The 57,671-nt window shown below is 40.2% G+C and carries 51 protein-coding genes and 2 tRNA genes (2 of these 53 cut by a window edge); 21 read left to right on the top strand and 32 right to left on the bottom strand.

Features of this window, described 5'->3' with window-relative positions; translation table 11 throughout:
• From NLF92_RS03965 to NLF92_RS03955, 3 genes are all read right to left on the bottom strand, one after another.
• Positions 1-573: the start of an ABC transporter permease gene (locus NLF92_RS03965; RefSeq protein ID WP_254099131.1), read on the bottom strand. The gene continues 1,053 nt to the left of window position 1, outside the view; 573 of the gene's 1,626 nt are visible here — the first part of the coding sequence; it begins with the start codon at positions 571-573; its stop codon lies beyond the left edge, outside the window.
• A gap of 32 nt (positions 574-605) precedes the next feature.
• Positions 606-1,619, bottom strand: a complete 1,014-nt coding sequence (locus tag NLF92_RS03960; protein WP_254099183.1) for an extracellular solute-binding protein — start codon at positions 1,617-1,619, stop codon at positions 606-608.
• A 107-nt stretch (positions 1,620-1,726) separates the two neighbouring features.
• Positions 1,727-2,068 carry an STAS domain-containing protein gene (locus tag NLF92_RS03955; protein WP_254099130.1) on the bottom strand — a complete coding sequence of 114 codons (342 nt, stop codon included), beginning with the start codon at positions 2,066-2,068 and terminating at the stop codon, positions 1,727-1,729.
• A gap of 228 nt (positions 2,069-2,296) precedes the next feature.
• Here NLF92_RS03955 and yciH point away from each other — a divergent pair, with 228 nt between their 5' ends.
• The 3 genes from yciH to pheA all read left to right on the top strand — a co-directional run bounded on the left by yciH (position 2,297) and on the right by pheA (position 4,874).
• The gene (gene yciH, locus NLF92_RS03950; RefSeq protein ID WP_254099129.1) at positions 2,297-2,614 is read left to right on the top strand and encodes a stress response translation initiation inhibitor YciH; all 318 of its coding nucleotides are present in this window, start codon (positions 2,297-2,299) and stop codon (positions 2,612-2,614) included.
• An 80-nt stretch (positions 2,615-2,694) separates the two neighbouring features.
• Entirely contained in the window at positions 2,695-3,495 is an 801-nt protein-coding gene (locus NLF92_RS03945; protein WP_254099128.1) for a response regulator, read from the top strand.
• 197 nt (positions 3,496-3,692) lie between these two features.
• Positions 3,693-4,874 (top strand): prephenate dehydratase, encoded by a 1,182-nt coding sequence (pheA, locus tag NLF92_RS03940; protein ID WP_254099127.1) that lies wholly within the window; start codon positions 3,693-3,695, stop codon positions 4,872-4,874.
• 88 nt (positions 4,875-4,962) lie between these two features.
• Here the strand turns inward: pheA and rpsO are convergent, their stop codons facing one another.
• From rpsO to NLF92_RS03900, 8 genes are all read right to left on the bottom strand, one after another.
• Positions 4,963-5,232: a 30S ribosomal protein S15 gene (gene rpsO, locus NLF92_RS03935; protein WP_254099126.1), complete on the bottom strand. Its 270-nt coding sequence runs from the start codon at positions 5,230-5,232 to the stop codon at positions 4,963-4,965.
• A gap of 147 nt (positions 5,233-5,379) precedes the next feature.
• Positions 5,380-6,336, bottom strand: coding sequence for a tRNA pseudouridine(55) synthase TruB (gene truB, locus NLF92_RS03930; protein WP_254099124.1), 957 nt, complete (start codon positions 6,334-6,336; stop codon positions 5,380-5,382).
• Positions 6,337-6,338: 2 nt separating this feature from the next.
• Positions 6,339-6,761 carry a 30S ribosome-binding factor RbfA gene (rbfA, locus tag NLF92_RS03925; protein ID WP_254099122.1) on the bottom strand — a complete coding sequence of 141 codons (423 nt, stop codon included), beginning with the start codon at positions 6,759-6,761 and terminating at the stop codon, positions 6,339-6,341.
• Between the two features lie 66 nt (positions 6,762-6,827).
• Positions 6,828-9,434, bottom strand: a complete 2,607-nt coding sequence (infB, locus tag NLF92_RS03920) for a translation initiation factor IF-2 (RefSeq protein WP_254099120.1) — start codon at positions 9,432-9,434, stop codon at positions 6,828-6,830.
• A 26-nt stretch (positions 9,435-9,460) separates the two neighbouring features.
• The gene (nusA, locus tag NLF92_RS03915; protein ID WP_254099118.1) at positions 9,461-10,945 is read right to left on the bottom strand and encodes a transcription termination factor NusA; all 1,485 of its coding nucleotides are present in this window, start codon (positions 10,943-10,945) and stop codon (positions 9,461-9,463) included.
• Positions 10,946-10,972: 27 nt separating this feature from the next.
• The gene (rimP, locus tag NLF92_RS03910) at positions 10,973-11,431 is read right to left on the bottom strand and encodes a ribosome maturation factor RimP (protein WP_254099107.1); all 459 of its coding nucleotides are present in this window, start codon (positions 11,429-11,431) and stop codon (positions 10,973-10,975) included.
• 163 nt (positions 11,432-11,594) lie between these two features.
• Positions 11,595-11,671, bottom strand: a tRNA-Met gene (locus tag NLF92_RS03905).
• A gap of 270 nt (positions 11,672-11,941) precedes the next feature.
• On the bottom strand, positions 11,942-12,244 hold the full coding sequence (locus NLF92_RS03900) for a 4a-hydroxytetrahydrobiopterin dehydratase (protein ID WP_254099105.1): 303 nt from the start codon (positions 12,242-12,244) through the stop codon (positions 11,942-11,944).
• Between the two features lie 288 nt (positions 12,245-12,532).
• On the opposite strand from NLF92_RS03900, the gene NLF92_RS03895 reads away from it, so the two are divergent.
• Positions 12,533-13,459: a LysR family transcriptional regulator gene (locus NLF92_RS03895; RefSeq protein WP_254099103.1), complete on the top strand. Its 927-nt coding sequence runs from the start codon at positions 12,533-12,535 to the stop codon at positions 13,457-13,459.
• 164 nt (positions 13,460-13,623) lie between these two features.
• On the opposite strand, the gene NLF92_RS03890 is transcribed toward NLF92_RS03895, so the two are convergent.
• The 10 genes from NLF92_RS03890 to recC form a co-directional block, all read right to left on the bottom strand.
• Positions 13,624-15,420 (bottom strand): acyl-CoA dehydrogenase C-terminal domain-containing protein, encoded by a 1,797-nt coding sequence (locus NLF92_RS03890; RefSeq protein ID WP_254099101.1) that lies wholly within the window; start codon positions 15,418-15,420, stop codon positions 13,624-13,626.
• Positions 15,421-15,558: 138 nt separating this feature from the next.
• Positions 15,559-16,179, bottom strand: a complete 621-nt coding sequence (locus NLF92_RS03885; protein WP_254099099.1) for a DUF3106 domain-containing protein — start codon at positions 16,177-16,179, stop codon at positions 15,559-15,561.
• A 30-nt stretch (positions 16,180-16,209) separates the two neighbouring features.
• Complete coding sequence (locus tag NLF92_RS03880) at positions 16,210-16,734, bottom strand: hypothetical protein (protein WP_254099097.1); 525 nt, start codon at positions 16,732-16,734, stop codon at positions 16,210-16,212.
• Positions 16,727-17,320 (bottom strand): sigma-70 family RNA polymerase sigma factor, encoded by a 594-nt coding sequence (locus NLF92_RS03875; protein ID WP_254099095.1) that lies wholly within the window; start codon positions 17,318-17,320, stop codon positions 16,727-16,729. Before NLF92_RS03875 ends, NLF92_RS03880 begins: the two co-directional genes overlap by 8 nt.
• A 113-nt stretch (positions 17,321-17,433) precedes the next feature.
• Positions 17,434-18,411, bottom strand: a complete 978-nt coding sequence (locus tag NLF92_RS03870; protein ID WP_254099181.1) for an NADPH:quinone oxidoreductase family protein — start codon at positions 18,409-18,411, stop codon at positions 17,434-17,436.
• A 30-nt stretch (positions 18,412-18,441) separates the two neighbouring features.
• Positions 18,442-19,110 carry a histidine phosphatase family protein gene (locus NLF92_RS03865; protein ID WP_254099093.1) on the bottom strand — a complete coding sequence of 223 codons (669 nt, stop codon included), beginning with the start codon at positions 19,108-19,110 and terminating at the stop codon, positions 18,442-18,444.
• A gap of 158 nt (positions 19,111-19,268) precedes the next feature.
• Entirely contained in the window at positions 19,269-20,564 is a 1,296-nt protein-coding gene (locus tag NLF92_RS03860) for a DEAD/DEAH box helicase (protein ID WP_254099091.1), read from the bottom strand.
• A gap of 81 nt (positions 20,565-20,645) precedes the next feature.
• On the bottom strand, positions 20,646-22,601 hold the full coding sequence (gene recD / locus NLF92_RS03855) for an exodeoxyribonuclease V subunit alpha (protein WP_254099089.1): 1,956 nt from the start codon (positions 22,599-22,601) through the stop codon (positions 20,646-20,648).
• On the bottom strand, positions 22,598-26,473 hold the full coding sequence (locus tag NLF92_RS03850; RefSeq protein ID WP_254099087.1) for a UvrD-helicase domain-containing protein: 3,876 nt from the start codon (positions 26,471-26,473) through the stop codon (positions 22,598-22,600). Before NLF92_RS03850 ends, recD begins: the two co-directional genes overlap by 4 nt.
• A complete protein-coding gene (gene recC / locus NLF92_RS03845; protein ID WP_254099085.1) occupies positions 26,473-29,811 on the bottom strand; it encodes an exodeoxyribonuclease V subunit gamma in 3,339 nt (1,112 codons plus the stop codon). The genes NLF92_RS03850 and recC overlap by 1 nt, the downstream gene beginning before the upstream one ends.
• Positions 29,812-29,999: 188 nt before the next feature.
• On the opposite strand from recC, the gene NLF92_RS03840 reads away from it, so the two are divergent.
• Positions 30,000-30,653, top strand: coding sequence for a dUTP diphosphatase (locus NLF92_RS03840; protein ID WP_254099083.1), 654 nt, complete (start codon positions 30,000-30,002; stop codon positions 30,651-30,653).
• Positions 30,654-30,743: 90 nt separating this feature from the next.
• Here NLF92_RS03840 and NLF92_RS03835 read toward each other — a convergent pair whose 3' ends face one another.
• Both NLF92_RS03835 and NLF92_RS03830 read right to left on the bottom strand, forming a co-directional pair.
• Positions 30,744-32,414, bottom strand: coding sequence for an AMP-binding protein (locus NLF92_RS03835; RefSeq protein WP_254099081.1), 1,671 nt, complete (start codon positions 32,412-32,414; stop codon positions 30,744-30,746).
• A 165-nt stretch (positions 32,415-32,579) separates the two neighbouring features.
• Entirely contained in the window at positions 32,580-33,059 is a 480-nt protein-coding gene (locus tag NLF92_RS03830; protein WP_254099079.1) for a hypothetical protein, read from the bottom strand.
• A gap of 120 nt (positions 33,060-33,179) precedes the next feature.
• Between NLF92_RS03830 and NLF92_RS03825 the strand changes: the two genes are divergently transcribed.
• Together NLF92_RS03825 and NLF92_RS03820 are read left to right on the top strand one after the other, a co-directional pair.
• Positions 33,180-33,575, top strand: coding sequence for a hypothetical protein (locus tag NLF92_RS03825; RefSeq protein WP_254099077.1), 396 nt, complete (start codon positions 33,180-33,182; stop codon positions 33,573-33,575).
• 300 nt (positions 33,576-33,875) lie between these two features.
• On the top strand, positions 33,876-34,646 hold the full coding sequence (locus tag NLF92_RS03820) for a DUF3307 domain-containing protein (RefSeq protein ID WP_254099075.1): 771 nt from the start codon (positions 33,876-33,878) through the stop codon (positions 34,644-34,646).
• Between the two features lie 65 nt (positions 34,647-34,711).
• Here NLF92_RS03820 and NLF92_RS03815 read toward each other — a convergent pair whose 3' ends face one another.
• On the bottom strand, positions 34,712-34,852 hold the full coding sequence (locus tag NLF92_RS03815) for a hypothetical protein (RefSeq protein WP_254099073.1): 141 nt from the start codon (positions 34,850-34,852) through the stop codon (positions 34,712-34,714).
• Positions 34,853-35,117: 265 nt separating this feature from the next.
• On the opposite strand from NLF92_RS03815, the gene NLF92_RS03810 reads away from it, so the two are divergent.
• Positions 35,118-36,302, top strand: a complete 1,185-nt coding sequence (locus tag NLF92_RS03810; protein ID WP_254099071.1) for an acetyl-CoA C-acyltransferase family protein — start codon at positions 35,118-35,120, stop codon at positions 36,300-36,302.
• A 194-nt stretch (positions 36,303-36,496) separates the two neighbouring features.
• Here NLF92_RS03810 and NLF92_RS03805 read toward each other — a convergent pair.
• A tRNA-Pro gene (locus tag NLF92_RS03805) sits at positions 36,497-36,573 on the bottom strand.
• Between the two features lie 122 nt (positions 36,574-36,695).
• Positions 36,696-37,703, bottom strand: a complete 1,008-nt coding sequence (gene ahr, locus NLF92_RS03800) for an NADPH-dependent aldehyde reductase Ahr (RefSeq protein ID WP_254099069.1) — start codon at positions 37,701-37,703, stop codon at positions 36,696-36,698.
• A 223-nt stretch (positions 37,704-37,926) separates the two neighbouring features.
• Here ahr and NLF92_RS03795 point away from each other — a divergent pair, with 223 nt between their 5' ends.
• From NLF92_RS03795 to NLF92_RS03765, 7 genes are all read left to right on the top strand, one after another.
• The gene (locus NLF92_RS03795) at positions 37,927-38,616 is read left to right on the top strand and encodes an ABC transporter ATP-binding protein (protein WP_254099067.1); all 690 of its coding nucleotides are present in this window, start codon (positions 37,927-37,929) and stop codon (positions 38,614-38,616) included.
• Entirely contained in the window at positions 38,613-39,656 is a 1,044-nt protein-coding gene (locus NLF92_RS03790) for an HlyD family secretion protein (RefSeq protein WP_254099065.1), read from the top strand. Before NLF92_RS03795 ends, NLF92_RS03790 begins: the two co-directional genes overlap by 4 nt.
• 50 nt (positions 39,657-39,706) lie before the next feature.
• On the top strand, positions 39,707-40,669 hold the full coding sequence (locus tag NLF92_RS03785) for an HlyD family secretion protein (protein ID WP_254099063.1): 963 nt from the start codon (positions 39,707-39,709) through the stop codon (positions 40,667-40,669).
• Positions 40,669-41,874: an efflux RND transporter periplasmic adaptor subunit gene (locus NLF92_RS03780; protein ID WP_254099061.1), complete on the top strand. Its 1,206-nt coding sequence runs from the start codon at positions 40,669-40,671 to the stop codon at positions 41,872-41,874. Before NLF92_RS03785 ends, NLF92_RS03780 begins: the two co-directional genes overlap by 1 nt.
• Positions 41,871-43,142 carry an ABC transporter permease gene (locus tag NLF92_RS03775; protein ID WP_254099059.1) on the top strand — a complete coding sequence of 424 codons (1,272 nt, stop codon included), beginning with the start codon at positions 41,871-41,873 and terminating at the stop codon, positions 43,140-43,142. Before NLF92_RS03780 ends, NLF92_RS03775 begins: the two co-directional genes overlap by 4 nt.
• Positions 43,143-43,285: 143 nt before the next feature.
• Positions 43,286-44,764: a methyl-accepting chemotaxis protein gene (locus NLF92_RS03770; RefSeq protein WP_254099057.1), complete on the top strand. Its 1,479-nt coding sequence runs from the start codon at positions 43,286-43,288 to the stop codon at positions 44,762-44,764.
• The gene (locus NLF92_RS03765; protein ID WP_254099055.1) at positions 44,764-45,309 is read left to right on the top strand and encodes a DUF6436 domain-containing protein; all 546 of its coding nucleotides are present in this window, start codon (positions 44,764-44,766) and stop codon (positions 45,307-45,309) included. Before NLF92_RS03770 ends, NLF92_RS03765 begins: the two co-directional genes overlap by 1 nt.
• Here NLF92_RS03765 and NLF92_RS03760 read toward each other — a convergent pair.
• Together NLF92_RS03760 and dcd are read right to left on the bottom strand one after the other, a co-directional pair.
• Positions 45,306-46,124, bottom strand: a complete 819-nt coding sequence (locus NLF92_RS03760; RefSeq protein ID WP_254099053.1) for a mechanosensitive ion channel family protein — start codon at positions 46,122-46,124, stop codon at positions 45,306-45,308. The two genes, NLF92_RS03765 and NLF92_RS03760, sit on opposite strands and share 4 nt — an antisense overlap.
• Positions 46,125-46,284: 160 nt before the next feature.
• Complete coding sequence (dcd, locus tag NLF92_RS03755) at positions 46,285-46,878, bottom strand: dCTP deaminase (RefSeq protein WP_254099051.1); 594 nt, start codon at positions 46,876-46,878, stop codon at positions 46,285-46,287.
• A 166-nt stretch (positions 46,879-47,044) separates the two neighbouring features.
• Between dcd and metG the strand changes: the two genes are divergently transcribed.
• Entirely contained in the window at positions 47,045-49,093 is a 2,049-nt protein-coding gene (gene metG / locus NLF92_RS03750; protein WP_254099049.1) for a methionine--tRNA ligase, read from the top strand.
• Between the two features lie 3 nt (positions 49,094-49,096).
• Here metG and NLF92_RS03745 read toward each other — a convergent pair whose 3' ends face one another.
• Positions 49,097-49,822 (bottom strand): methyltransferase domain-containing protein, encoded by a 726-nt coding sequence (locus NLF92_RS03745; protein ID WP_254099041.1) that lies wholly within the window; start codon positions 49,820-49,822, stop codon positions 49,097-49,099.
• 177 nt (positions 49,823-49,999) lie between these two features.
• Here NLF92_RS03745 and gloB point away from each other — a divergent pair, with 177 nt between their 5' ends.
• Positions 50,000-50,791 carry a hydroxyacylglutathione hydrolase gene (gloB, locus tag NLF92_RS03740; RefSeq protein WP_254099039.1) on the top strand — a complete coding sequence of 264 codons (792 nt, stop codon included), beginning with the start codon at positions 50,000-50,002 and terminating at the stop codon, positions 50,789-50,791.
• A gap of 60 nt (positions 50,792-50,851) precedes the next feature.
• On the top strand, positions 50,852-52,510 hold the full coding sequence (locus NLF92_RS03735) for a LysM peptidoglycan-binding domain-containing protein (RefSeq protein ID WP_254099037.1): 1,659 nt from the start codon (positions 50,852-50,854) through the stop codon (positions 52,508-52,510).
• A gap of 57 nt (positions 52,511-52,567) precedes the next feature.
• On the opposite strand, the gene cysS is transcribed toward NLF92_RS03735, so the two are convergent.
• Entirely contained in the window at positions 52,568-53,947 is a 1,380-nt protein-coding gene (cysS, locus tag NLF92_RS03730; RefSeq protein ID WP_254099035.1) for a cysteine--tRNA ligase, read from the bottom strand.
• A gap of 167 nt (positions 53,948-54,114) precedes the next feature.
• Between cysS and NLF92_RS03725 the strand changes: the two genes are divergently transcribed.
• A complete protein-coding gene (locus NLF92_RS03725; protein WP_254099033.1) occupies positions 54,115-54,615 on the top strand; it encodes a peptidylprolyl isomerase in 501 nt (166 codons plus the stop codon).
• A gap of 12 nt (positions 54,616-54,627) precedes the next feature.
• Positions 54,628-55,353: a UDP-2,3-diacylglucosamine diphosphatase gene (lpxH, locus tag NLF92_RS03720; RefSeq protein ID WP_254099031.1), complete on the top strand. Its 726-nt coding sequence runs from the start codon at positions 54,628-54,630 to the stop codon at positions 55,351-55,353.
• Here the strand turns inward: lpxH and miaE are convergent.
• Positions 55,343-56,116: a tRNA isopentenyl-2-thiomethyl-A-37 hydroxylase MiaE gene (miaE, locus tag NLF92_RS03715; protein WP_254099029.1), complete on the bottom strand. Its 774-nt coding sequence runs from the start codon at positions 56,114-56,116 to the stop codon at positions 55,343-55,345. The genes lpxH and miaE overlap by 11 nt on opposite strands.
• Positions 56,117-56,372: 256 nt before the next feature.
• Between miaE and NLF92_RS03710 the strand changes: the two genes are divergently transcribed.
• Positions 56,373-56,972, top strand: coding sequence for a Yip1 family protein (locus tag NLF92_RS03710; protein WP_254099027.1), 600 nt, complete (start codon positions 56,373-56,375; stop codon positions 56,970-56,972).
• 101 nt (positions 56,973-57,073) lie between these two features.
• Here NLF92_RS03710 and purF read toward each other — a convergent pair whose 3' ends face one another.
• Positions 57,074-57,671 carry the 3' end of an amidophosphoribosyltransferase gene (gene purF / locus NLF92_RS03705; RefSeq protein WP_254099025.1) on the bottom strand. The gene runs 926 nt beyond the window's last position, so only the last 598 of its 1,524 coding nucleotides appear in the window; its start codon lies beyond the right edge, outside the window; its stop codon occupies positions 57,074-57,076.

The raw sequence follows: 57,671 nt of genomic DNA, 5'->3' as shown, positions 1-57,671 counted from the left end.
AGCTATCGGTATAGCAACTTGGAAAAAGTAACGCCACCCTGTAATCCCCAGAGAAGCAGAAACATCTCGCATGTTTTGTTGTTGTTCGGCAAATGCGGTTTTAGCGAGAAGATATACATAAGGGAACAAGACTAAGCTGAGCATCAGAATCGCGCCACCTAATGAGCGGATCTCTGGTAAGACAGCACCTGTACCACCAAAGTTATCACGTAGCCAGTATTGTAATGGGCCGGTAGGATCTAACATCCCTGTGTAAGTGTAGGCAATAATGTAAGCCGGCATCGCCATGGGGAGTAGCAGCGCCCATTGGAGCCAACGCTGGCCTGGAAAGGTGTATTGGCTGACTAACCAAGCGCTAGACACACCGAAAAATCCACTTAGCACGGCCACACCAATGGCGAGTTGCAAGCTATTGGTGATATATAAACCCAACGTGGTATCTATCAGATGCTGCCACAACGATAGAGAAAACTGGGTAAAAGCGCTATAAATGGAAAGCACTGGTAGTAATACCAGCGCACATATCATTAAGCAACTAAAGAACCAACGTTTATGCAAACGTAAAGCGGTCATAATACGATTTTCATGAAATGTTAATTATCTTCTTATAACCAGCCGGCTCTATCCATGATCTTCACAGCTTGAGCATTTAACTCACCCACTTTTCCGATAGGTATAGATTCACCATTAAACGTTCCTAATGCAGTCAGCGTATCTGACCATTCAATAGTGCTATCGACTGGGTATTCATGATTCGTTTTACCATACCAGCTTTGTGCGTCCTGGGTGAGCATAAAAGCGATGAGTGCTTCTGCGGTGGTTTTGTGTTGAGCATATTTGGTAACAGCAATACCAGAGATGTTGATATGAACCCCGCGATCAGACTGATTAGGCCAGACGACACTGACCGCTTGTGCAGCTTTTTGTTGTGCGGCATCTGCATTTTGCATTGCGGCAAGATAATAGGTATTTGCTAACGCAATATCACAAACGCCTGCGGCAATCGCTTTGATTTGGTCACGGTCACCACCTTTAGGTTTTCTGGCAAAATTTTTGACTAAACCAGTGGCCCAATCTTGGGCGTACTGTTCCCCTTTTTGTGCAATAAGGGCCGCTACCATAGACTGATTATAAATATTTGCAGATGAACGGACACAAATTTTTCCGGCAAACTCTGGTTTGGTCAAATCTTCGTAACTTTGGATCTTATACTCGTCAATCTTGTCTACCGAGACCATGATAGGACGAGCACGTTTGGTTAATGCCACCCAATGTTGTTCTGCGTCATGAAACTCACTGTTAGGGAATTCAGCTAAGGTAATGGGTTGAGTTAATCCCATATCTTTTGCTCTTTGTAGGCGACCCACATCGGTGGTGATCAGGACATCAGCGGGAGAAAATTGGCCTTCATTTTTTAAGCGAGATATCAAAGCATCCGCTTTACCTGTCACCAGATTAATCGTTACATCATTTTGCTCTGCGAAACGGTCGAGTAATGGCTTGATCAGCGCTTCTTTACGAGCAGAATAGACATTTAATTCAGTCGCATTTAACGGTAACGAAGCAATTAACGCAGTAGATAATAAACCGAGGAGAGAAGCCTTTCTGGAGATTTTCATCATTGTTTTCCTGAACGTTTTGAACGATTCAGATGATAACGCTATTGAGAATAATTCTCAATAGCGAATTAGTATTTGCGTGATTTAAGGTTGCCTAAAAAAGACAATTAAGCGGCCATTAACTGATTTTGCTCATCTTCTGTGTGTTGACCTTGAGGAAGAATTTGAATCATGTCTTGGAACCTAGCAATATAAAAGACGCGATAGACTTTAGGTTTGACGTTCAGCAAGCGAATACTGGTATCTGGATATTCTTGGATAATATGTAAGACCATACCCAAAGCAGCACTATCTGCATAATCTGTATGTGACATATCAATGTCTATAGAGTGTAAATCTGAACTGGAATCTCTAAACACATCAAAAAAAGCGTTTACTATGTTGAAATCAAAATTTTTCGGGGTTTGGACCTGAATAAATTTTTGTTCCTTGTTGTAGGTAAATTCCATTTTTTATCTCCATATAATAAATCAACAATTGTCCATCAAAGTGGCAAAAAAGAACTATAATTGTGTCATATCTTTTGTGTGGGTATTTTTGAGTCTCGAGTTAGCAAAAATCCCACCAAACAATGATTCTTTTTTGTCATACATGGTTATCGACGATAAACTACAGAAACTGAGAGTTCAGTTGAAAAAAAATTTATCTTTTATAATTTCATTAATGGAATGCATACCATGAGCGATAACTTAGTTTACAGTACTGAAACTGGACGAATTCGTCCCACCGAGGAATCACCTGTTGCGTTTACTGGCGATGGTATTGTCAGGATCCAGAAAGAAACCAAAGGGCGTAAAGGCAAAGGGATGAGTGTGATTAAAGGGATTAATCCTTTGGAGCACGATTTGAAAAAAATCTGCAAACAACTCAAACAAACCTGTGGTTGTGGCGGTTCAGTAAAAGACAACAATATTGAGATTCAAGGTGATGCGCGTGAAAAAATCAAAGCGCACTTAGAAAAATTAGGAATGACGGTAAAATTAGCAGGTGGTTAATTAACCTGTGTATGTGTATTAGCATAACACTGTCACCCTCTTTTTTTATCACATTTACTAGGTATTCCAAAAGGTGACTAATGCACGATATACAACTTCATGACCTTCATGTTTTATTGATTGAGCCTTCTGATACACAGAAAAAAATCATTCTTAAACACTTAGAAGCTAATTTAGTTACTAGCGTATCTACCGTTAGCACGATTGCAGAGGCACAAGATTATCTCGCTAAAGACCTGCCAGATTTGGTGATCTCTGCTCTGCATTTAAGCGATGGCAGTAGCATTGACTTGGTCACTTATATTAAAGCCGATGAACGTTTAGCCACGATATCTTACATGTTGATATCAAGTGAAACGCGTCTAGAAAAGCTCGAAGAATTTAAACAAGCTGGGGTGGTCGCGATACTCCCCAAACCCTTTGATGAAATTCATTTAAAACGAGCACTAAATGCCACCTTACAAATGATTAACCAAGATGAAATCGAATTAGATTCATTTGATGTTGTCAGTGTACGAGTCTTAGTTGTGGATGATTCAATGATGGCTCGAAACCATATTGTTAGGGTCCTTAATGGCATGGGTTTAACCAAAATCAAACAAGCTGAAAATGGCTCACAAGCACTCACGATGATCAAAGATGAAGCCTTTGATCTGGTCGTCACCGATTACAACATGCCTGAAATGGATGGTCGTGAATTATCCGAATTCATCCGCTTTAACACCGAAACTTCGCATATACCGATTATCATGGTGACCTCGGAGTCCCAAGATAGTCCGCATATGTCGAACATTCAACAAACCGGCGTGAATGCGCTATGCGACAAGCCTTTTGAGCCTGCAGAAGTTAAACATATGTTACAGGCCCTCCTAGCAGACTAAGAGTCTGAGTAGATTATTTTGTTAATTGCTCAAAAACGGCAGATAAGACCATATAAGCATTGATTTATCTGCTCACCTCCAGTAAATTCTAATGATGAATCATTTATTTTTTAACACTACATTTTTTATGCCCGTTTAGACGGAGGCTTTGTAGTGCGCAAACCTCCATCAGGAGGTTTTTTTATGTGTGAGGAAACATGTCAGATAATCCGCTATTACCTATTCGTGAGAAAATCACTGCTTTAGACAAAAATTTGCTCGAAATGTTAGCAGAACGTCAATCGTTAACTAACCAAGTTGCAGCGACAAAGATCGCTGAAGGGATCGATGTTAGGGATCCTAAAAGAGAAGAACAATTACTTATAAGTTTGATCAAAACCGGTCAAAAATTTGGTTTGGATCCGCACTACGTCACAAAATTATTTCATGTGATCATTGAAGATTCCGTTTTGAATCAACAAGCATTGTTATCCGCCAAGGCGAACCCTGATTTAGCCACACCATTAAACCGTGTTGCCTTTTTGGGGAGCAAAGGTTCATATAGCTACTTAGCAACACAAAAATACTTCTCACGCCGCTCCGGTGAATTGTTAGAAATTGGTTGTGACAGCTTTGCAGAAATCATCGAAACCGTAGAATCCAATCAAGCTGATTATGCGGTATTGCCGATTGAGAATACCTCGTCCGGTAGTATTAACGAAGTATATGACCAACTTCAACATACCCGATTAAGTATCGTGGGTGAGTTAACCCACCCTGTTCAGCATTGTTTATTGGTCGCTACTGATACCAAATTAGAGGATATTCGTACTCTTTATGCCCACCCTCAAGTGTTCGCACAATGTAGTCACTTTTTGGGTAAACTGTCTGATATAGAAGTGATTCCAGCTGACAGCACATCAGCAGCCATGTTGAAAGTCAATGAACTAAATCGTCCTGACGTAGCGGCAATGGGTTCAGAAGCAGGCGGTAAACTGTACGGCTTATCGGTGATTGAATCGAACCTTGCCAATCAAAAAGAAAACCATTCACGCTTTATTGTGGTAGCACAAAATGCGGTCACAGTTCCCTTACAAATACCAGCAAAAACAACGTTAGTCATGGCCACGACCCAAGCGCCAGGCGCATTGGTAGATGCACTGATGGTGTTAAAAGAGAATGGCGTCAACATGACAAAGTTAGAATCCCGTCCTATCAACGGCAACCCTTGGGAAGAAATGTTTTATTTAGATATTGAGGGCAACTTACAAGATGGCAAGATGCAACAAGCGATCGAGCAGTTAAAGGCCACAACACGCTTTTGTAAAGTCTTGGGATGTTACCCATCTGAAGATATAAAGCACACCGCGGTTTCTGCAGTAGCAGCCTTAACTGATTAACCACTAAATCGTTAATCATAAGCTCAAAAAAAACCCCGAAGGTTTTGTCTAACTTTCGGGGTTTTTTATAAGCGAAGTATCAACTATCTTAGCGACGTAGGCCTAGACGTTTGATTAAATCTTGATATGCTTCAAGGTTACGACCTTTCAAGTAATCTAGTAATTTACGACGCTGGCTAACCATACGTAATAAACCACGACGTGAATGGTGGTCTTTCTTGTGCTCTTTAAAGTGACCTTGAAGCTTGTTAATGTTGTGCGTTAACAAAGCAACTTGTACTTGAGAAGAACCTGAATCGCCTTCTTTAGTCGCATATTCAGCAATGATTGCTGCTGTTTCTTGAGTACTTAGTGACATAATTATCTCCAAAAAATTAAATGTAAACATAGCCAATCACTAATTCAGCTATGTCGAAGAATGGCGCATTATACGGATATCTAACTTAAATTCAAGGCAATAAGCATATTTCTACAGGATATTTACCCCAAATTTAGTCAATACAACTTAGTCAATCATGTCCGAGTACACCACCAGTCGTTTCGGCTGTAACATACCATCAGTGCCCATCTCACAGACGCCGAGTAGACACTTATTGGGTCCATATACTTTCACTTGCTCACCTACCGAGAAATCGCCATTTGCAGAGATAGCCATACCGTGTTTGAGTGCTTGCATTTGCTCTTCAGTAGCGACATTCGAAGCTAAGGCATACAACGGTGTATCAATGGGGAGTAACAAAGCATCAATATGTGTAAAGCGCTCGTCTTGATATTTATCGACATACGCTTGCAGCTCAGCAAAAGGTAGCATTTTTTCACTCGGATAACCTGCCACTTGGCTACGATGTAATTTACTGACAAATGCACCACATCCTAAATCTTGACCGATATCATCGACCAAAGAACGAATATAAGTCCCTTTTGAAACATGTACTGTCATATCAACTTCGACATTATTGTTTGTGCCAATACCACGAATAGCATCAACCGATAAAGCAAATACTTCTATATCACGTGCCGGACGCTCAATGGTAATACCTTGCCGGGCATACCAATACAAAGGCTTACCTTCGTGCTTTAATGCTGAAAACATCGATGGGACTTGTTTACTTTTACCTAGATAGGCTAAACAAGCATGCTGAATCTCATCGGCTGACACCGTCACTGGCTTTTCTTCAACCACTTCGCCTGCTGCGTCAGAAGTATCGGTGCGCACACCTAAAGTCGCGGTGACTTCGTATGTTTTATCCGCATCTAACAAAAACTGTGAAAATTTAGTGGCTTCACCTAAGCAGATCGGCAACATACCGGATGCTAAAGGGTCCAAGGCACCAGTATGGCCAGCTTTACTCGCGCCATAGATAGCTCGAACCCATTGCAAGACCCGATTAGACGACTCACCCAATGGTTTATCAAGTAAGAAAACACCTGATATATCACGACCTTTCCGTCTTCTACCCATGGTTATTTATCTAACTCTGGGGTGTCTGTAGCATCGCTATCACCGTCTGAACCAGCCTTGGCATCTTCATCGCGGATCACTTGTGTTACCAAGTTAGAAATACGCATACCTTCGGTAATCGAGCTATCCAAAATGAACTTTAATGCAGGTGTATTACGCATCCGCACACGACGCGATAACAACCCTCTCACATAACTTTTGCCTTCTTCAAGAATAGCCATAGTTTCTTTGATTTTAGCTGGGTCCATTTCTAACAGCGTGACATATACTTTGGCGTGTGCCAAATCACGAGAAATCTCAACACCAGATACAGTAACAAAGCCAAGTTCTGGCGCTTGGTGTTTTAAGTCGTGATCGATAATGTTCGCTATTTCTTTGTGAACTTGTTGTGAAACTCTATCAGTACGAGAAAATTCACGTGCCATATTATTATTCCTCAAAATAGAAACGGAGGCATACCGCCTCCGTTGCAATAGATTGTAAAAGTGAAATTAAAGTTCGCGTGCAACTTCTACGGTTTCAAATACTTCGATTTGATCACCCACTTTTACATCGTTGTAGTTTTTAACGCCGATACCACACTCGATACCTTTCTTAACTTCCATAACGTCATCTTTGAAACGACGTAAAGATTCTAGTTCACCTTCATAGATAACTACGTTCTCACGTAAAACACGAATAGGACTGTTACGCTTGATGACACCTTCAGTCACCATTGAACCGGCAATCGCGCCAATTTTTGGTGACTTAAATACATCACGTACTTCAGCTAGACCGATAATTTCTTGTCTAAACTCTGGTGCTAACATACCACTCATAGCGGCTTTAACTTCATCAATTAGATGATAAATAACAGAGTAATAACGTAAATCAATTTCATCTGCTTCGATAACACGACGTGCAGATGCATCAGCACGAACGTTGAAGCCAACGACAATAGCGCTTGATGCTGCGGCTAAGCTTGCATCAGTTTCGGTAATACCACCGACACCTGAACCAACAATATTGACTTTAACTTCATCAGTAGATAGCTTGATTAATGATTCAGAGATAGCCTCTACTGAACCTTGAACGTCAGCCTTCAGAACCACATTTAGCTCAGATACATCACCAGCTTCCATGTTCGCAAACATGTTTTCTAGTTTCGCTTTTTGTTGTTTAGCCAGTTTTAACTCACGTTGTTTAATCGAACGCTTGCTAGCTACTTCACGTGCTTTACGTTCGTCTTTAACGACAAGCGCATCTTCACCTGCAACTGGAACACCTGATAAACCTAATACTTCAACAGGAGTAGATGGTCCGGCAATTTTTACTTCTTTACCATTCTCATCACGCATCGCTCGAACACGACCGTATTCTAAGCCACATAATAAGATGTCACCGGCTTTGATTTCACCTTCTTGGACCAATACCGAAGCCACTGGACCACGGCCTTTGTCTAAACGAGATTCAATCACTAGGCCTCGTGCAGGTCCAGTTGGTACTGCCTGTAAATCGAGTACTTCAGCTTGTAAATTAATGGCTTCTAATAATTCATCAATCCCCAGACCGGTCTTGGCTGAAACATTAACAAACTGGTGCTCACCGCCCCACTCTTCAGAAATAACTTCGAGTTGAGAAAGTTCAGTTTTAACACGATCAGGATCCGCAGATTCTTTATCCATTTTGTTGACGGCAACAATCAAAGGAACACCTGCAGCACGACTGTGCTGAACCGCTTCTTTGGTTTGTGGCATCACACCATCATCCGCAGCAACAACGATAATAACAATATCAGTCGCTGTAGCACCACGGGCACGCATTGCAGTAAACGCGGCGTGTCCTGGGGTATCTAAGAAAGTGATTTTACCATTTTCTGTTTCAACAGAATAAGCACCGATGTGCTGTGTAATACCACCAGCTTCACCATCAGCAACTTTTGCACGACGGATATAATCAAGTAATGATGTTTTACCGTGGTCAACGTGACCCATAATGGTAACAACAGGTGCGCGTGAGGCTTTCTCACCATCACTCGTATCTGCGATTAATTCATCTTCTAGAGCATTATCATTAACGAGTTCAAATTTATGGCCCATTTCTTCAACAACTAAAACCGCTGTATCTTGGTCTAAAACTTGGTTAATTGTAGCCATCTCACCCATTTTCATCATGGTTTTGATAACTTCATTGGCTTTAATCGCTAGTTTACTAGCAAGTTCGCCTACAGTGATCGTCTCACCTAATTTAACAACGCGTTCTACCGGTGCAGCTGGCTTATTGAAGCCTTGCTTCAAACCATCCGCCGCTTTCTTGTTACGCTTGCGACGACGTGAACCACGTTGTTCGATTTGTGCATCTTCTTGATCTTCAGCTTCTTGAGCATAGCGGTTAGAATGCACGTGAACTTCTTCTGCTTCTTGAGCTTTACGACGTTCTTCTTCTTCTTTCCAACGACGTTCGTTTTCCACAGCAAGTTTACGCGCAGCCTCAGCTGCTTTTTTCGCATCTTCTTCAAGTTTGCGTTGCGCTTCTTCTTCTTGTTTCTTACGCAAGCGCTCTTCTTCTTTACGTGCAGCTTCTTGTGCTGCTTTTTCTTCAGCAGTCATTTGCGGTTCGTTTTTACGACGCTCTTCTGCCTCTTTCTTGGCTTGTTCTGCTCGTGCAGCAGCTTCTTGGGCAACTTTACGTTTTGCTTCTTCCGCTTCACGTGCTTTTGCTTCAGCTAGTGCTTTTGCTTCTTGAGCTGCTTTTTGTTCAGCTTCAAGTTTGGCCTGTTCAGCAGCTTGACGTGCTGCTTCTTCGGCAGCTAAACGTTGCTCTTCTTCAGGGCTACGCTTAACGAAAGTCCGTTTTTTACGCACTTCAACTTTAACGTTTTTCGATTTACCAACACTCAATGTGCTAGTAGTCTTGCGTTTTAGCGTCATTTTCTGCGGCGCTACTTCACCTGAATTACCATGCGCTTTACTTAAATGATCTAACAACTGTTTCTTTTCACCTTCGGTAACATTGTCACCAGGCTTTTTATCTAAGCCAGCATCTTTAAATTGCTGCACTAAACGGTCCAATGGTGTTTTAATATCACTGGCGAGTTTTTCTATTGACACTTCTGACATTAACCTCTCCTATCCTGTACTGCTAATTACTCTTCGCTAAACCATTTGATATTACGTGCAGCCATTATAAAATCGCCTGCAGTTTTTTCATCAAGTTCTTCGATATCAGCAATATCATCAGTACCTTGTTCGGCTAACTCTTCTAGATCAGTCACGCCACGTTTTGCTAAAGCAATTGCAATTTCTTGCGTCATGCCTTCTAGATTTAACAGTTCTTCTTTTGGCTCAAAAGATTCTTCGTTAGCCAATGCTTTTGTTGTTAGATAATCACGTGCACGATTACGTAGTTCTTCTACGATATCTTCGTCTAATCCTTCAACATCTAATAATTCGTTTACTGGTACATAAGCAATCTCTTCAAGATTACTAAAACCTTCATCCGCTAATAATGTCGCGAAATCTGCATCAATATCTAATGCTTCAACAAATAAATCTACCACTTGAGAATTTTCGGCTAATTGTTTAGCTTCTAAATCTTCAACCGTCATTACATTTAATTCCCAACCAGTCAACTGACTAGCAAGGCGAACGTTTTGGCCTGATTTACCGATAGCTTGTGCTAAGTTATCTGGTTCAACCGCTACATCCATTGTCATAGTATCTTCGTCAGCAACAATGCGTGCTACCTCTGCAGGTGCCATTGCATTAATCACAAATTGTGGCGCTTCTTCATCCCACAATACGATATCAACTCGCTCACCACCTAACTCACTGGAAACCGCTTGGACACGTGAACCACGCATCCCGACACACGCACCAACAGGATCTAAGCGTTTATCATTTGTCTTAACAGCAATTTTAGCACGTGAGCCAGGATCACGAGCTGCCGATTTAATCTCTAATGTTTCTTCTGCAATCTCAGGCACTTCCAAACGGAATAATTCAGTAATCATGTCAGGGTTTGTACGTGAGATAAATAACTGAGCGCCACGCGCTTCTGGACGTATTACATATAATAGACCACGTACACGGTCACCTGGGCGGAAAGTTTCACGTGGTAACATGTCATCACGGTAAATCACACCTTCAGCATTGTTACCTAAGTCAATTAATATACTGTCACGGTTAACTTTTTTCACCGTACCGGTCACTAACTCACCGACTTTATCTTCATACTCTGCAATCATTTGTGCACGTTCTGCTTCACGTACTTTTTGGAAGATAACTTGTTTAGCCGTTTGTGTTGTGATTCTGTCAAATGCAATTGAATCGATTTGATCTTCGACGTAGTCGCCTAACTGAATATCTGGCTCATCAATTTGTGCCGCTGACAATGTCATTTCTGCGTATGGATTCTCTTGCTCTTGATCGTCTGCAATAACCAACCAACGGCGGAAAGTATCAAATTCACCAGTATCGCGGTCAATCGCGATACGAACTTCAATCTCACCTTCATTTTTCTTTTTAGTAGCGGTTGCAATTGCGAATTCCAAAGCTTCAAAGATACTCTCTTTGGGTACCATTTTTTCATTAGATACCGCTTCTGCAACTAATAAGATTTCTTTACTCATAATGCATAATTCCCGTTGATTGTGGCCCTAGTCAAAGGTGGGCACAACGTTACCTTTTTCAATGTTTAAAATAGCTAGTGTGAATACTTCATTATCCACCTCGACAACAATATTGTCATCGTCACAGCTGATTAATTTACCTTTAAAGTTTCTTCTATCACCCATTGGCATGCGCAGTTTAACTGCTACCACTTCATTCACTACTGCTGCGTAATGGGCCGCCTTAAATAATGGACGATCCATACCTGGTGATGATACTTCTAAATTATATTCTGTAGAGATAGGATCTTCTACATCGAGTATCGCACTCGCTTGCAATGATACTTCTGCGCAGTGATCAACTGAAATACCATCAGGATGATCTATAAATAAACGCAAAATAGAATGTTTTCCAGCGCGTACAAACTCTACACCGACCATCTCAAAGCCTAGAGACTCTGCTGCTGGCGTTAACATTTCAGTTAATGTTTGTTCAAGTTTTGACAAATCTTTACTCCAGAAATAAAAAAAGGGCCTGTAGCCCATTTTTCATATCACAAAAACGAAAAAAGCCCCTTTCAAGCAGGGGCTTTTGAAACTAATTGGACCCTAGTCCACTATATTATATGATTTACATGAAACTATCTCATAACACACAATAATAGGTATGTGGTTGCGGAGGCAGGATTTGAACCTACGACCTTCGGGTTATGAGCCCGACGAGCTACCAGACTGCTCCACTCCGCGCTTGAAACTGGTTTAAGAGGATGTCCTCTCAAGTGGTGCGTATTATACATGCCATACCTTTGTGTGCAACCGTTATTCGCAAATTAAATAATATAAATGTACTGACTGCTTAATTTATAACACAATCGTACAAAAAATCTGATAAATGCTGATTAAAACATCAAGTAAGTCATATCTAACAACGTAATACGCAACGTTTTTACCTGTACGTCTTGATATGGTTCTTATCTAAAATGTGGAATCGCTTTTATAAAGCCAGATACCTATGGCTTATTTAAACATTTCCATCTTATTTGCGAGTTTAAAGTCTAGTTCGCTGATCCCACCCACATCATGGGTGACGAGTTCCACTTTGACTTTGTTGTATATATTAGACCATTCTGGATGATGGTTCATTTTTTCAGCCCAAATAGCAATTTGCCCCATCCAACCAAAAGCGCGAATAAATGATTTAAATATAAATGTTTTACAAAGTTTACCGTCCTTAACTTGCCAATGCTCAATGTCAGGAATTGAGGTATTGAGTTCAAGCAACGCAGCTTGTATTTGCGTCGTAGAATATTTTTCAGCCATGTGTGATTCCAGTTTTTCATTCATTGTATTTATACGCCAATTTGGTCTAAGGAGAAAGTAAGTGCTTGGTAAAATAATTTCATATCAGCAACTGCTGTAACAAAAACTCTACTGTTGTTTTTTATATCCGCTTTACAATATTGAACATTAGTGCTGAATGCATTTACTGTTTTCTATTTATTGGGGATTTTTTTCTTTTCTATTAATCTAATCTATATTATGTTACGTAATCCATAACCATAACTAATAATAATTCATCCATCTTTGGCATGGATACATCGGATACTTATGAACCTACACAGAATTGATTTGAATTTGTTTGCCGTTTTCGACGCGATTTATACGGCGGGAAGCTTAACTAAAGCAGCAGATGTTTTATGTATCACACAACCTGCGGTGAGTAATTCTTTGTCACGTTTACGTGATCTGCTAAATGATCCTCTGTTTGTCCGAACTGGGCATACCATGACACCTACTCCCGTAGCGCAAAATATTATTGTTCCTGCCAGAGAAGCTTTGGAGTTACTCCGTAAAAGTGTTCAGGCTAGCCATATATTTGATCCTTTAATTGCCAAAAAACAATTTAACTTTGCTAGTCGTGATTTACTGGAAGCCAGTATCATTCCCCGACTACTCACCCAACTAGAAAATCAAGCACCGAATATCACGCTCACCAACTTTGAGATTGGGTATAACAAAATTGTCTCAGAAATGGCCAATGGACATTTAGATTTTTTTGCTGATGCAACGACCTTTAGTGACCCACATCTATCCAAGCATAAAATCGCTAATGACCGATACGTGGTAGTGGCCAAAAAGAACCATCCAGAATTGCGTCAAGGTTTGTCGATGGAGACTTTCCTACAGCTGGACCATATCAATGTGTCACAAAACCCACAGGCACAAGGTTTAATTGATATTGAGTTAGACAAACTCGGACATAAGAGGCGAATTAAATTCCGTTCTCAACATTTTTTAACTGTCCCCAGTGCGCTGGTAAAAACAGATATGATTGCTTGTTTGCCTTATCATTTAGCAAAACATTACGATGTTGCTATTTTTGAACTGCCATTCAAAGTACCTCCTCTAGAGTACTTTTTGTATTGGCATATATCCATGGAAGATGATCATGCGCACCGCTGGATGCGTGAACAAATCATGGCAATTGCGCATACCTACCAGTCACATGACGCACGTATGCAAGAGGCTGTTTGATTTAAACTATTGATAATTGTTGATAACCAGAAAGCTATGCTTTTCACTCAAACTCCATTGCCAACATTGGGCGCTTGTTCACTAAAACGCTTTTTTCTGCACCGCAATTTTCTGTAGCGAAATATTGCGGCGCCCAATGTCTTTAGGAGAATTAAACTAGTTACTTATACCTTGAAGAGTGTGGCATCCATTGCCATCAAGTTATTTGCACCTGACCGTATCGCCGCAATATGCGAACGGGTTCTGGTGAGTAAACGATCAAAATAAAATTGTGCAGTGTGCAATTTTGCTTCATAGAAATCTTTGTTACCACTACCTTCATCTAATTTCTCTTGCGCTTTCACAGCAATCTGTAACCACATATATCCCACCATAATATAGCCAGAGTACATGAGGTAATCGACGGCTGCTGCACCCAACTCGTCTGGATTTTTTGCTGCTGCTTGACCAATCTCAGCTGTAACCTGCTGCCATTCGTCACAATGTGAAACGATGTCGTTGGCCATTGCACTAAATTGGGTGTGTCCACGTACTTCGGCACAATATCCATGAATTTCTTGCAGCATGATTTTCAACAACTCGCCATTTGACCCCATGATTTTTCTGGCTAACAAATCAATAGCTTGAATGCCCGTTGTGCCCTCATACATCGTTGATATTCGCGTGTCTCGGGCTAATTGCTCCATGCCCCACTCCGCAATATATCCATGACCACCATAAACTTGCATCCCATGTGATGTCGCCTCCAAAGCCGTTTCCGTTAAGAATGCTTTGACAATCGGGGTCAACAAAGACAACTTGGCATCGGCTAATTGCTTTTCTGGACCATCTTCACCATACATTGTGATATCAACCATTTGCATACATTTTATCGCCAAAGCGCGATTCCCTTCCGCAAATGCTTTTTGGGTCAATAACATACGTCGCACATCGGGATGTACAATAATTGGGTCTGCTGGACCATCTGGATTTTTTGTACCGGTTAATGATCTAAACTGAACACGGTCTTGTGCATAAGCTAATGCTCCTTGAAATGCTGCTTCAGAGGCAGATAAACCTTCGAGACCAGTGCCTATTCGCGCGATATTCATGAAAGTAAACATACAATTTAAACCGCGATTTTCAGGCCCAATAAGTATGCCCGTAGCGCCATCAAAGTTCATTACACAAGTGGCACTGCCTTTGATCCCCATTTTATGTTCAATCGAGCCACACTTAACTGTATTTCTAGCGCCTTTATTGCCGCTTTCATCTACGTGATATTTAGGTACGATAAATAAAGAAATACCTTTGGTACCAGCAGGTGCATCAGGTAATCTAGCAAGTACAATATGAATGATGTTTTCAGACATGTCATGCTCACCAGCTGAAATGAAAATTTTGGTTCCGGTCAAGCTATAAGTCCCATCAGGGTTAGGCTCTGCTTTACATTTCAACATTCCCAAATCTGAACCACAATGCGGCTCGGTTAGACACATGGTTCCAGTCCATTCACCAGAAATTAATTTCGTGAGAAAACGTTGTTTTTGCTCTTCGGTGCCGTGTGCTTTGAGCGTTTCCATACAGCCTGCACTCAAACCTGGATACATCGCCCAAGAGTGATTAGCACCGGAAAACCATTCTGCCATAGCGGTTGCCATAGAGTATGGTAAACCCTGACCGCCATATTCTTCAGGCTGAGCCATAGATGGCCATCCACCTTCTACGTATTGGGCGTATGCTTCTTTAAAACCTTGCGGTGTAGTGACTACGCCATCATTAAAATGACAACCTTCAGCATCGCCATTAGCATTGATGGGTGCTAGGACATTTTCTGCAAATTTTGCAGCTTCGGCATAGATAGCTTCAATAAGATCAGGCGTTGCATCCGCAAATCCCAGTTTCTGATAATGCTTTTCAAACCCAAACAACTCATTCAGCACAAAGAGTGTGTCTTGACTAGGCGCTACATAATTTTGCATATTCATTTCCTAAATCATTAAACGTGTAACAAATTTGAGGCACAAAAAAACCTCACATAGTGGCATACTATGCGAGGCTCTTGAATAAACATACTTTATTGATTTTATGGAGAGTTATTAGGTGTCGTTATAAATATGTTAAGAATTTTTCTCCATAGCTTCGTTGTAATAGCGTTGTCTTAACTGTTTCGCTTCTTCCCTGCTGAGTCCTTTCATCTGTTCACTCAACGCTTTGCGCTCAGCCTTATCAAGATTCTTAAAAAATTCTCTCTGTGCTTTTCTTTGTGCTTTGATCTGAGCTTTTTCAGATTCAGGCAATGCATCAAATGCTTCCTTCTTAGCTTTCATCTGAGCTTTAATTTCAGCTTTTTCCTCTTCACTCAAATTTTCAAACTTTTTCCGACGTTCTTTCAACCTTCTTTTTTCATCTTCTGGAAGGGCTTTAAATCGTTTTGCGCGTTTTTTAAATTCAGCTCTTTCTTCGTCTGACATCTCAGCTAGTTTAGCCATTCGCTGTTTGGCTTTCTGCCTTTTTTCAGGAGACATTTCTGCCCAGCGATCTGCTTTTCGAATAAGTGTTAATTGTTCCGTTTCAGGAATATCAGGCCAGGTGTATTCATACTCAGCCAATGCTTTTTGCTGCTTCTTATTTAGAGAAGTCCATTCGACGGCAGATACCGATAGCGTTAGTAGACTTAAACTCATTCCTAATAAGGTTGTTTTTAATAAACGGTAATGACTTTGCTTGGTATTTTTCATAATACTGTACTCTTTGTTGGTCTAAATATTTTATAGTGGCTCATTTAATAGCGTTTCATATAAATCTAAATCTTCAATCACTAATAAGTCTTCTTCACTCGTCGTGATGACTACTTCTAATAAAGTGGGTGATGACAAAAAAGGCAATGCTGGTACTGGCACATTGTCGTTAGTTTGTAGTTGGGGTAAAAATAAGAAACTAAACAGGACAACAGATGCCAAAGTTCCTGTCGAAAAAGCAAACTTTGGTAAAGACATAGGGCGAAGACCAAGCAAGGTGCATACTTTAGTAAAATATAACGTCACTGCCGGAGTAAACGATGTATTAGTCTGTCTATCGGTAACATTATTTTGGTTTGCTATTTGCTGCATCACATTGCTCGTATTAGCAGACAGTTTCATCTGAATATCTTTGTGTAACGTGGTTGCTTGCTGCCCCAATACTGAACAAAGTTCTGCGTATCCCCGAGGGGTTTGCGGTCTAAATTTTTGGTTAACATTATCGTTCTGGGTACCCATAGATGCACCAGGGGTTGTATGGTCATCGTTAGTCATCTTGCTCACCTAAATAATGTTGAAGTTGTTTTTTTGCTCGGGCGTAATGCTGTTTCACTGTTCCGACACTCACACCTAATACTTCTGCTATATGCTGTTCAGAAAATTCATTAATCGTTTTTAATAAAAATACACTTTGTTGCTTTTCCGGTAACATTTGTATTGTATTAATTAATTTCTTGTAGCCTTGTGCATGCGCTACTGCGTATTCCGTATTCTTGCATTCGTTATCTGTCCACTCACTTTTGTTTAACTCAGCATGAGCGGCAAACAAACTTTCTGCTAACTCAATATTGTGACTATCTGATGTGTCATCGTTGCCTGTTTTCTGCCAAAAAAATAACTTGTTTTGTAGACTTAACCAGCGCTGCTTATCAATCAGTTTGTGGCGTAGCACAGTGAAAAATAATGGCGCCCAATCACTTTCTGCTTTATGTGAATAATGCTTGTAAAATTGCAACATGGTGTCTTGGATAATATCTAGGCTGTCTTGCTCAGACAGTCCACGATACTGACAAAACAGAAAAGCTTTTTGCTGGTTCGCTAAAAAAAAGCTTTCAAGTTTATGTATTTCTGATTTTGTCATTTATCAGTTATCAATTTAGTCAGTGTATTAGTTAGTATAACGAGGGAGAGGAGTAAAAGTTGACATGAATAACAAATAGTTTGTGTATTTCGGGTTTAGTCGGCTTAAGTTTTCTATTTAGGCACTAATACCACTTTACCTTTTACCTGACGAGATGCTACATAACTCAAAGCTGCGTTTGCATCTTGTAAAGTAAAGACCCGGTCAATATGCACTTGGATGGTGCCTTGGGCAAACCACCCCATTAACTCAGCCATGTTTTCTTGAAAACTAGAATAATCATGCTGAGTAAAACTTCCCCAGTACACACCTACAATGGCAATACTTTTAACTAAAGCGAGATTAACTGAAAACTTAGGAATCTCTCCACCGGCAAAACCAATAACGAGAAGCCGGCCACCAAACCCAAGTGCACTTACACATTGATTAAAAATATCCCCTCCGACACATTCATAGACAATGTCAACGCCCTGACCATGTGTGATTGCTTTTGCTTGCTCTTTGATACTTTGAGTAGAAGTATTAATTGTATGATCGGCGCCTTGTGCTTTGGCGAATTCACATTTTTCATCTGTAGAACAAGCGGCAATCACAGTTGCCCCCATCTGTTTTGCAATTTGTACCGCAGCAGTGCCTGTACCACCAGCCGCGCCAGTCACTAAAACAATATCTCCAGCTTGGCACTGTCCACGTTGCTTTAAGGCATGATGAGCTGTCGCATGTGCTGTCATTAGAGCCGCAGCTTGTTGCGCATCAAATGTATCAGGGATTGGCATCACCAGATTACTTGGGACAGCGACATATTCGGCATAACCACCTAGCATGCACCAACCAATCACTTTTGCTCCAGGCTGAAGATGTTTTACTTCAACTCCTACCTCAACCACTGTGCCACACACTTCAGCACCAGGGGTAAATGGAAACGCTGGACGCATTTGGTACAGCCCTTGTACTAAAAGACCATCAGGAAAATTGACTCCAGCAGCTTCGATTTTAATTAATACTTCATGAGGTTTGGCTACAGGTATAGCAACACTTTCGACACTATGAGCATCGATAGGTGCAAACTCTTGACACGTTAACGCCTGCATTGTTGGGACATGATCAATCATTATAATTCCTTAAGAATAAGTCAACATACTAGGTTGTGTGTGTAGATAAGCGACATCATTAAAGCCAGTCAAATAACTTGTATCAGTATTGACCAGAAAACGATGTAAACTGCTATTATAGATTTGTAAGTTAGTCGCAACAGTCTTATCTGCTGTTAAGCCCAAGACGTACCCCAAATACATAGCAATTGCTCCACCAGAGGTACTCACCATAATATGCTTGGCTTCAGGAAAATCTTTTTGCAGTTGAACCACGCCTTTAACAACACGAGTTTGAAAACCAGCATAAGTTTCTGATAAGTCATCTAACTCATCCTTACTCCATGCCTGCATAGCCAGTTTTAGCACCCGATAAAAAGCCGTTCTTGGTGCATCAGACAAAGGTGTTTCATGAGGATTTTTAGCTAAAAAACTATCAACAACTTCTCTAAAAGCAAATTCATTAAATGCTGGGTAAGGTGTGGCATCGGGTTGAATTGGTAATGCTGCAGCAATATTTTGTGCCGTTTGGGTATGGCGTTGCATACCACCTGCCACTAAAACATCAGGACAAATCTGTTGTTCAGCGACTGCTTTTCCCAATGCTAGTGTTTGGGCATGGCCTAGTTCAGAAAGGTTATCGTAATTGACTGCGCCATAAGAGGCTTGCCCATGCCTGACTAAGGTAATTAACTGCATTATGTTCTCTGCTTGTTCTTATATTTTGATCTAATCATCATAACAAAAACAAGCAAAAATACGGATGAAATTCATGATACATCACCATTAGTATCATGAATTTTTGGAGCTATACAAATATTGGGCAGTACAAATATAAACGCGATGTACGTATTTAATTAATGCCCGATTGTTCTGGGTTTATTGCCACCTGCCGGTTTACGTGCTTTGCGACGGCCCTGTAGTTCCATGTTGTATACTTTTTTACTCGCTGGCTTCTTAGGCTTTTTAGGTTTTTTAGGCTTAACAGCTTTTAAAGGTTTTTCTGGCAAAGGTTTACTTAAAGACAAACCTTCAACATGCACGATTGGAATAATTTGTTGAATAAGGTTTTGAATCGCACTGAGCTGTTCTATATCATCAATAGTCACAAACGATAAAGCACTACCACTGGAACCAGCTCGTCCAGTTCGTCCGATACGATGAACATAATCCTCTGGTACATTTGGCAAATCATAATTCACTACGTTTGGTAATTCTGAAATATCAATACCACGAGCAACAATATCCGTAGCGACTAACACCCGTATATCACCTGATTTGAAACCCGCTAATGCTTTATTCCTTGCTCCTTGGCTTTTGTTGCCATGGATAGCTGCCGCTTCCAACCCACGTTCTGATAATTGCTTAACTAGTCTATTGGCACCTGACTTAGTTCGCGTAAATACTAATACTTGCTGCCAATTATTTTCTTTTATAACCGCTGTCAGAAGCTTTGATTTTTTCGACTTCTCAACTTGGATGACTGAGTGTTCGACTGTTTCGGATGCCGTATTTCTGGGGGAAACTGTGATTTCTACAGGGTTATTAACAATCGTACTGGATAGCTTTCTAATGTCATCTGAGAACGTAGCAGAAAATAGTAAGTTTTGTCGTTTGTTGGGCAGAAGTTTGATGATCTTTTTGATGTCATGGATGAAACCCATATCTAACATTCTGTCTGCTTCATCTAAAACGAGCGTTTCTAGTTGTGTAAATTTAACTGCGTTTCGTTCATATAAATCTAATAGGCGTCCAGGCGTAACGATCATAATATCGCAACCTTTGCGTAAAAATTTCATCTGCGGATTAATCGAAACACCACCATAGGCAACCACAGCTTTCAAATCAGTATGTTTCGCATAACCCACCACACTTTCATAAACTTGAGCAGCCAACTCTCTGGTTGGTGTAACAATTAACGCTTTGATATGGTTAGGTTTTGCTTTGGGTCCAGTAGCTGTATGTAACATTTGGGCTAAAGGTAATGTAAAAGCACCTGTTTTACCTGTACCAGTCTGGGCTGCGGCAAGTACATCTGATCCTTTAAGAATCTCTGGGATAGCTTGAGCTTGGATTGGTGTGGGTTCTATATAAGATAACTCATCTAGGGCTTTCTGGATATTCGGGGATAACCCTAGTTCTAAAAATTTCATATGTTCTTCTTGTAGTAAAGCCTTGCGGTATAGCAAGGCGCGTAAACTACAGTATACCAGTTATATGCGCAAGTGTGCAGATTATGCTCCACCAAAAATGCGCTGACTCAAATAGGAATCACGCTTCTGTGACGTAATTAAGGTTTTTTCTAATACTGGTTTATGAGCTGTCAACATAAGATGACTGCGAGCTCTTGTGACACCTGTAAACAATAACTCCTTATGGCACAGTTCGTTATGTTGTTCCGGCAAAACAAGCACGACGTTCGCAAACTCACTGCCTTGAGACTTGTGGACGGTCATAGCATAAACAGGCTCAAAAACAGGTAGTCGATAACGATGAATGACCCTATATTGACCATCATTCACTGGAAAAAAAGCAACGAGTTCGCCTTTATCATTGGGCCAGACAATCCCGACATCTCCATTATTTAGTCGTGTTACATGATCATTCTGCAAAACAATAATCGGTAAACCTTTAAACCAAGGCTCAAGTACTGAGGCTTTTGCATCCAATGTACTTATCACTAGCGAATTAATATCCTCGACACCCAGTTTCCCCCGACGCATGGGCGTTAAGATCTTTAAGTCTTGTAACAAGCTTAATGCTTCACTAATGGTGTTTTGCTGTGCGATTTTAGCAAAATATTGACTCGCCAACTGCTTAATTAACTGTCCTACTGAAGCAGTATAGTCGGAAGCGTGCCATTGTAAGGCCTGATTTTCATTTACCATTTTTTCTAATTCGACAAAGCTAGAAGATATTTTTTCAGCTGAATTATAAGCTTGATGAAATGCTGAGTATTCTCCTGCAAGTATCGCATTTGCCATATCATTGATGTGGTTTAGTGAACGATAGTTTTTGGTCAGGGTAATCACATGGTCATAATCAGGTTTTGATGATTCTGAAATACAGGTACCCGTCAAAGCAGTTAACCAATCAGCGGTAACTTTTGAACGCGATAATGCTGTTTGTTTTGCGATAGTCCCTACCAGATCTTCAAGAACACACCCTACATCTACAGAGGGTAGTTGAGCGCTATCTCCCAACCAAATAACTCGCGCTTTGGGTTTACATGCAAGTAGTAACATTTCAGTCATCCGAAGATCCAGCATAGAAACTTCATCAACCATAATGACATCAAAGGGCAAAGGGTTTTGACGATGGTATTTGGCATGCTTTGAGTGGCCGCCAGTACCAATGAGTCGATGCACAGTAGTTGGCGTTTTGGGGATATGTTGCGCACTCTCTCCTAGTACTGGATGATAGTTAAAAACCTCAAGTGCCGCATCAATTGATTCACCCAGCCGTTGAGCGGCTTTCCCCGTCGGAGCCGCTAAAGCAATTTTTGCCTGTGGTGATAGGAACTTTAAGGCTAACAATACACGTGCTGCAGTGTAAGTTTTACCTGTACCAGGTCCTCCATTGATAATACTAAACATTCTATGGCAAGCGTTCCCTACTGCAAGTGCTTGAGTATTGTTAATGACTCCCTCAGGGAAGAGTAAAGGGAGAATTGTTGTCAATTTATGCAGTACAGCATCGGAATTGCCGGATGATGGTGTACAAGAAACCTGATTTTTTTCTATTAAGAGTTCAGCAATCTTCGTTTCTAAGGATTGATACGAACGCATATAAATCGCATCAAATTCAATAACCAAATGATATGGAGCACTGGCAGTAGTGAGTGCTGATAATGCTTCGTCAAAGTATGGGAGGTTGGCAATTATCACACCCGGATACATTTTTTCTTGCAGTGAACTAATGTCATAGTGGTCACTGTTTTTCGAGAGATTATTCTCCGTATTTATATGCCCTGAAAACCATATATCTTCTTGTAGTCTTGTTAAAGGTAAACAACTATGTCCTCTTGCTAAATGATCATAAACACTAGCAGCAATCACCTCTGCAGTAGGCACATATTCTTCTGGTAAATCAAAAAAACTCACAAAACGATAAGCATTTGCGATCACACCTGGATCGTTTAGGCAGTTTTGTAAATGTGGGTTTACTTGCATTAATGATGTTAATGTCATGCTGTATCCCCTTCTTTGTCTGTGCCGAAAATACGGGTCAAACTAGCTATCTCTTCTTGGGTGATCTGTTTTTGGTATATACCTGACATAGTTGGACCCGAACAAGACATTCCTCGTAAAAAGAAATAATATACGCCGCCGAAATGTTCAGAAAAAGCATAGTTAGGTAGCTTCTGCGATAACATTTGATGCAAGGCCCAAGTGTAAATCAAATATTGAAGATCGTAATCGTGTGCTTCGATGGCTTGCGTCATGGCTTGGGAGTCATACATCTCAAGAGAATCACCTAAATAGTTTGATTTGTAATCTGCAACATAGTATTTCCCGTTATATTCAAATAATAAATCGATAAAACCATGTAACATCCCATTCAATATATGGTCACTCTTCGCAGCAAGCTCTCTACGTCGATGCTCTCCCAAGAGTTTGGCTAAATCAGCAACATTAACTGAAGCTAGAGGGAAATAGAACTCCGGTTCTTTTAATGTATGCGTTAAATCACGTAACGAAAATGTATCGCAAGCGTTATCCTTTGATGGATTCGATACCTGAATTGGACTAGCTAAAATATCTTCAAACCACTCAACCAAGTCTTCTGTTTTTACCTGTTGATTATGCGTATCAGCAAAAATGCTAAGGTGCTCTTCATGCTCAGCCAAATTAAATGGCTGACAAAATTCATGATCTTCTAAGATATTGTGTAATAAGTTCCCTGCATTAGCCCCTTTGGGCAGCGTAAAACGTATTAAATCACTATTTACTCTTTTATTAGGCTGTGCTTTTTCATCTTGTTCACGATCTTTTTCATTGAGGTCGGTGAAGGTATGTTGGCGGGTGATTTTACTAAATGACTGCACTTCCCACTGCATACTTGTGTTGCCTGAAAAAATAGCGCTTTTATACTGTATGGTATGATTTGTCTCCTCTATTTTTTCTTCTTCTATCGCTATTGAATAAGGATGAAAGACAAAGCTATCGGAGTGTAACCCTTGAATTGTCTCTAAACTCGAAAGGATAGATTGAGGTTTATCAGCATGTATGCCTAACGCAGTATAAACGGTTGAACTACAAAACTCCGAAGGTTTACCCAAGCCAATATAACAACGAAATGCAGCTCTCGTTACAGCTACATAAAGTAAGCGTGTTAATTCAGCAAAATCTTGTGTTTGTTGCTGTTTCTCAGCATTTACAGATTTGCCGACTTGAACGATTTGTTGTTTTTTTCCTGAAATGAAGGTTTGGTATTGTAATACCTCTTGCTCTTTTTGATAGGGTGCAAAACCAGCAAAAGGAACAAAAACCACTGGGTATTCCAGTCCTTTAGAGCCATGAATAGTGACAATTTTTATTAATTCATCATCTGAGTCTAAGCGTTGAATATATATGTCGTCATTATTAACCCTCACATCTGCTTCTTGGAGGTGTATTTGTGTCGCTAACCATGAAATCAATGCACCATGTTGCGTCAACGATTTGCTTTGTTCTTGTAAAATATCAGCCAAGTGCAAATAATTGGTTACTTGTCGCTCTCTAGATAACACTGCTTTACGTGACGTGAAACGTTCTTTTAAAACATCTGTTAATAGTGAATAAATACCTGATTTTTGCCACATATTCGCATAATTCACTAAAGCCTCAACATTTTCGTCATATGCTGAACTCATGACATCCTGAAGTGCTGACACTTCAGTCAAAGACAATCCCCATAGTTCAGTGGCACATGCCTGAAGTACTTTTTTGGTATTTCGATAATGTTGTAAGCCATTGAGAAATGCTAGGACTTGTTGGGCTTCCTGGCTAGCAAAGACGCTCTGTTTATTAGATAAATAGACTGACTTTAAACCAGACCTTGCTAAAGCGTTTTGTATTTGTTTAGCTTCAGATTTTCCTCTTACTAAAACAGCAATATCCTTGGGAGCAATTTGCTTTAACTCGTCGTCATCATACTTACTGACTGACTTTAACAAACGAATAATCTCATTCGTCACCCAAATAGACGCTGCATCTTTGTAAGTGTTGTTCCCGGATTTAAATTCTTCATCAAATGTTTCTTCCGGATAGAAAAACTGAATGGGGGGGGTGCCTTCAGACAGCCCTTTTAACTTTGGTTTACCCGGATAAATCCATGGCGCTGAAATATTTTCCCCAAAAATCTCAGCCCGATTTAAGCCCCCTTCATGAGTCTTTTCTGCCGAGGCTTGAATGCGAATATCCTTGGTATTCTCCGTTGTGTGTTCAGCTGTACTTGCTAACGTTCTCTCTGTAGCACATTCCATTGTAGTACTCGATACATCTCTACAAGTAGTTTCATGGTTTTGGTCTGCAGGTGGGAGTTTTGCGATGACCTCTGCAGTCGTTAATACCGATAAGTCGATCCCATAAAATAAAAGATCGTATGCAGTAATCATTGCTTGGGTAGAACGATAGTTTTTTTGCATACTCCATGCATAATCAATATTTTGAGAGGCATTCAGGTATGTAAATATATCTCCCCCTCTAAAACCGTAAATTGCCTGTTTAGGATCACCAATCATCAATAACATATTTGTAGTTTGTCTGGGGTACAATTCAGAAAAAATCGTATATTGATAATTATCGGTATCTTGGAATTCATCAATTAAGGCAACTGGATAGGTATTACGGAGTTGATTGTGTAAGTCTTCAGAACCATGATGAATAGCTTTTGCAAAAAGTCGAACCGTATCATTGTGACCCAGTACATTTGCATGAGTCTTTTTTTCGGCTATTTGTTGTTTTAACTTTAAAATAAGTTCAAATATAAACTCGTTTCGCTCTGCGATTCTGGAGCAATCTCCACCGGCATATTGAGCATGCATCTTCTTCAGTTTTTTAGTAAAGTTCTGATATTGCTCAACAGCATCTTTAATCCTCTGTTTTTCGTCTGGATCATCTGTTAATTTGGGAATATGTATATTGCCACTCAGAACTTTAGAAAGTGCGGGGATCTCAACAGTCAAATCAGGATTATCGTACCAAGCTAATAACGCATCCAAGGCATCCATTGTGGTATAAGCAAATTTCGGCGGTTTGGTTTTGTTCAATGCCTCATTAACCATACTTTGATATCTAAGATAGTACTGATTCAATATGTTGTGTACAGTGCTCACTTCCGGGCTGTCTACCAATTCCTTTAAGCCAGAAGAAAGTTCCTCTTCAAGTTGTTTTTGGTCTGCAAATCGCAGCGGTAATTCACTCGCAATAGCCTGACCATAAGCCTGATAAAATCGTTCAGGAGTATCTACTTTGGCTTCAGTTAAAATCTCAATATTTTGTTGATTTGAGACTAAACGGCGATATTCATCTTGAATGCATTCAAGCTCTAAGTCCAAAGTAGAATTTTCTATATTAAACTCAAAAGGCAAACCTGAAATAAAACTGATACGCGAGAGTTCACGCTGACAAAACGCATTAATGGTATGGATAGGTGCTTCATCTAACAACAACGCAGAACCCGACAACTTTTTTATACCTTGTTGTAAGTACTCAAGCACATCAGCAGAACTGCGACACGGACTCATGTATTGAGTTAGTACATCTTCTTTTAGGTATTGATAGCTTAATTCTGTATCAGTCGGTGACTGAGTGAGCCACTTCTCTTGCTCAGACTCTAAGGCAGATTTAAACTCATTGAGTGTCGCTGCAATTCTATTTTTTAACTCCTGAGTAGCCGCTTTAGTAAAGGTAACCACTAGTATTTGATCAATGGTATACTCTGTTTCAAGCAACAAGCGCATCACAATCCTAGTAATATTAAATGTTTTCCCTGTGCCGGCACTCGCCTCAATTAGATGAACACCAGATAAGTTCATTTGGGTAACCGCAAGTGGTTTTTTGAAGACTTGTGACATCATTATTTCTCCACTAATGCTTTACCAACTAGACTTGGTAGTTGTTTAAAAAGAGATATCCATTCAGATAGAATCTCCTTTTGTGTATCTGGTATGACGTATTCTGAAGAAAAAACAGAATTGAATGCTTTGTCTTTTTCTTCGACAATTAATGTATTGAGTGCTTTCGTATACAAAGCATCAATCTCTGCATTAGTTGGGGGAATAAACTCTGTTTTCTTGGCGGCACCATCAATGGCCTTGAATATTGCTTGATGGTCTAGAATGAGACCACAATTAATCCCGCTCATATATAGCGCTATGGTTTTTTGTAAAATGAGCACTGCAAAATCTGGATCAATATCCTCTGGTGTGAGTGTCAATCTCACTGATAAGTCTTTGGCCACTTCTTTTTCTTTATCCCAAAACACATCAAAAAATTGAGCTTGGCTATTTATTCCCTGTTCCAGCTCTAGCACCGACAAACAATGACTCAACAAATAATATAATCTACTGTGGCCATCTGGGCGATGACGTCGCTCAAAATACAGTTCATTTTGTGCGTTAAATGGCAAATTATCACTCAGTAATATTGTGGTACCCTCAAAATCTAGTTTTACTTCGACAAAACGCATCTCAGTCGTCTCAGAGACAAAGCGACTAGGTATCTCAAGAAGAGAAAAACCTTGTAAAATCTTGTTGTACTTTTGATTTGGTGGAATATCACCACTACTAACAAAGTGGGTGATACACTCTTCTCCGACTTGTGACAAGTCACTATCACCGGCTTGTATACCTCTATTAATCAAAGTTTGTCGTAGTTTATACGTCACTAAATTACTTAATAAGAATGGTTCAACATCACTATGCATATCTGAATATTTATCAACTTTAAAACCCAGATTAAATTCAACAAAGTAATTAACGGGGTCTTTTATGAATTTTACTATATCTTGAATTGATAGAAATTCAGGTATGGTATGCGTAAAAATATTATTGGACGGAGTGGATTCTCTAGTTTGTAAGTCTAACCATGGTGTCGCAAAAGAAATCGGATTCTTCTCATCGAACAAAGCTAAATTAAATGGTTGTAATTTATGCTCTTGGACTTGTTTTTTTAGACCGTAAGTTTTTTCTAGAAATGTTAAGAGTTCAAACACAACTAAACTTGGTTCACGAACTTGATTAGTATATTGATCATGCCCTTGATAACTAATATATAGTGCTTGTCGTGCTGAAACTATAGCTTCTAAAAACAAGTATCTATCTTCATGCTTGCGTGATCGATCCCCTAAAATTGCGGGGCTATAGTGCATCAAATCAATACTAGATCGCTGTGTGACGCGAGGGAAAACACCATCATTTAGTCCCAACATACAAATGACTTTGAAAGGAACAGAACGCATCGGCACCATAGAACTAAAAGTAACCTGGCCCGTATTAAATTGATTCAATGCATCTGGAATACTGAACTTGTTATTGAGTTCCTCTTTGATAATAGACAAAGAGAGTGGAGAGCTATATTGTGCAGCGGATATTGCTTGGATAACCGTACCAATGCCCTTAACAAGGGTCAGATAAGAGTGTTCATTTCGACTAAATTCATCAAACAATAAGGGTAAAAGCTGAGTTTTAAGGTACTCAGACCAAGCAATTGCAGTCCGAGGCTTGGTCAATTCTTCTCGAATATCTTGCAGAGCCATCAAGAAGTGCTGTAAACGACCAAGTACTGACCAGCCGTGACCGTCGACTAAAGATAACCAAGCTAGAGATTCATCTAAATCTTCTGGAGCACTCATACTGCCTTTGAATATGCGTTCAATCCCCCACAACCAAGTATATACAGCATCCTGACTTTGCCCTAACAACTCACTTTTATGGGCGGCATCAAACCCCCAGTAAATATTCGCTGCGGTAACCCACTCACTAATCTGCTCAACATCAGAAGGTGTTAACTTGAGAGACTTTTGGATGACAGGAAGACGCAGATAATCGAGTAAATGATTAGCCACCATACGATTATCAGGAAGATCCAGTAAATCCAAAAACATCGCTATCATTGGATCGGCATCTAGAGGTGCCCGATCCGCAATGGAACAAACAATTCTTGGGTTATCCGAGCTAGTTGGTGCAAACGGTCTGCGAAAGACACTATCGACAAATGGCGCGTAATCCTCTACCGCTGGGCACAAGACAATAATATCATGCGGTTTAAGCTCAGGATCTGCTTGCATAAGTCCCAATAAATAGTCATGCAGTACTTGCACTTCTCGAATAACAGAATGACAACTGTGAATCGAAATACTTTGATCATTGGGTAGGATAGGAATATCCGGTTTACTCAGCTCTAACATACCTTGTTGTACACTGTGCAACAGTGATATGTGTTGTTCTGATGGAGTATCATCTTGAGTAAATTCAACATTCGAAAAGGCAGCACCAAATAACGCAGACTCTGTTATGTCTTGAATTTCAGCACTTTGGAATTGATTAAACAAACTGCGACCTTGCTGGCCTAAGTTAGCTAATAAGGCATTTGTTGAGTGTTCGTCTTGTAGCGAGATAATCGATTTGCTGATCGCTGATTTTGCTCTAGCGCGGTCAGATTGTAAGTCTCCCCAAAACTCCATACATGGATTAATCTGAAAAAAATAGATATCGATTTTTTGTGCTATGCATTGAAAAAACTCTAGCTGCTTGGGAGTCAACGCATTGACAGCAAAAATAAAAAGTTGTCCTGGTAACTGATTTACTGTGCTATCTAGACTTTGCATTGCCTCGTTGATCAAAGCGACTGGTACTTGTCCATTTTCTTTAACCAAGAGCGACCAAATATACTGCTGCCAAGTTTGTAAGTGCTCGGGTAAATCATCTTCAAGGCTTCCTTGGGACCATTTTGCAATCCATTCAGGACGAAACTGGATATACTGCTCATACACATCTGCGAGTTCTTTTGCCAATGCATATTTGGCATCGGTAACATGTTTCGCATTTTGCCAGTAAGCCACTGCAGCGGTCATTTCCGCACGAGAACATATGTGTTCATCATTGAGTAACTCTAAAATACGCCAAACTAAAATCTCACGCTTATACATAGATTCTTTAGGGATGGCTTGTTCCCCCAAAATCGTTCGACATAGATTATAAATAGCTCTGGAAAGAAGCGGGAACTCTATATTTATCGCTATACCACCGGCCCGAGCTAAAGACAGACTCACATAATGCTTCATCCCTTGGCTTTCAACAATGATGGTAGCAGGAGTAAAAGGATCTGCTCCACTGGCTTTGTGCTCTTCATTAAGAATAGCTTGAAGCATTGTAATCAGGTGTTCTTGTCGATTCGACGGAATAAGATGGAACATACAGGAGCATCCTTTTACACAACGCATGTATAAATAAACAGTACTAATAATCTAGACTGGTGCTTAAACAATTGCAAACCATTCTACAAATTAATTTTTAAAACCATGATAATTCAGCAATTAAATAAAACTATACCTACAAATATTAAGCGTTTAAAATACTTTAAAATTTTTCATTAGGAAAGCGTATGTTAACAGCTGAACAACTTGCAATCATGCTAGATCTCCAAAATAAAATGAACTCAAAGGTAAATCCAGACTGGTTAAATGCTGGCTATGGTTTCATGCGAGCGGCGATGGTTGAATCGGTGGAAGCGATTGAACACCATGGCTGGAAATGGTGGAAAGCACAGACCAAAGATTTACCACAATTACAAATGGAATGTGTGGATATTTGGCATTTTGCACTATCTCATATAATTATTTCCTATCAAGGCGATATTAACGCTTCTGCTAAACAAATCGCTATGCTTTTAGCAGAGCAATCTACACAACTGGAATTCGATGGAAAAACCTACACTTTTAATGAACAAGGTTTACTAGATAATTTAGAATTAATGACCGGTTTAGCCGCAGCTAAGCGTTTTGATGTCAGTTTATTTATGCGCATCATTGAGCAATGTGAGTTATCTTCAGATGAGCTTTTCCGACAATATGTCGGCAAAAACATCCTTAACTTTTTCCGTCAAGACCACGGTTATAAAGATGGTACATATAGCAAAGAATGGCATGGTCGGGAGGACAACGAGCACTTAGTCGAAGTTTTGGATGAAACAGATCCCACTAATAGCGCCTATGCAGAAAATGTATATAACGGTTTGCAACAAAGATACCCAGGCTAAACCATAAAAAATGCCCTAAGAACAACATTATTCTTAGGGCCCCATTAAGTTTTAATACAAAATATCACAGTGCAATTTAGCGCAGGCTGCCTAACCAACAAAGACCACTTTTTGTTTGAATTCAGTCGCAATGATATCCGAAAATTGCTGCTCCAACACATGACGTTTTACTTTCAAAGTCGGCGTCAATAAACCATTATCAATGGTCCATTCATCTTTTAACACCACAACATGGTCAAGTTTCATATGACTCTCTAAACCAGCATTCACCTTTTCTAATGTCGCTGTTAAAGAGGTAGTCAAATCATCTTCTGATAATTTAGCCGCTTCTTCTGACATAACCATTAACGCAATCGGTTGTGGTAAATTATTCCCGGTCACACACACTTGCTCGACGTTAGTATTTTCTAAAATTTTACCTTCTATCGGTGCTGGAACAACGTACTTACCTTTAGACGTCTTAAAGATTTCTTTCAAACGGCCTGTGATTTTGACATAACCGTCTGCATCTATTTCTCCTTTATCGCCTGTTCTTAAATAGCCATCTTCGGTAAATGTCTCAGCTGTTTTTTCTGGCTCTAAGTAGTAACCAAGCATATTACATGGCGCTTTGACTTGGATTTCACCTTCATCCGAAATACGAATATCAACGCCATTATATGCTTTACCAATAAACCCGACTTTATCAGAGCGATAAGGAACAGACGCTGTACCAAATGCAGAGTTTTCGGTCATGCCCCACCCTTCTGAAATTTTAACGCCTAAACGTTCAAACCATTTTATAACAGGTGGTGCCAATGGCGCTGAACCACTCGCCCAAAGTCGTGCTTGATCTATGCCTAAAGCACTGACAATTTTCTTTTTGATCACGTTATTTAAAATAGGAATGCTTAACAGAATGTTTAACTTTTTCTGTGGCATTTTAGCCAAAATCCCCATCTGAAACTTAGTCCATAAGCGAGGTACGGAGACAAACAATGTAGGCCTATGTGCAACAACGTCACGGTTAAATGTCTCTAATGATTCGACAAATGAAATTTGCATGCCAGAATAAAAGCTTGCTAGCTCAACAATTACTCGTTCAGTAATGTGCGCGAGAGGAAGGTAGGACATAACGCGATCAGCGGCACTCACAGCTAAATCGTCTAAACACGCACTAGCGGCCCAATTAATCGTTTTGTAGCTATGCATAACACCTTTTGGCTGACCAGTACTGCCAGAGGTATAAATAATTGTCATTAAATCATCTAAATCAGGAACAGGATTATCTGATATAGGTGCAATATCCATATAGTCAGACCAGCTAGTGCCAATATTTAATTCTGGATATGGAAATGAGACTGTGGGCACTCCATCAGGAATATAGCTTAGACTCTGCGCATAATTGTCCATCCGTCCCACAAACATTAACTTAACGTCTGCATGGTTCAATACATAGCTGATCGTTTCGGCACCCGCTGTAGCAAAGATAGGTACACTGACATGACCGGCTAACATAATACCGAGGTCAGTGATGAACCATTCCGCACAGTTTTTAGAAAAAATACAAATACGACTACCCGGTTCGAGATTCATCGCACGTAGTTGTGCCGCAACTTTCCGGGCCTGAGTTGACACAGTCAGCCAAGTAAAATCACTAACCTGACCGTTCAGTGGTTGCCTTAAATATACAGTGTCGGGGCATTCTTGTTCCCACTTGTAGAGCATTTCTACAGGGGTTTTTAGGTCTGTCGAGGTTGTTGCTACAGTATCTAATGGCATAGCCTGTCCTTTTTTACTTCTTATTAACATGGATAATACCGATTATTTTGCAAAAAACCACACACAAAATGTAAGGAATTGAATCGAAAATACGACAAAATCCATCTATATCAATTTATACATGGATATTATCGGTCTGGTTTGTAAATTTTTTGAGAATAAATTTTACGAATTGACTAAGGCTAAGTTTTCTTTGTAACGATTGCAGCTAGATTGATTAATCATGATACTGGCAATATCGTTACCTTCATGCCCAGTATAGGTATAAATAAGAGGGACATCCATATTGAGTAACATCTGCATTTCTTCACTTAAGCAGACTGAGTTATGTAGTTCGGGCCCCATCGTCGCAGCAAACAACTGAGTATTGATGTCGTCTAGAGAGAATTTGATTAACGTGTAATGAAAAACAAATGCTCCCCCCTCCACACTCGTTTTATTCAAACGCGTATTAGGATCTATTAAAGCTGGTAACCCTAAATTCATCTCATCTGATGCAACAGCTAACTCATCAGAAAATTGTTGCGAATAATAATTGTGCTCTGTCGTAGTGTTTTGCCAAAATTTGGATAAAGAATCAGCTTGGGCGTCAGATACATACATGAAGCTTAAAATAAAAATAATATGAAGAGTGTTTGTTTTCAAGAGTAACCTCACAACATTACATGCACCTCAACTCTTTAAAAGTGCGGTACAAAAAATGGCAATCATGGAAAAGCCATCTACATTTAATAGACAAAATGTTTACATAGACAAGGAAAACAAATGCGCCGTTTAACGTTACTTATTAGTTTTGCAACCAGCGCTAGCTATGCCTTTGTCGCGTTTTTGGTTTGGTATTTATATGACCAAACTCTTTTTCATAATCACTATATGGTGATTTCACTGTTAACGCTTATTCCATTAATACTGCCGAGTTACAAAGTCCATGACGTGCTAGTGACTTTGTATCTGTCTGGCTTACTTGCCAATCTGCTTTTACTTGTGAGTGAAAAGATAAGTTTAGTCGTTACTACTGATACTTTCTTAATTTTTATCAGCTTCTTTGGAATTAGTAGCCTGCTTTATATCGTTAATTGGTGTATTTCAACCATTTACCCATCTAAAACACTTGAAAATCGTCGACAAAAAGAAAGTCATACTTTGAAGTCGCTACCCTAACCCTTTTACTGTCAGATTGCTTTAAACCATCCTGAATCTCACCATAGAGGTACTGCATGAGCTGGGCCAAGAATTTATATTTCTTAGATTAAATTTTAACTTACTGATTAATAATGATTTTAATCACTTCGACATGGTTCTTTTTAGTTGATGGTAAATCTATGCAGAGTAGATTGTAAAAATATCCGACATACCTAGGCTTTGCGCCAGTATGCAAGCACGTCTTTTTATTGCTAATATATTAGTATTCCTACTGACTTCTCCAATAGACTAATCGAGGTCTAACAAGGCGACATCTCTATGATGCTTTTTCTCTCTTTATTGATTGCACATCACCTGGCAGATTATTATCTTCAGCGACACACTTGGATAATGTGTAAAGTACAACATCATGAAAAATCGATTGGATTGTTTTATCACATTTTGGTCCATGTAGGTCTAACTTCATGCGCTTTGTACATTGCCTTAGCACAGTGGACTTGGCTAAGCACATTCGCCTTGGTATTTATCATTACTACACACTATGCGATTGATATTTGGAAGACATACCAAACCTTTACTGCGCGTTATTATATTGCCGATCAATTAGGACATTTTGTTGTACTTGCGATAACAGCGGCGAGTTTTATACAGTTTTATCCTGATTTAATAGTGCCGAGTTTTAGTTTTTTACCGTTTAACCATACTGAGCAAATCAGTTTCTTAGCATGGGGGCTAACGCTATTATTTTTGGGGAATCCAACGGGCATTTCTTACATGGTATTTTTTCGGCCTTTGACGCAAAATAAAGACATTGGTATTGCTGAAAATGATGGTGAGATTTTTAATAATATCAACTCTGGGGCTATCGCTCGATTAACGAGCGTGATTATAGTGGGTACAGGACAATTTATTCTAGCAACTTTTTTGATCAGCTTGCATTTGACGTGGACGTATTACCAGTTACTACCCTTCTCTAAAACAGACACAGCTGAACAATATAGCGCCAGAAAAGTCTTTAACTACAGTTATTTTCTCGCAAACCATGGCTTGGCGGTCGGTTTAGGTGTTGTTTTATATCTGTTTACCTAAATTTCACGCCCCCTATATTTAGTTTGACGCAAAGTGCATATTTGAGTAAGCGTGTCGCAAGATACTTAAACAAAATCAGGCTGACGATTCTTTCTTCGCTTGTCAGCTAAAGATTTCTCTTTTTCTCTTTTGTGTTTTTTTCTGTTGGACGAGTCAGATTGTTCTTCGTCAAATAGGTAATCATCAAAACGTTGATATTTTTTCATTATCCTTTCTCTAATTAGGTATCCTTACCTTATTAAATATCGGTATTTTTAAAATAAACTTCAATCTTTTTGCTTATGAAAATGGGTAACTAATGAACAAAATCCACTCAATTACAACCAATGTCTACCCCTTAAGCATTCAAATTATAGATAAAAACCTATAAAGTAAGTTTGTGGTTAAATTATCACCACAACATATTTACATAGGATTTGAAGGCAAGTCACGATTCAAGTTCATCATTTCATAGGATTTGGAAGCAAAAAAATGAGCCAAAATAGTGTAGTTGTTCTAAGTGCCAAACGTTCTGCCATTGGTACTTTTAATGGAAGTTTAAAATCAATTGAACCAGCTGAATTAGCTGGCCAAGTACTAAAATCAAGCATCGAAGCTTCAGGTGTTGCCGCGGACCAATTTGAATCAGTTGTCGTCGGTAACTGTATTCCAACTGAATCTCGTTTCCCTTATGTCGCTCGTGTTGCCGCTGTGCAAGCTGGTATGAGCCTAGACTCAACTGCAATGGCTGTAAACCGTCTATGTAGCTCTGGCCTACAAGCAGTTGTGAACTCAGCGCAAGGAATCATGCTTGGGGATCACCAATTAGCGATCGGTGGTGGCGTTGAAAACATGTCACGTGCCGGCTATTTATCTCCAGCACTGCGCTCGGGTGCTCGCATGGGTGATAGTCAAATGATCGATATGATGGTAGCCGCATTAACCGACCCTTTTGGTGTGGGTCACATGGGTATTACTGCGGAAAACCTTGCTGAAAAGTGGGATATTAGCCGTGAAGAACAAGATGTGTTTGCAGCCACATCTCATCAACGTGCAGCAGCCGCTATCGATGCTGGTTATTTCAAAGATCAAATCGCAGATGTTGTTTTAAAATCCCGTCGTGGTGAAACCATTTTCAATGTTGATGAACATTTAAAAGCAGATACTACTGCAGAAAAATTATCAGGTATGCGCCCGGCATTTAAGAAAGACGGTACAGTGACAGCAGGTAATGCGTCGGGTATCAATGATGGAGCTTCTTTCTTAACCCTCGCGTCAGAAGCTTATGCTAATACCAACAATCTACAACCAATGGCACGTATGGTATCTTATGCAGTTGCTGGTGTACCGAACCACGTCATGGGTGAAGGCCCAATTCCTGCGACCCAAGCTGCGCTGAAAAAAGCTGGCTTAACGCTTAACGATATTGATGTGATTGAATCAAATGAAGCATTTGCCGCACAAGCGATTGCAGTGTCTCGTGGTCTTGATTTAGATCCAGCCAAAACAAATGTTAACGGTGGTGCAATTGCACTAGGACACCCAATTGGTGCGTCAGGCGCAGTGATTGCTACTAAAGCCATTCATGAAATGCATCGTGTTGGTGGTCGTTATTGCTTAGCCACAATGTGTATTGGTGGTGGTCAAGGTATTGCGGTTATATTTGAACGCATGTAGAAAAAAAGTCTGTTCTGATTGTTTTTGGAACAGACCACTACACCCTACCAGTGTCGTCCAGACAAGCATTTTTTAATCTATTCATACTATGTTTGGTGCAAATGTAGTATGAATAAATACCAATCGCTATTTGAAATAAACCGGAAAGGCAATATTTTCCGAGATGGTAGATTTAGGGAAATTATTTCGAGAAATGGTCGGTGTGAGAGGATTTGAACCTCCGACCCCCTGCACCCCATGCAGGTGCGCTACCAAGCTGCGCCACACACCGATTTATAATTGCCAATACTTTAGAAGGCGTACTTTTAATAAAAGCAGGCGTGCTTCAAACAAAAGCACGCGTATTATAGGCAAAACCATTCTGATTACTAGCGCTTTTTTAAATAATTATTCTTACAAATCGTTTTTTAAGACAACTCGGTAACGAGCTTGGCCAGATTCCAAATGCGCTATAGCAGCATTAATATCAGACAATGCAAATTCTTCGACCTGAGGTGCTATTTTATGTTGTACAGCAAAATCAAGCATTTGCTTAATGGTTCCTGGCGCGCCTACGGGTGAACCAGAGACACTCTTCTGTCCACCAATTAAGTTAAATACACCAATATCAAGCGGTGCTAAAGTCGCTCCGACAAAATGTAATCGTCCTTTGGGTTTTAAAGTACCTAAATACGCATTCCAATCCAACTTCACATTCACTGTGGAAATAATAAAATCAAAAGAGTCTGCTGCCTTTTCCAGTTCTGAGGATAAGGTCGAATTAATGACATAATCCGCGCCTAAGGTATATGCTTCTTGAGCTTTAGCATCACTAGAGGTAAATGCAGTCACCTCACACCCCCAAGCATGTAAAAATTGCAAAGCAATATGCCCTAAACCACCAATCCCAATAACTGCCACTTTGTCTGTCGGTTTAATATCAAATTGGACTAATGGGTTGAAAACGGTGATACCACCACAAAACATGGGCCCTGCCACTTTCATGTCTAACTCATCAGGTAATGCAACAACCGCTGAGCTGTGCGCTCGAACCACTTCTGCAAAACCGCCATGACGCCCTATGATAGTCCCTTTGGCGCTACGACATAAATTTTGGTCGCCTGAGTGACATGGGCTACAGTCTAAACAATATTCCGATTGCCATCCTAGCCCCACTTTTTGGCCAACCCTAAAACTCTTAACGTGTGCCCCTACTGCTTTGATGGTTCCAGCGACTTCATGCCCACCAACAAAGGGGTAAGCTGTTATCCCCCATTCATTTTTCAGCATAGAAATATCCGAATGACAAACACCACAGTACGCGACATCGATATCGACCTCGTGAGCACCTAACTCATTTAATGTAAATTCGTATGGCGTTAACTCTGATGTAGGACCTGTTGCTGCAAAAGCTTTTATCATGGAATGGCTACCGTATAATTTTGTCCCTGTTAATGGGGACTTGTTGGCTGAAAATGTTTTGTTCTTAATGACGTATTCTGTGAAATATCAACATTGTTAATACTTTTTGTAAGGTTGTAAAGTTCATAACTAAGCGCTTGCAACAAATACTTACAAACTCATCCTAGCTTAATCCGTATTTTTCTTAGCATAATCATGATTAAAATATCGAGTAAACCTAACTATGATCACATTAGACTCTATCACCAAAACATTCCAAAATGGCGAAGAGCTTGTCACTGCTCTGAACAACGTCTCTTTGCAAATCGCCCAAAATGAATTCGTAGCGATCATGGGGACTTCAGGTTCAGGTAAGTCAACGCTGATGAACGTATTAGGGTGCTTGGATACGCCAACATCTGGACAGTATGATTTGGATGGCAACAACGTAGCTGAATTAGATGATGATACGCTGTCACACATTCGCAATAAATACATAGGCTTTATTTTCCAAACGTTTCACCTTTTACCTAAATTAGACGTGGTTGGTAATATTACTTTACCGCTTAGGTATAGTGATGTGTCGGACAAAGTCGCTCAAGAGCGTGCAAATAACTTAATTGAACGGGTTGGTTTGAGTCATAGAAAACATCATAAACCCTTTGAGATGTCTGGTGGTCAACGCCAGCGTGTAGCTATTGCAAGGGCTCTCATCAACGAACCCAGTGTGATACTTGCAGATGAACCAACAGGGAATTTAGACAGTAAAACATCAGATGAGATCATGGCTTTGTTGACAGAGTTGCATCAAGCAGGACAAACGATCGTGATGGTAACCCATGAACAAGAAATCGCAAATTATGCACAACGTGTTATACGTATGAAAGACGGCCAGGTTATCGAAGATACCCAAAATCAAACAGGTACTCTATGAAAATACAAGTCCACATAACGGCTTTATTAAAAGCATTCCAGCATTATCAATCGCTACGTATAACAGTCCCTAGGTCCCTGTTAGCTTTAGTTTGCTTCATTAGTATGGTTGGGTTTACTCATACTAGTTATGCCAATTCTCAGCCTCTCATTCTCAGTGGTAAAGTGAGTTCATCAGCCAAACAGGTTGTGGTTGCGCCACGGGCTTCTCGCTGGCAGATCCAAATTCAATGGATGGCCGAAGAAGGAGTTGTTGTGAATGCAGGAGAATTAGTCGCGGTGTTTGACGGTGCTACCGAACAAGCACTTTTAGAACAAACTCAAGAACGCTTGGAAGCATTAGAACTGGAATACCAGCAACTAGAGATGAGTTTGAACCAAGAATACACCGAAGCAGAGGGTCGTTTAAAAGTAGCAAAGATGTTAGTTGATCGAGCCAAAATTCCAGTTTCAGTGACATCAGATACCATTACTGAGTACCAAAGAGGCCAAGATCAGCTTGCTTTGGAAAGAGCGTTGATGGAACAAATTAAAGCTGCAGAGGCATTGGAAAAATCCAAAAAACAGCGTATTTCTGGGCTAGCCAAGAAACAACTTGATATCGATAAAGCCAAAGAAGATATTGTGTATTATGAAAATCTATTGACCAAACTCAATGTCGTAGCACAACACACCGGTCCAGTGACGTATTCCATTCACCCATGGTATGGTACCAAAGTAAAATCAGGTATGAATGTTCAACCCAGTTGGAAAGTTTTGGATGTACAAGCCAGTACGGATTTTATTGTTGAGTCGTTTGTGCACGAGATTGATGCTATACAACTTAGTCAAGGACAGAGCGTCGACATTACATTTGATGCATTCCCAGGTGAAGCCTATACCGGTGAAATCACTAAGATTTCTAGCCAAGCTGAAAATAAACCACAACTGAGTAATGCTGCCTATTTCCCTGTTGAAATATCTTTCAGAAGCCTCCCCAAACGGACGCTCTACCCGGGTATGAGCGTTCGTATTACACCAGAACAAGTGGCTAAACTATGATGAATGGACATTCTATATTGAGATCTTTTAGCGTTTTCGGTCTGACATGCATGGTTGTCCTGAGTGGTTGTGGAGAATCTAACCAATCAGCAACCGAGCTCTCTGTGAAACATGAATTAGTGATCCCAGCCCAGCTACAATCATTGCAAAATGTGAATATCGGTCCTCCTAACATTTCAAGAATGTGGCAATACAAAATTCAGAAAATTGCACCAGAAAATAAGATTGTTAAACCTGGGGACATTCTTTTACAATTTGATGGGCAAGATCTACGCAATCGTCTTTTAACCAGACAGTCGGAACTCGATGCTGCCAAAAAAGAACTTGAGAAATTACTCCTCGAAGACGCAGCTCGCGAAGAAGATTTACGCTTGGCGCTTGCTGAAGCAAATATGAACATGGACATAGCAAAACGCAAAGTTGAAATTACCGATGTCTCTCGTTCAGAAATAGAGAGACGTAAACAACAAGCTGACTATGCAATCGCTCAAGTGCGGTCAGCCCAAGCACAACAGCGCTTGGATGAACACAAAGCTAGACGCATCGTGAATCAACAGGTCCAAGAAGCTCGGATCACCAGTTTCCAGTCCAAAGTAGACGAAATCAAAACAAGTATCGATAAACTAACGATTAAAAGTCCCTCTGCAGGGATCGTGGTCATTAACACGAACGGTGACGGGGATAAACATGCAGTAGGTGATACGGTCTTTATGGGCGCAAGTTTAATTGAAATACCTTCCTTGGAAAATCTCGCTATTAAAATGGAAGTGGATGAAGCAGATACGACTAAAGTTTTCATCGGCCAAACAGTTGCAGTCGTACTAAATAATTACCCAGAGCGCAGCTTCACCGGAGTCATTACCAGTAAGGGGCAAGCATACAGACAAAAATCTACTCGTAATCAAAAAATTGTGTTTGATGTCTGGATCACTTTAGACAATTTAGATACCGAAATTATGCGTCCAGGTATGCAAGCCAACGTTACCATTCCTTTAGCTAAGGAGGAATTTTGATGAGATTACCCACATTCGTAACTTTGGGGTTATTGATAACAGGACTCACTGCATGCTCCCAACCGCCTAAAAGCATTACTCCTGTCTATACTGTTACTGAAAAAGCATTTGGTATAACCATCGAAGCTCAGGGGGAAATAGAAGCGGCTGATGCCAAAAAAATTATTGCTCCAGGTCGGCGACCTATGATGATTGCCTGGCTAGCTCCAGAGAATACTCAAGTCCAAGCTGGAGATGTGATTGCACGTTTTGACGCTGAGCAAATTACCCGTTCAAAACGTGAAGAAGAATTTGCCATGCTCAAAATTCAGCAAGACATCATCAAGTCAAACGCTGCACAGAGCCAAGAAAAACAAGATATTTTGTCAGAACAGGCATTTGTTGCACAAGAGTTTGCATTTGTCGATAAATTTGCCATTGATGACCTGCGTTTATATTCACAACTAGAAATTATTGATACCTTACAAAATCGCGATTTTTTGGAAGCAAAAGATGAGTTTTTAGATTGGAAAGAAGACAGTGTTTTAGAACAACATGCCTCAGAAATGTCTGTGCTGGATATCAAAAAGAAAGGCTTTGCCGCAAAAGTCAAAAGATATGATGCTGCGTTGTCACAACTCGAAGTTAAAGCTAGTCATTCTGGCCTCTTGGTATATGTCAAAGATCGCCGTGGGGAAAAACCTGCTGTCGGCAATACCGTGTTCCCTGGTAGCCCCATCGCTCAAATTCCTAATCTGGATAACTTACAAACCAAACTATATGTCCAAGCAAACGATGCCATTGATTTAGCAACTGGGCAAAATGTCGATATCGTCCTTGATGCTTTTCCTGAGCGTAAATTTACTGGTAAATTAACGAAAGTTGCAAAATTTCCACGTTCTATCGCACGAGGGAACCCTATCAAGTTTTATGAATTAAACGCTGATATTGAACAATCAGATATACGTGTTTTACAACCAGGACGTAAGGTTTCAGCAAAGATCCATGTAAAATCACCCACACCAAGTTTGGTTGTGCCTCTCCAGAGTGTTATTTATGACCAAGAAGATAGTTTTGTTTGGGTCGAACAGAACGGTGAATTTGTGAAAACACCCGTTACTACCGGTCGTAAAAACTTGTATTTTATTGAAGTCACTGCCGGTCTTAGTAACGGTGATAACATTGCTTTAAGTGCATTAAATGTTACCCAAGGAGCTGATTCATGAGCACGTTCAAACGCACTACCAAAGTCAGCTTTGCCCAGTACATTATTCTCATCAAAGATGCGTTAAAAGAGCTCTCAGCGCAAAAACTCAGAACATTTTTGACGTTACTAGGCATGATTTTTGGTGTAGGTGCGGTGATCGCTATGCTTAACATCGGAGAAGGAGCTGAACGAGAGGCGTTAAAACTCATCGACTCTATGGGAGTCAATAATATCATTATCAATGAACAAGAATTTTCTGATGATGAATTAGTAGAAATTCGTGAAGAGTCACTAGGTCTTAGTATGGGAGATGTCGCAGCAGCCGTTTCGACCTTGCCTTTCGTGAGTGATTTTAGTGCCAGTAAAATTATTAAACGCTATGATGTTTATTCAGACTATGCCAAATCCGATGCTCGTGTTTTAGGGGTGTCTGCTCGCTACTATACCCATGCAAACTTAAAACTGATATCAGGGCGTTATACCAACGGAGAAGATGAACAGCGTCTTGCCCAAGTAGCAGTGTTAGGAGCGGATGCTGCTAAAGAGCTCTTTCCTGATACCGACCCCATTGCCCAGTTTGTTAAAGTCAACCAAGTCTGGTTACAGGTCGTGGGTGTATTACAAGCACCACCTGGTAATAAAGATGAGTTCCAAGGCGTCAAAATTGGTGGTGACCGCTACACCATCTTTACTCCATTAAACACGGCTTTAAAAAAGTTTGCACATAATTCTCTTGCGTCAGAGATTGATAGTATGAAGCTACGTATTGCACCTACCGCGAATCCAGTTGTTGCGGCTAAGGCCGTTACTCAACTTATGGAAATGCGTCATGCTGGTGTCAAAGATTACGATATTATTATCCCTGCTGAATTATTAGCCCAACAAAAACAAACTCAGCAAATCTTTAATATTGTAATGGCTTGTGTCGCAGGAATATCTCTATTGGTTGGTGGTATAGGAATTATGAATATCATGCTTGCTAATGTGATGGAACGTACGACAGAGATTGGTTTACTCCGTGCAGTCGGCGCGACACAACAAGACATCCGTCTACAATTCTTGGCAGAAAGCTTCACCATATCTGTATTAGGGGGGCTCTGTGGAGTGATCTTTGGCCTAGCTTTATCTGAGATTATTGGTTTTTATAGCGACTGGGCTGTCAGTTGGTCGCCAACTGCCATCGGACTTTCTTTGAGTATTTGCATGATCGTCGGTGTTGGTTTTGGTGTATTTCCAGCTATCAAAGCATCAAAACTAAACCCCATAGATGCCTTGCACAGCGATTAAGTGAAATGAGGGTTGCCGGTGATACCTTTGCCATCTCGTTATACTGTATGTTATTTCTTACACTTTAGGTTAGCGTAATAACCCACGCATTCTCTTATTTTGGTCTACATTTAAGGTAATGAATACTAAAATAAAGAAAACCTATGAACTATCCGTGGCACAGTAAAGCAAACCGAATATTTGCAGGAGTGATTGCTGTTCAGTGGGCTGTTGCAGTTGGCTTGGGAATACACTTCAGCACACTTACTCTTGCGTTAGCACTAGCAACATTAGCTGCATTACCCGCTCTCATTTTGATACTAAAAGCCCCCCACTCTTTTGTTTCTAGACACACCGTTGCGATAGCGACACAACTTTTGACTGCTCTACATATTCATCTCACGATGGGTCTGACTGAGATGCATTTTGAAATATTCACTGTCATGGCATTTTTAAGTATCTATCGAGACTGGAAAATTATTTTAACCGCGGTTGGTGTTGTGGCCCTACATCACATCAGCTTCTTTTTTATACAATTATCAGGCGCTCCAGTCTTCGTTTTTGAATCTGGCCATCTGCTTTTTAGTATGTTGATGCTACATGCGTTTTTTGCCATCGCCGAAGGTGCAGTACTGATGCACATTGCGCATGGTATGGAACAAGAATCAAAGGATAATCTTTTACTTTCTGATGCCGTTCAAGCAGTGTGTACGAACGGCAAGATTGCAGCGAACAAAAACATCACAGGTACTTCTGTCGCTATTAATGAGTTTAATAAGTTACTCAGTGCATTACGAGAGCTGGTGAATACTATCCAAACCAGTGGCTCCAGCTCTGCAGAGTTATCTGAACAACTTTTATCCACATCGGCACAAACGCTGACGGGTTTACAAGGTAACGCAGTAAATGTGTCGCAGATATCCTCATCGTTAACCCAAATTTCATCAGCCAATACGGAAGTAGCAGAAAATGTAGTCGGGATAAATCATCTCAGTGGGGAAGTCAAAAATGAGACAACATCAACCAAAGCACTCATAACTGAAAATACGCATGAAGCTGAGAGTTTAAAAAATGATATTGAAAATGCCGTAAATTCAATAAAGTCTCTAGCCGAAATGGTACAAAGTATTGAATCATCGATGACGTCTATAAAAAACATTTCAGACCAAACTAATCTGCTAGCGCTAAATGCCGCTATAGAATCGGCGCGAGCAGGTGAATTTGGGCGAGGCTTTTCCGTGGTGGCAGATGAAGTTCGCGCCTTGGCTCTAAAAACGAATCATAACGCAGAAGAAATTACCCAAATTACAGAATTGTTATCTGGCCAGGCTAAAACAGCGGTTACCAGTATGTCGACATGTGCAGAACAATTTGCGCATAGTTTACATAACACCCAGGTCGTCAATGAACGTGTGAGTAACATTGACCAATTAATGAATGATCTAAACCAGCGTATCGCAACTGTCGCAGCGGCCACAGAAGAACAGTCCAGTATGTCTAATACCATTGCTAAGTCGGCGCAAGAACTACACAGTTCAACAGAAAATCAGGTTCAAGCGATTAACGCCAACCAATACCAGTTAAATGATTTAACTGCACAAATAAACCTGTTAAACCAACAACTCACTCGCTTTGAAACTTAATGACGCAGCCCGAAAAATGGGGAGTGTTTGGATTATTACCAGTTTGGATAGGTATTTTTATTGTGAGTCTCATGTTCACTCAAGAGAGCTTGTTAACGGACTTTGACCCGCACCAGAAAATACATATGGCAAGTATGTCAGTCGCATTTGAGAAGGATTTTACTCTGGAAGTTAACCGTATTCTAGAGCAAGATACGACAAATCTAGTACTGCACCTAGGAACCTCAGATAACTGTTTTTGTGAACTGTTAGCCCGCCAGCATGTCACTGAGACAGCAGAATATGTGAAAAACAATCATCTGCAATATCAAGAACTTCTGCTAGATAAGCATCTGAGTTTACTAACGTTTATCAGTTCAGTACCAGCAATAGCAATCTTTGATGCACACGGTGACTTAGCTTATTTAGGGCCCTATTCAGCCGGACTAGGATGCTTGACCGACATCAGTTATAGTGAACGCTACCTGGTAAATCCACCGCTGCACGGCCCTGTCATCGCGACAGAAACTAAAGGGTGTTATTGTCAGGTAAATCGGCCTATTTAATCAAAAAGACTATCGGTACTTTCTAGCAAAGGAGATTGATTTTCAGCCTTAGCAAACCAAAACTGCATTATGTCAGCTGTCATACTTTGTTGTAATTCGTGCTTCAGTTCACTTGGACAGAATAAGGTCACCGATATTTGAAACTTAGCGTATTGATTCGTCACAATCTCCACCACGGGTTCAATTTCAATAAATTCAGTATCTAGTTGCCGCTCAATATAACTTTTATAACGCTCAGCTACATCTTTAAAGGGCTCACAATAGACCCGAGCTCGTTCAATTAACTGTGGTAATACCTCGTAAGGGTTCGCTGTCGGCTCTAATGTCACCATAAAGCTGTGTAAGGCATAACGCTTTAAAAAGTTTAAATTGACGACAGACTTAGTCACAATTTGTGAATTGGGAATGTATAAATGTCTGCCGGTATAGTCAGAAGAATATTCATCAATCTCAAGTAAGGTGACTTTAGCCCAGTCTAATTCAACTACTTCTCCTGACATGTTGTTCAGTTGTACCCAATCGCCAACACGAAAAGGTCGAGCTGATACTGCATACATGTACCCCAAAAAGCATTGAATGAATTCTCTGGTTGCTAGGACAATCGCCACCATAAAGGCCGCAATCGAAAAAGCTAAATTTTGTAACTCAGCAGCCCAAAAAGCGACAACACTTACCAAAATTAGTAGATTCGCAATATTTTTGAATAAATTGACTTTATAACGACGGTTTGTCGGAATGGCGTTTTTTTTGATGACTAACAAGACGATGGCATGCCGCACACCAAAAGCTATAACCAACATAAGACAAGTTGCCATAAACTTGTATGATTCCACTAAAGGCCATAAGGTGGTACTAAAAAATAGCTGTGTCGTATCCCACATAGATATGTCCTATTATTTTTACTGTGTAATCGAGTACTGAACACATGACTGTATCTGTGTAAAGCAATGTCGCGGTAAATGGATATTTCTCGATTTATTGCTGAGCAGGGTCTTCGTTGATACGACTGGCCACAGCACCATTTTGCCCTTTATATTTGGCATCGATACGTGCATTATAAGGTTTCTCAGCTGCTGCAGACAACACTTCAAAACTCAAGGCGCCAATCTTCATGCCAGGACGAAGTGCTAAAGGTAATTTACCAGAATTAAAAAACTCCAAGACAATATTACCTGACCAACCTGGATCAATACGATGTGCAGTGACATGTACCATTAACCCCAAACGTGCCAGCGAAGAACGGCCATCGAGCCACCCCACAATATTATCGGGTAAAGTCACTGATTCGTGCGTAATCGCTAAAGCGAGTTCACCTGGATGTAAAAAAAACGCTTTGTCATCAGCAATAACAATTTCGTCACTCATCACCGCTTCTAACTGATCTTGCACATCCGCTTTGGCTCCTGATAAGTCGATATAAGGCGCAGCATGATCTTCAAAAACGCGAAACTTATTACCTAGACGCATATCTACAGTTAAACCACTGATTTGGTCATATGCTGGCTCGGGAGAAATATTAATTTTACCGGCTTGGAGGTATTGATAAATATCTTTGTCACATAAGCGCATAATAAGTTACTTCTTGGATTGTACATAATATGTTTGTATTATCCTTGGACAATTGGCGTAAAGCAACGTTTTTACAGAGTTTTTTGCGTGTTATTTCGTGCAAAAACTCTTGCTTTACGCTACTATTCTCGACCGAAATTTTAACCACACATGCAGAAAGAACACTATGGCTCATACTCCTCGTAAAATGTTAGTTACCAGCGCTTTACCATATGCCAATGGTTCCATCCATTTAGGTCATTTACTTGAACATATCCAGACGGATATCTGGACGCGTTTCCAGCGCTTACGTGGTCATGAGTGTTATAGTGTCTGTGCGGATGATGCACACGGTACCCCCATTATGCTAAAAGCCCAAGAACTAGGGCTAAATCCAGAGGATATGGTGGAAGCTACACGCCAAGAGCACCATGAGGATTTGTTGGGTTTTGGCGTGGAGTATGACAATTATTACTCGACTCATTCACCAGAGAATGAAGCGCTGTCACAGGATATGTATAACCGTTTAAATGCGGCCGGTTATATCAGCAAAAAAACGATTAATCAGTTATACGATCCAGAAAAAAACATGTTTTTACCCGATCGTTTTGTGAAAGGAGACTGTCCTAAATGTGGTGCTGTAGACCAAAATGGTGATAGTTGTGACGTCTGTGGCGCCACTTATTCACCCACGGAAGTCAACAACCCTCGCTCAGTAGTATCTGGAGCGACTCCGATACTCAAAGACTCCGAGCATTTTTTCTTTGATTTACCAAAGTTTGAAGACATGTTACAAAACTGGATCACGTCTGGTGCTATTCAAAACGAAATGGCAAACAAATTACAAGAGTGGTTCGAACAAGGATTGCAACAGTGGGACATTTCTCGAGATGCACCTTACTTTGGGATCGAAATTCCTGGTGCACCTGGCAAGTATTTTTATGTTTGGGTGGATGCGCCGGTCGGTTATATGGCCAGTTTCAAAAACTACTGTGATAAAAACGATGTGGATTTTGACAGTTTTTGGCAAGTCGATTCCGATGCTGAGTTGTATCACTTTATCGGTAAAGACATCACTTATTTCCATTGTCTCTTCTGGCCAGCTATGCTGGAAGGTGCTGGATATAGAAAACCAACAGGCGTAAATATTCATGGTTTTGTTACCGTAAACGGCGCCAAAATGTCTAAATCAAAAGGGACATTTATTAAAGCCCGTACTTACCTAGAACACCTAAACCCAGAGTATCTACGTTATTATTTTGCTTCAAAATTGAGTGATTCCGTGACAGATATCGATCTGAATTTTGCTGACTTTACGCAAAAAGTGAATTCAGACTTGGTGGGTAAAGTGGTGAATATTGCGAGCCGTTGTGCTGGCTTCATTACTAAAAAGTTTGCCGGGAAGCTTTCGGACAATGTTTTAGATGCAGCACTCTTGGCAGAATTCACTGGAGCAAGTGAGAGTATTGCACAACACTTTGAAGCCAGACAATACCATCATGCGATTCGTGAAATCATGGCTTTAGCAGATAAGGCAAACCAATATATTGATACACAGGCACCATGGGTTACGATTAAAGATGCTGACAAACAAACGTTGACTCATGATGTATGCTCAATGGGTATCCATATGTTCCGAGTGCTAGCCGTTTATTTATCACCCGTGCTACCTGAATTAACTAAGTCAGCACAAACATTCTTAAATGACGAGTTTACTTGGGATAGCGCACAAACGACACTGACTGGCCATGAGATTAATAAATTTAAAGCCATGCTACAGCGTGTAGATACGGATAAAGTCGAAAAAATGGTCGAGGCATCAAAAGAAAATTTAGCACCAAAAGCTACAACCACACCAGCAAAACCTAAAAAGTCATCAAGCAAACCAGCCAGTGATGATCCGATAGCTGAGACAATCTCATTTGAGGAGTTTGCTAAAGTCGATTTGCGTATAGCCAAGATTGTGAGTGCTGAGCATGTTGAAGGTGCTGACAAATTGTTGCGTTTACAGCTGGATATTGGTACGAGTACCAAGCAGGTATTTGCGGGGATAAAATCAGCTTACTCGCCAGAGCAATTAACGGGTAAGCTCACAGTAATGGTCGCTAATTTAGCGCCACGTAAAATGCGTTTTGGCATGTCTGAGGGGATGGTACTAGCAGCAGGTCCAGGTGGCGATGAATTATATATTCTCGAACCAAACGAAGGTGCACAACCCGGTATGCGCGTCAAATAACGCCTACCTCACATCACCTCGCCAAGATGCGGAAACCGGATTTAGGCGAGGTTTCAATTTTGCGAATTTTAGTCGAGATACAGATAAGGGGATTTCTTGTTTTTGTGCCACCACAAAATAAGCATCAGCAAAAGCAGAAAATGACTGACCCAATATTTTCGGTGTATTGATATGATCGACGGTCCTCACTACAAATCCTAAAACGGCTAACCACTCTGTTACCCTTGCTAATGAAAAAAAGCGAGCTTGTTTCATCAAGTGTTGTTGATAAAAAGGCGAAAACCTTAACAGTCCCGCCTGACTAAAGGGATTAAACCCGGTTAATACCAAATAGCCATCACTGCGTAATACTCTTTCAGCTTCTCTGAGCAGAAGATGTGGGTCATTAGCAAAGTCTAAACCATGGAACAAAGTCACCATGTCAATACTCGACTCTGTTATCGATAGATGACACTTATCGGATAAGAATACCCCTTGATTGTGATTTGCATTTTCTTGTTTAGGTTTGTCAGGTAAAGCATATAAAGTACATTTTATATGATTTTGAGTTAAACAGACTGGAGAGCTTAAGTGACCGACATGTAACACATAATCGCCAAAAATTTGCCGACAATGCATATTTAGCAGTTGCTCAGTTTGTACTTGAATAAACTGACCATTGCCAATGTCTGACCATGCCTTTGGTTCGATGATGGTTTTTGTAGTAAATGCCTGATTAATGAGCAACATAGATTAATAATCTTATAAATATTAGTTTTACCTATAGACTAAAGTTCACCTAACAAGCCTTTAGATTAACATCTTAGTAAATATCTTTCGTAAATTGAAAATAAACTTCCGAAATCATACTATATAAACTAAAATACTAAAAAATATGTCGCATAAAAACAATTCAAATCATAAAAAATGGATGCAACCACGACCAAGAATAAATTAGTAATAACGCCTTTACCCGCGTTCTCTGACAATTACATTTGGATTTTACATAACCATACTAGCTGTGTTGTGGTTGATCCAGGTGATGCTGATGTGGTGTTCGATTTTCTTAAAGAAAATAAGTTAAGACTTGAAACCATCTTAGTGACGCACCACCACCCAGATCATACTGGTGGAATTAACAAACTCGTTCAACAATACCCATATACAAGTGTGTTTGGCCCAAAAGATAGTAGCATCCCGCACATTACACAAAAAGTAGTCGAAAATCATAAAGTATTCCTAAACGAAATTGAAATGATATTTAACGTCAAGGAGCTTCCAGGTCACACACTTGATCATATTATGTATGAAGGTCATGGCGTTATTTTCTCTGGAGATGTGTTATTTTCTGCAGGGTGCGGTAGGGTTTTCGAAGGTACTTATGAACAAATGCTACGTTCCATAGATACCTTTTTTAATTACCCTGATAATACACTCATTTATTGTACTCACGAGTACACATTAGCAAATATTGAATTCGCACTGACTGTAGAGCCTAATAATGAAACGCTTAAACAGTTTAAGGCTTGGGCTTTACGTCAACGTAGTAATAACTTCCCAACATTACCCACAAATATATCTGAACAGAAGAAGGTTAATCCATTTATGCGTTTAGACTCACCAGAAGTGATTGCTTTTTGTGAGAAACAATCTGGTCAGAAAGACTTGGACCGCATTGAACTTTTTACTATTTTACGCAAGGCTAAGGATAATTTCTGATATCAAACCTAGCCTAATTTTTGTAGAATGTTATGGTTTAATTTTTCAATTGGTTTCCCTATGCGTATCCTTTTAGTATTTTTGAGTATTACCTTCTTAAGTGCATGTAATGCTACATTAGATGATTTAACGGATGTGCAATACTACAAAACAAGCTGGCAACAGCTTACAGACTCTTCTGAAAAAACCACATCTAGCCTAGAAAAACAAGATGATATCCCTGAGTTGATGCATCCTGCAGAAGACATCACCGACTCATTATCTACGATTGTGTTGACCGCTGAATCTTCTGGAACTGAGCAAACTTTAACAAAAGAGCTTGAACCGGTAGCTTATGCAGATCTTTGGGGGTATTTAGCTGCCAATATGACATTGCCCATATCCCAGCACCCTCGCCTACAAAGTAAAAAAGATTGGTATTTAAAGCACCCTCAGTACATGCAACGCGTAGCCAAGCGCGCTGGTCCATTTTTATATTACATTGTAAAAGAATTAGAGCAACGAGAGCTCCCACTCGAATTAGCGTTGTTACCCATAGTTGAAAGTTCATTTGATCCCTTTGCATATTCACATGGGCGTGCTGCCGGAATGTGGCAATTTATACCGAGTACTGGAAAACGCTATGGGATGGAACAAAACTGGTGGTATGACGGTCGCCGTGATGTAATTGCGTCCACCCAAGGGGCATTAGATTACTTAACGTACCTGCACAAATATTTTGATGGGAATTGGTACCATGCACTAGCAGCTTATAATTCTGGTGAAGGGCGTGTAGGACGGGCCATTCGGAAAAACCGTAAAGCTGGCAAACCAACTGATTTTTGGTCTTTGTCACTGCCCAAAGAAACACGTAGCTATGTTCCCAAATTACTAGCCTTGGTCGAAATATTAAAAAACACGGATAGTCATGCTTTTGCTTGGCCAGAAATACCTAACGAACCAGTTATTGATATTATAGATGTTGGCTCACAAATTGATCTAGCCTTAGCTGCTGAATTTTCCGGTTTGACCTTAACTGAATTACATGCGTTAAATCCCGGATATAACCGTTGGGCAACAGCGCCAAATGGGCCCCATCGTTTAGTTATCCCACTGCACAAAAGTCAAGAATTTACCCAACAGTTAGCCGCTACAGCGCCAGAAAAACGTATCAACTGGGTACGCCATAAAGTACGCTCTGGAGAAAACTTAGGTTTAATCGCACAAAACTACACTACCTCAATTGACGTCATCAAAAGTATTAACGAATTAGGCTCAAATACAATTTATCAAGGTCAGTATCTGTTAGTTCCTGTGGCATTAAAATCATTAGATGAATACAAGCTTAGCCAAACCCAACGCCTGGCGAAATTACAGAGTCGTCCCAGCAAATCTATAAGCATAAAACACAAAGTCGAGAACGGTGATACATTATGGGACTTAGCAAAGAAATATAAAGTCAGTAGTAAAGCGATAGCCCGTTGGAATGGCATCGCACCCAAAGATTTTATTCGTCCAGGTCAAGTTCTGGTGATCCGTTTACCCAAAGATAAAAACTCAGGGATTGTCCGCAACATCACTTATACTGTTCGTTCAGGGGATTCACTTGCTCGGATTGGACAAAAATTTGGTGTGAAAATTAAAGATATCATCAGATGGAACCAGATTGCAGGTCAGAAATACCTACAACCAGGACAAAAACTTAAACTTGCTGTAGATGTCACCAAGGCCCAAGGCTAACATTAAAATCTTTCACCTTGGGACTTTAGCTGTTAGTAACGCTATTTATTTAAATCGCTAAGCCTTACGCCACGTAGTCCCAGCAGCACTGTCCTCAACGATAATACCTAACGCTGCGAACTCATCTCTAGTCGCATCTGCAGTGGCCCAGTCTTTGGCAGCTCGCGCAGCATTTCGTTTTTCGATTAATGCTTCAATATATGCAGCATCTAAACCATCGTCAGCTTGTAAAAATTCGTCAGGCTGACTTTGTAAGCAACCTAAGATACCTCCCAAACCCACCAAAACGGCAGCTAGTTTACTCGCTTCTGCAGGATTACTGTCTTTCACTTTATTCAGTGCTTTTGCGCAGTCAAACAATACAGAAAAAGCAATTGGAGTATTAAAGTCATCATTCATCGCCGTTTCAAAACGGGTCAAATAACCGGCGTAATCCAACGGCGTAGACGGGTCAACATCAACCCCACGTAATGCAGTGTACAGGCGTTCCAAAGCTGATTGAGCTTGGTCTATGTTGTCTTGGGAGTAACTTAACTGACTGCGATAGTGGGCAGACATTAAAAAGAAGCGTAGTGTTTCTGGATGATGTTCTTGTAAAACATCACGCAACGTAAAGAAATTCCCTAAAGATTTAGACATCTTTTCATCATTGACTTGCACCATTCCAGTATGCACCCAAGTATTTACATAAGGCGTATCAAAGGCACAGCAAGACTGGGCAACTTCATTTTCGTGATGAGGAAAAGTCAAATCTGAGCCCCCACCGTGAATATCAAAGTGCGCTCCAAGGTGCTTGTGATTCATTGCAGAGCATTCAATATGCCAACCTGGGCGACCTTCACCCCATGGTGACGACCATCCTGGCTCACCCGATTTAGCCATTTTCCACAAAACAAAGTCCATAGGGTCATTTTTATCTTGTGCAACCTCAACCCGAGCCCCAGCTTGGAGTTGTTCTAAGTCTTGTTTGCTTAATTTACCGTAATCAGCAAATGTTGATACAGCAAATAGCACATCACCACTTGGAGCTACATATGCATGTTCCTTATCAATTAGACGCTGGATCACGTCGATGATCTCGTCCATATGTGTAGTGACTCGCGGTTCAATATCTGGCGGGAGTAGGTTCAATGCTGCAAAATCTTCATGCATCATAGTGATAGTACGTTCGGTTAACTCAGCCATAGTTTCATTGTTTTCTTGAGCACGCTTGATAATTTTATCATCGACGTCGGTAATATTACGCACGTAATTCACAGCATAACCAAGATGGCGGAAGTAGCGTACCATGACATCAAAACTTAAATAGGTACGTGCATGGCCCATATGAGACAGGTCATATACTGTAATCCCACACACATACAAACCAACCTTTTTTTCTTCTAAAGGAACAAAAGGAGATTTTTCACGTGTTAAGGTATTAAATATATGTAACATAACGGGCATAGATCCAAGATAATTTAAGAAGTGTCTAGTTTACCATTGCGCAAAGTAATGTACACCGAATATCCTGACAAAATAATGGGTATAACTTGGTTTGAACCGGATTATTCGGTACACTTCTCAACTTATTTTTTGAACCTTATTTTATCAAAGGAAACTCTATGTCTTCAGTGACTTTACATACTAATCACGGCGCAATTACCATCACGTTAAACGCTGACAAAGCACCACAGACAGTTGCTAATTTTTTGAGCTATGCCAAAGATGGTTTTTATAACGGTACTATTTTTCACCGTGTCATTAAAGGCTTTATGGTTCAAGGTGGTGGTTTCACCCCAGATATGGAACAAAAAGAAACACGTGCACCGATTGAAAATGAAGCCAATAATGGTCTAGCGAATAACAAAGGGACGATTGCTATGGCACGTACCCAAGATCCACACTCAGCTACAGGTCAATTCTTTATTAACGCTAACAATAATGATTTCCTTAATCACACTAGTGAGACGGTAAATGGTTGGGGTTATTGTGTCTTTGGTGAAGTTACGGCGGGTATCGAAGTGGTTGAAGCTATCGAAGCTGTCACTACTGGTAACAACGGCTATCACCAAGACGTACCCGTAGAATCTGTCATTATAGAAAGTGTTGACGTTGCTGAATAAGCCTTTTTATTAGTGACTGCATTTACTTATTTCATCTCTGATCTGCATCTTAGTGCAGACAGAGATGATATTACTCAATGTTTTGCTGAGTTCATGGTTAATGATGCTCCAAAGGCAGATGCACTATATATTTTAGGTGACTTATTTGAAGTATGGGTAGGTGATGATGATATTAACCCCTTCACCACTCACATCGCTAAAATTATTCATTCTGTTGCACAAAACATTCCCGTTTATTTTATTCATGGTAATCGTGATTTTGCATTGAAATCTGGTTTTGCGAAACGCGCTGGCATGCAAATACTAAACGAACAGACAGTGATTGATGTATACGGAACACCGACTGTTATCTTGCATGGCGATGAGTTGTGTACCCGTGATATTGCCTACATGAAATTCCGTAAAAAAGCCCGTTCTTGGTGGTGGCCTAGACTGATGCTCGCCCTTCCCTTACAAGTCCGTAAGAATATAGCGAACAAGGGAAGAAAAGTGTCAAAAGATAATAAGACGAAATTATCAATGGATATTATGGATGTCACGCCTGAAGAAGTGGTAACCGTATTCCAAAAACACCAAGTACTGAGAATGATCCATGGGCATACTCATAGACCAGATATTCATATCCACAAAGTAAACGACAAAGATGCGACACGGATAGTGTTGGGTGATTGGTATAGCCAAGGTAGTGTTTTGCAAGTCAGTGCATCTAAAACGGAGTTACTGACCCTTAAGCACTAATGGGCCAGCCTGAATGAAATTTAAAATCCTCATCTTCAGATTCAATAGCGGTTCGTTCTTGCTCTCTAAAAAATGCCACTCGAGCACTAATATCAGTACCGGCAATCGTCTCAGCCAACGTTAAATAATCTTGGAAATGACGTGCCTCTGAACGCAGTAAAGAAACATAAAAATCGCCTAAAACCGAATCAACACGAGGAGCAAGTTTGGCAAAACGTTCACAAGAACGTGCCTCAATAAATGCACCACATATCAACTTGTCAATGAGTGCTGCTGGCTCAAAAGTACGTACATGAGTCAATAAAGCACGTGCATAACGGCTAGAACCCACATTTTTATAAGCAATACCATAATGATCAAGCATTTCTAACACTTGATAGAAATGATGTAACTCTTCTTTAATCAACAATACCATCTTATTAATCAAATCTTGGCCATAGGAAGTTTCTGACTTCGGTAACATCGATTTTGTTAAGGTATTTTTTGTAGCTAAAGATTGCCAGTCACCTTGCATTCGATAGGTAAAATCTTCGAAAGGTTTTAACCAAGCAAGTAAAGCTTGGCCACTGACCTCATCTACTGCATATTTTCTGATTAAATACATTGCACTTTGTGCAGCTTTTAATTCACAAACTAAATGGTCCAATAACACCACATCTAAATTTTCAGGTAGCACAGCCTGCTCAATCCATGCCTCTGGGGTCTCACAACCTAAAAAAGCATGAATTGGTGCTAATAAATCTGGGGCTACAGTTTGCTGCATTGCTAATTAAACCTTGTTTGATTAAGAATATTCGGAACTAATTATATCAGCATGTGAGATTGATGAAAAATTTGTCAGAGAATTGATGTTTTCATTTGACTTTTTGGTGTTTACACACCATATTGTTAATAGGGTGTTAATTTTTTAACCTTATCGTTACGCTTTAATATTACGCAACCTAATATTACGCAACTTAATGTTAAATGGCACCATGTTAAGCGACTGAATGTTACGAAAAATGGACAGGAGCACGTCTATGCTTTTAAATCATATCTGGGGTCTTTATGCCAGCCCTAAAGCAGAATGGCAAGAAATTGACAAAAAACATGAAAACTATGTTTACCCACTGAGTCATATCGCTATTATTGCCTTGATACCTGCTATCTGTTCTTATTTTGCCAGTGCTCAGATAGGTTGGAGTATAGGTGTTGGTGATACCATAAAACTCACCCATGAAAGTGCAATGTTTATGTCCGTGGGTATGTACTTCGGGTTATTTTTTGGTGTGCTTGCATTAGCTATCATGATCCACGATTTAGCAGAAGTGTTTGATGCTGAGCCTACCATGACACAATCTTTGGAATTAGCAGCGTACACTGCAACCCCTTTATTTATGGTTGGCTTTGCGTGCTTATACCCTGAGCTCTGGGTCATATGTATGGTCGGTTTAGTTGGTTTAGCGTATTCGGTATATTTATTGTATTCAGGCACCCCAATTCTGATGCACATTCCTGAAGAAAAAGGGTTTATATATGCCAGTTCTGTCGTTACATGTGGTCTAGTATTACTCTCTGTTTTAATGGCAGTATCCATCATCTTACTAAGCTCTGGTGCTGGGGTTGTTTACACCTCTTAAAGTTAGTCCCGCTCTACGCTAGGAGTTATTTTCCTAGCTTTTATCCTTACATGAAAAAACGGACCAAATGGTCCGTTTTTTTTATGATATGGATAAATCCATTATGAATTATCTGGCATATTATGAAAATCTAAATTGCTCAATTCACCTTGAAACTTAGGGGAGTTTTTAGCACCCTCTGAACGTGCCGAATCAATCCGTTCTAGATAGTTTTGATCGATATCTCCAGTGATATATTGTCCTGTAAATACTGAGGTTTCAAAACCATTTACTGCCGGATTTTCTTCTTTTACAGCCATTACCAAATCATCAATATCTTGGAAAATAAGGCCGTCCGCTTGGATCATGGTATTGATCTGATCAATATCACGACCATAGGCAATTAATTCATTCGCCGATGGCATATCAATACCATATACATTCGGAAAACGTATTTCAGGTGCAGCAGAAGCAAAATACACTTTATTTGCGCCAGACTCACGCGCCATCTCTATTATTTGCTCAGATGTCGTGCCACGCACAATAGAGTCATCCACTAACAATACATTTTTACCTTTAAACTCTGACTTGATCGCATTTAATTTACGACGCACTGACTTTTTACGCATAGTCTGACCCGGCATAATAAACGTACGCCCTATATAACGGTTTTTCACAAAACCTTGTCTATAAGGTAGATTTAGCGTGTTAGCAATTTCT

It is taken from the genome of Opacimonas viscosa, assembly GCF_024199005.1.
GTDB lineage: Bacteria > Pseudomonadota > Gammaproteobacteria > Enterobacterales > Alteromonadaceae > Opacimonas > Opacimonas viscosa.
Note: the sequence above shows the minus strand (reverse complement) of the source record. Positions and strands in the feature narration are given on the sequence as shown.

Bases quoted from the DNA above. Each gene is read 5' to 3' on its own strand.
- NLF92_RS03960 (WP_254099183.1), bottom strand. From the start codon at position 1,619: ATGAAAATCTCCAGAAAGGCTTCTCTCCTCGGTTTATTATCTACTGCG.
- NLF92_RS03955 (WP_254099130.1), bottom strand. From the start codon at position 2,068: ATGGAATTTACCTACAACAAGGAACAAAAATTTATTCAGGTCCAAACC.
- yciH (WP_254099129.1), top strand. From the start codon at position 2,297: ATGAGCGATAACTTAGTTTACAGTACTGAAACTGGACGAATTCGTCCC.
- NLF92_RS03945 (WP_254099128.1), top strand. From the start codon at position 2,695: ATGCACGATATACAACTTCATGACCTTCATGTTTTATTGATTGAGCCT.
- pheA (WP_254099127.1), top strand. From the start codon at position 3,693: ATGTCAGATAATCCGCTATTACCTATTCGTGAGAAAATCACTGCTTTA.
- rpsO (WP_254099126.1), bottom strand. From the start codon at position 5,232: ATGTCACTAAGTACTCAAGAAACAGCAGCAATCATTGCTGAATATGCG.
- truB (WP_254099124.1), bottom strand. From the start codon at position 6,336: ATGGGTAGAAGACGGAAAGGTCGTGATATATCAGGTGTTTTCTTACTT.
- rbfA (WP_254099122.1), bottom strand. From the start codon at position 6,761: ATGGCACGTGAATTTTCTCGTACTGATAGAGTTTCACAACAAGTTCAC.
- infB (WP_254099120.1), bottom strand. From the start codon at position 9,434: ATGTCAGAAGTGTCAATAGAAAAACTCGCCAGTGATATTAAAACACCA.
- nusA (WP_254099118.1), bottom strand. From the start codon at position 10,945: ATGAGTAAAGAAATCTTATTAGTTGCAGAAGCGGTATCTAATGAAAAA.
- NLF92_RS03900 (WP_254099105.1), bottom strand. From the start codon at position 12,244: ATGGCTGAAAAATATTCTACGACGCAAATACAAGCTGCGTTGCTTGAA.
- NLF92_RS03895 (WP_254099103.1), top strand. From the start codon at position 12,533: ATGAACCTACACAGAATTGATTTGAATTTGTTTGCCGTTTTCGACGCG.
- NLF92_RS03890 (WP_254099101.1), bottom strand. From the start codon at position 15,420: ATGCAAAATTATGTAGCGCCTAGTCAAGACACACTCTTTGTGCTGAAT.
- NLF92_RS03885 (WP_254099099.1), bottom strand. From the start codon at position 16,179: ATGAAAAATACCAAGCAAAGTCATTACCGTTTATTAAAAACAACCTTA.
- NLF92_RS03880 (WP_254099097.1), bottom strand. From the start codon at position 16,734: ATGACTAACGATGACCATACAACCCCTGGTGCATCTATGGGTACCCAG.
- NLF92_RS03875 (WP_254099095.1), bottom strand. From the start codon at position 17,320: ATGACAAAATCAGAAATACATAAACTTGAAAGCTTTTTTTTAGCGAAC.
- NLF92_RS03870 (WP_254099181.1), bottom strand. From the start codon at position 18,411: ATGCAGGCGTTAACGTGTCAAGAGTTTGCACCTATCGATGCTCATAGT.
- NLF92_RS03865 (WP_254099093.1), bottom strand. From the start codon at position 19,110: ATGCAGTTAATTACCTTAGTCAGGCATGGGCAAGCCTCTTATGGCGCA.
- NLF92_RS03860 (WP_254099091.1), bottom strand. From the start codon at position 20,564: ATGAAATTTTTAGAACTAGGGTTATCCCCGAATATCCAGAAAGCCCTA.
- recD (WP_254099089.1), bottom strand. From the start codon at position 22,601: ATGACATTAACATCATTAATGCAAGTAAACCCACATTTACAAAACTGC.
- NLF92_RS03850 (WP_254099087.1), bottom strand. From the start codon at position 26,473: ATGATGTCACAAGTCTTCAAAAAACCACTTGCGGTTACCCAAATGAAC.
- recC (WP_254099085.1), bottom strand. From the start codon at position 29,811: ATGTTCCATCTTATTCCGTCGAATCGACAAGAACACCTGATTACAATG.
- NLF92_RS03840 (WP_254099083.1), top strand. From the start codon at position 30,000: ATGTTAACAGCTGAACAACTTGCAATCATGCTAGATCTCCAAAATAAA.
- NLF92_RS03835 (WP_254099081.1), bottom strand. From the start codon at position 32,414: ATGCCATTAGATACTGTAGCAACAACCTCGACAGACCTAAAAACCCCT.
- NLF92_RS03825 (WP_254099077.1), top strand. From the start codon at position 33,180: ATGCGCCGTTTAACGTTACTTATTAGTTTTGCAACCAGCGCTAGCTAT.
- NLF92_RS03820 (WP_254099075.1), top strand. From the start codon at position 33,876: ATGATGCTTTTTCTCTCTTTATTGATTGCACATCACCTGGCAGATTAT.
- NLF92_RS03815 (WP_254099073.1), bottom strand. From the start codon at position 34,852: ATGAAAAAATATCAACGTTTTGATGATTACCTATTTGACGAAGAACAA.
- NLF92_RS03810 (WP_254099071.1), top strand. From the start codon at position 35,118: ATGAGCCAAAATAGTGTAGTTGTTCTAAGTGCCAAACGTTCTGCCATT.
- ahr (WP_254099069.1), bottom strand. From the start codon at position 37,703: ATGATAAAAGCTTTTGCAGCAACAGGTCCTACATCAGAGTTAACGCCA.
- NLF92_RS03795 (WP_254099067.1), top strand. From the start codon at position 37,927: ATGATCACATTAGACTCTATCACCAAAACATTCCAAAATGGCGAAGAG.
- NLF92_RS03790 (WP_254099065.1), top strand. From the start codon at position 38,613: ATGAAAATACAAGTCCACATAACGGCTTTATTAAAAGCATTCCAGCAT.
- NLF92_RS03785 (WP_254099063.1), top strand. From the start codon at position 39,707: ATGGTTGTCCTGAGTGGTTGTGGAGAATCTAACCAATCAGCAACCGAG.
- NLF92_RS03780 (WP_254099061.1), top strand. From the start codon at position 40,669: ATGAGATTACCCACATTCGTAACTTTGGGGTTATTGATAACAGGACTC.
- NLF92_RS03775 (WP_254099059.1), top strand. From the start codon at position 41,871: ATGAGCACGTTCAAACGCACTACCAAAGTCAGCTTTGCCCAGTACATT.
- NLF92_RS03770 (WP_254099057.1), top strand. From the start codon at position 43,286: ATGAACTATCCGTGGCACAGTAAAGCAAACCGAATATTTGCAGGAGTG.
- NLF92_RS03765 (WP_254099055.1), top strand. From the start codon at position 44,764: ATGACGCAGCCCGAAAAATGGGGAGTGTTTGGATTATTACCAGTTTGG.
- NLF92_RS03760 (WP_254099053.1), bottom strand. From the start codon at position 46,124: ATGGCAACTTGTCTTATGTTGGTTATAGCTTTTGGTGTGCGGCATGCC.
- dcd (WP_254099051.1), bottom strand. From the start codon at position 46,878: ATGCGCTTATGTGACAAAGATATTTATCAATACCTCCAAGCCGGTAAA.
- metG (WP_254099049.1), top strand. From the start codon at position 47,045: ATGGCTCATACTCCTCGTAAAATGTTAGTTACCAGCGCTTTACCATAT.
- NLF92_RS03745 (WP_254099041.1), bottom strand. From the start codon at position 49,822: ATGTTGCTCATTAATCAGGCATTTACTACAAAAACCATCATCGAACCA.
- gloB (WP_254099039.1), top strand. From the start codon at position 50,000: ATGGATGCAACCACGACCAAGAATAAATTAGTAATAACGCCTTTACCC.
- NLF92_RS03735 (WP_254099037.1), top strand. From the start codon at position 50,852: ATGCGTATCCTTTTAGTATTTTTGAGTATTACCTTCTTAAGTGCATGT.
- cysS (WP_254099035.1), bottom strand. From the start codon at position 53,947: ATGTTACATATATTTAATACCTTAACACGTGAAAAATCTCCTTTTGTT.
- NLF92_RS03725 (WP_254099033.1), top strand. From the start codon at position 54,115: ATGTCTTCAGTGACTTTACATACTAATCACGGCGCAATTACCATCACG.
- miaE (WP_254099029.1), bottom strand. From the start codon at position 56,116: ATGCAGCAAACTGTAGCCCCAGATTTATTAGCACCAATTCATGCTTTT.
- NLF92_RS03710 (WP_254099027.1), top strand. From the start codon at position 56,373: ATGCTTTTAAATCATATCTGGGGTCTTTATGCCAGCCCTAAAGCAGAA.